Genomic DNA, 54,419 nt, shown 5'->3' on the forward strand with positions numbered 1-54,419 from the left:
TCCTGTCGGGCATCGCATTGATGTATTGCGGGATCTGGCAGGGTCGGGCCTGTGCTGCGGCGATCAACGCCACCAGGGAAAAGCCCGAGATCTTTGGCCTGGCGCTTGCCCCGGCAGCGATCATCGAAGGGTTTGGCGTGTTCGCCTTTGTCTTTGCCCTTGTCATCAGTGCGGGGATCAGTTGATGGCACAGGATGGCATGATTTCTCATGGCGTGGATGCCTTGATCGATAAGCTGCGCAATGATGGCGTGGCTGCTGGTCAGGCCGACGCCGAAAAACTGCGCACTGAAGCCAAGGCCGAAGCCGCCAAAATTCTGGCGGATGCCAAACGCGAGGCGGACGACTATCAAAAAAAGGCACGCACCGATTCCGACAAATATCGCGCTGCTGGAGAAGAGGCGCTTAACACCGCCATGCGTGATGCGGTTTTGACCATGAAGGGTGGATTGACCGACCGCTTTCGCGAAGATGTCGAACGTCTGGTGACCAAGGAAATGGCTGAGCCGGGCCTGCTGAAACAGATGATTTTGGAGGTCGTCGGCCGCGAATCCGAAGGCGTCAATCTGGATGGCAAGGTGCAGGTTATTCTGCCCGCCAAAGTCGCAACGCAAGAAGACATCAAGCAGAACGCCGATGACATTCAATCCGGTAAGCTGACCAAATACGTCCTCGGCCTGACAGCCGACATGTTGCGTGAACAGGTAGAGCTGCATGCATCGGATGACGCGCAGGGTGGTATCCGCGTGCGGGCCGAAGATCAGGGCGTTGTACTTGATCTAACAGACAAGGCGGTCGCCTCGTTGCTGATGGAGCATCTGCAGCCCCGGTTTCGCGCCGTGCTGGAAGGTGTGATCCGCTGAGATGTCTGACCAAGACGCCTATATCGCCCTGATCAGCAGCCTGCCGGGCTCTGAGCGGTTGTTCGTGGCCAAACAACCTCCGCTGTCGCGGCTGCGGCTGGACCGTCGCCTCAAGGCGCTGACGTTCGAAGACGCTAAGGTTCTGAAGGTTATGGAGCATGCTCTGAACTGGAGCGCATATGACATGGATGTCACTGACGCGCAGGCTGTATTGAGGTGCAAACAAGCGTTGGCCGAAATCCCGCAACCATCCTTGCGCCGCCTGTTCCTTGAACGGATGGACCTGCGTACTGTTGTTGCAGCACTGCGCCTGCGCGGGCAGGGTGGCAATCCGCTGTCCGGTGCGTATGGGTTTGGACGTTGGAGCCGTCACATCCCCGCCAATTGGGGTGACCCGGATTTCCGTCTGTCCACGGCGATGCCGTGGATCAAGGAAGCACGCCAGTTGCTTGAGGCCGAGGACCCCTTGGGTCTGGAACGACTGCTGCTGTCAGTCAGCCATAAGCAACTGAAACGACACGCCGCCCGTCACCTGTTCGATTTTGAGGCCGTGGCCATCTATGTCTTGATCTGGAACATTTTCGATCGCTGGGCGCAAAGCAACGCGCAGAATGCGGCCGCAAGATTTGAGAAGCTGGCCCAGCAAGCCATGAGCAATGTCGCAGATTTCGATTTTGAGAGAGTAAGCGCATGACTGCCCAAACATCTTCGGTTCAAACCGCAACCGCCCGCGTTGTCTCTGTCCAGGAAGGGCTTGTGAAAATTCAGGCCAACCAAGACGCCGCCGGCGTTCCGGGACAACTGGTCAAGAACGAGGTCGTGTTCATCCTTCCTACCCGTCCGGGCCCGGGCGGGCGTCAGGAACGCCTAAAGGCTGAGGTGCTGCGCGTGCGCGGCGATACTGCCGACGTTCAGGTCTACGAAAGCACGGACGGCGTAGCGGTTGGTGATCCGGTTGAACAGTCAGGACAGCTGCTTTCGGTCGAACTTGGGCCGGGGCTTTTGGGGCAGGTCTTTGACGGCCTGCAATCGCCTTTGACCAAGGTTGCGGCCGAGTTCGGGACTTTCCTGCCGCGCGGGGCGGATGTGGCGCCGCTGGATGATCAGGCAAAATGGTCTTTCACTCCCACAGTCAAAGTTGGCGATATGGTCAAGGGCGGCGACAGCATCGGTACTGTTCCCGAAGGCCGGTTTACCCACAAAATCATGCTGCCTTTCAACTGGGTCGGCGACTACAATGTTGTGTGGGTACAGAAAGGTGCAGCCTCGATCCACGAGATTGTCGCGCGTCTTGAAGACGAGCAGGGTGGGGAGCACACGCTGACCCTGTGCCAAAAGTGGCCGGTACGACGACCGTTACCTGAAACCATCCTGAAACGCGCCCTGTCGGAACGGTTGTACCCAACGGAACCCGTGCTGACCTCGCAACGCCTGATCGACACGTTCTTCCCCATAGCGCGCGGTGGCACGGCCTGTATTCCCGGCCCGTTCGGTGCGGGCAAAACCGTGCTGCAAAACCTGATCACGCGGAACTCCAAAGTGGATATCGTGATCGTGGTGGCCTGCGGTGAGCGTGCGGGCGAGGTGGTGGAAACGATCCACGAATTCCCCAAGATGACCGACCCGATGTCGGGCGGCAGTCTGATGGACCGGACAATCATCATATGTAACACCTCTTCCATGCCTGTAGCGGCACGTGAGGCTTCGATCTTCACCGGCATCACCCTGGGCGAGTATTACCGCCAGATGGGCTATGACGTGCTGTTGATCGCTGACAGCACCAGCCGCTGGGCTCAAGCCATGCGCGAGACCTCAGGCAAGCTGGAGGAAATCCCCGGTGAAGAGGGCTTCCCTGCCTATCTGGAAAGCTCGATCAAGGGCCTGTACGAGCGCGCAGGGGCGATGAGGACCAATGATGGCGATCTGGGTAGTCTGACGCTGATTGGAACGGTTTCACCAGCGGGTGGCAATTTTGACGAGCCTGTGACGCAGTCCACGCTGTCTACCGTGAAGTGCTTTCTGGGGCTGTCCTCGGAACGGGCTTATAAACGGTTCTATCCTGCGGTTGACCCAATGCTTAGCTGGTCGCGATACACCGATCAGCTCTCGGATTGGTACGACAAGAACGCTGAGCCCGGTTGGACAGGCAAGGTGCGCGATCTACTGGCCCTGATTGAAAAAGGCGAACAGGTCGACCAGATGATGCAGGTGACCGGCGAAGAAGGTGTCACCATCGAGGACTTCGTCACGCAGCAAAAAGCGCTGTTCGTGGACATGGTGTACCTACAGCAGGATGCCTTTGACAAAGTCGATGCAACCGTTCCGCTGGAGCGCCAGAAGATGACGTTCAAGCTGATCTATGATGTTACGCAATCAACTGCGGAATTCGAAGATAAGGGTGAAGTGCGTCAGGTGTTCACCCAGCTCACAGGTCTTATGAAGAACTTCCACTACGCCGCGGAAAACACACCGGAATTCAAATCGCTGTGGGTGCAGATACAGGACCTGAGCAGTGAAAAATTTGGAGTGTAGGTCAGGGAAATGGTAGCCCGTAGGGGAATCGAACCCCTCTTTCCAGGTTGAAAACCTGGCGTCCTAACCGATAGACGAACGGGCCATCTGGTAGTGGCATTAGCACAAGTGGTAGCCCGTAGGGGAATCGAACCCCTCTTTCCAGGTTGAAAACCTGGCGTCCTAACCGATAGACGAACGGGCCACGCTGGCTTGTGGAGGGCCTTTTACGGTTTACCTCTGACCCCCGCAAGCCGAAAAATGCAGGGATGCGAAACTTTTTTGGCAAGGCTGGATATGGGCTCAGTTTGCCTCTGCCACGTCCTCCAGTCTCAGCTGAACGCTTTGCCGTCCACCCCATGTGTTCACCTCAAGCCGTCCGGCGAAATGAAAGCGCGCGCCGCCATGGTTGGACAGCTTTTCCCCCATCGGTCCGTCAAAAGCTCCAAAGGCAATGGCATCAAGGCCACCACCAACCCCGTCGGACAGCGACAGTTTCAGATGGGAGTCGCCGACGCGCTTGGCAAAGCGCACCTGCAGGTCCGGCAACGCATAGCGTGGGGCAGGGGCGCTGGCCCCGAAAGGACCGGCTTTTTCTATCTGTTCGATCAGATCGACCGAAGCTGCGCCCGGCATAAGCGCTCCGTCTAGCTTCATGTCTGCAGGACCGCCTTTGCCCGCGCCTTGCTTGGCCAACAACTCGCTGAGGCGTTCCATGGCCGGTTCCAACTGATCCCGCATAACGGTCAGCCCTGCGGCCATCTTGTGCCCGCCGCCTTTGACCAAAAGTCCCTCAGCCGCCAATCGTTGGATTGATGCCCCCAGATCAACGCCAGAAACCGACCGCCCTGAACCCTTGCCTTCATCACCATCAAAGCCGATGACAATGGCGGGTCTGTTGGCGTTTTCCTTGAGGCGGGATGCCACGATGCCGACAACGCCGGGATGCCATCCTTCGCCCGCCGCCCAAACCAGAGGAGCTTCCAATCCGCGTTCCTCGGCTTGTTCCAGTGCTGCCGCTCGTACCGCGTTTTCGATATCACGACGCTCGGTGTTCAACTCATCCAACCTTTGAGACAGCGCTTCAGCTTCGGTCATCGAGTCCGTGCTCAGCAGTCGCGCGCCCAGATCGGCCTGACCGATCCGCCCGCCCGCATTGACGCGCGGACCCAGAAGAAAACCCAGGTGATAGCTGGTAGGGGCTGAATCCATACGCGCCACATCCGACAGCGCCACTAACCCTGGTCGTTGCCTCTGTGCCATGACCTTAAGGCCTTGCCGCACCAGCGCCCGGTTCGCGTCAATCAGCGGGGCCACGTCTGCAACGGTTGCCAATGCCACAAGATCCAGCAGCCCGATCAGGTCGGGACCCTTAACCTCAGCCTCACGCAGTAGCCGCCCGGCCTCAACCAGCATCAGGAACACCACGCCGGCAGCGCAGAAATACCCCAAGTCACCGCTCTCATCCTGCCGGTTTGGGTTCACGACCGCCACGCAATCGGGCAGCGTTTCACCACCAAGGTGGTGGTCCAGCACAATGACATCCGCGCCTTTTGCCGCCGCGATAGGTTCATGGCTAAGCGTTCCGCAATCCACGCAGATGATTAGGTCATGCGCAGCCGCCAGTTCCTGCATTGCAGGCACGTTCGGCCCATAACCCTCATCAATTCGATCTGGCACATACAGCGTGGCTTGCAGCCCCATCTGACGCATCCAGACAAGCAACAAAGCCGCCGAACTGCCCCCATCGACGTCGTAATCGGCAAAAACCGCGATCCGCTGCTTGTTTCGGACAGCTTCCAAAAACCGCGTTGCGGCGGTCTCCATATCTTTCATGGACCGGGGATCAGGCAGCAATTCCTTCAGCTTTGGTTCAAGAAAGCTTTCGGCTTCCACGGGGGGCACGCCGCGCCGCGCCAGAACCTGACAAACCGCACGTGGCAGCCCGGACTGTTGCACCAGCATTTCCGTGGCCCGTTCGACCTCGGCCTCCGGTCCGATCCAACGCCGCCCGGTCAGTGACTGCTCAACCCCTAAAAAGCTCATGCCTGCCTCTCATATGCTAAGGCCGGACCCTCTCGGATCCGGCCTCATTGTATCTATCGAAACCTCTGTCAAAGGCAAAGGTGCAAGCCATCACGCGTTGTCGTGCGGCCAGGTTGGCGTGCGGTAGGACATGCGGCGCACCGACCCGGTTTTGGAACGCATCAGCAGGGTGGTGGTTTCAACCCAGCCCGGCTGGCGTTTGATCCGCGGCAGCAAAGAGCCACCGGTCACGCCAGTTGCGGCAAAGATCACGTCTGCGGTTACCATCTCATCGCGAGAATAAACGCGGTCCAGATCGGTGATGCCCGCCTTGGCGGCGCGGCCACGCTCGTCGTCGTTGCGGAACAGCAGGCGGCCAAAGATCTGCCCACCCATGCATTTCAGCGCGGCAGCGGCCAGAACGCCCTCGGGTGCTCCGCCTTGCCCCATGTACATATCGATGCCGGTCTCTTCGCTTTCGGCACAGTGCATGACGCCGGCCACGTCACCATCGGTGATCAGGCGGATCGAGGCGCCGGTTTCGCGCACTTCAGCGATCATCGCTTCGTGGCGGGGACGCTCCAGAATGCAGACGGTGATGTCGGCAGGCTTGCAGCCTTTGGCATTGGCCAACGCTTCAACGCGCTCGCGCGGGCTCATGTCGAGGTTCACGACGCCTTCCGGAAAGCCCGGACCAATGGCCAGCTTGTCCATATAAACATCGGGTGCGTGCAGCATCGAGCCGCGCGGGCCCATCGCGATCACGGTCAGCGCGTTCGGCATGTCCTTGGCGGTCAGAGTCGTGCCCTCAAGCGGGTCCAATGCGATATCCACACCGGGGCCGTTTCCGGTGCCGACCTCCTCGCCAATATACAGCATCGGTGCTTCGTCACGCTCGCCTTCGCCGATGACAACCACGCCGGCAATGTCCAGCAGGTTCAGCTGTTCGCGCATCGCGTTTACAGCCGCCTGATCCGCAGCCTTTTCGTCACCACGTCCGACCAGCGAGGCCGAGGCCAGTGCGGCCTGCTCTGCGACCCGTGCAAGGCCCAGAGACAACAGGCGGTCGTTGAAATCGATTTTGGCAGCGCTCATTTTACGTATCCTCAGGTCAATAAAGGCGTTTCATCGGGCATAGCCTGCGTTTTATGCAGGCCGCAAGGGTCAAACCTCTTCAATCCGCAATGCGACGGGTTCCCCCGACACGACATCGGTCGCGCGAAGCCCTTCCAAAGCGACATCCAAAGTGGCCCGCGTGGTTTTGTGGGTCACAATCAGAACCGGCGCGGTGGCTTCGGTGTGCCCGTACTGGCGCATCCGGTCGATCGAGACACCTGCATCACCCAGAATAGCCGCCACTTTCGCCAGAGCACCCGGTTTGTCGAACAGTGCAAGGCGCAGATAGTAGGGGGCGGGCAGACCGGTTATGGCAGGTTTTGCCTCTTCCAGTGTCGTGGCGGGACGGCCAAAAGTTGGGATCTGCAATCCCCGCGCCAGATCGCAGACGTCGCCCATCACGGCGCTTGCCGTCGGACCTTCGCCTGCGCCAGGGCCGCGCAGGACAACCTGATCGACCGCGTCGCCTTCGATCACAACCATGTTGGTGCCGCCTTCCAGCTGACCCAGGGGCGAGCCGCTGGGTACAAGGCACGGCTGCATCCGTTGTTCCAGACCGCGTGCCGAGCGCTGAGCGACGCCCAGCAACTTGATACGATAGCCCATGTCGGCTGCCTGATGAATGTCATCCAGACTGATGTGCTGGATGCCTTCGATCTGGATGCCGTCGAAATTCGGTTTGGTGCCAAACGCGATTGAGGACAACAGCGCCAGCTTGTGCGCCGCGTCGATGCCGCCCACGTCCAGGTTCGGGTCAGCCTCGAGGTAGCCCAGCTCGGCACATTCCTCGAACAGCGCGTTATACCCCAGCTCCTGCGATTGCATCCGCGTCAGGATATAGTTGCAGGTGCCGTTCATCACGCCCATGACGCGGGTGATCTCGTTCCCGGCCAGCCCCTCGGTCAGGGATTTGATCACGGGGATACCGCCCGCAACGGCGGCCTCAAAACGGATCACACGGCCTGCGGCCTCCGCTTTTTCAGCCAGCTCCTGACCGTGAATGGCCAACAAAGCCTTGTTCGCGGTCACCACATCCTTGCCAGCGGCCAACGCGGCCTCGACAGATGCTTTGGCGGGGCCGTTTTCGCCGCCCATAAGTTCGACAAAAATATCGACATCGTCGCGCTGCGCCAATGAGACGGGATCAGTCTCCCATGCATACTCCGACAGGTTCACGCCGCGGTCTTTGTTTGCGTCGCGCGCAGAAACAGCGGTGATTTCGATCGCGCGACCTGTACGCGCCTGCAGCAGGTCGGCATGGCGGCGCACGATCCGCACGACACCCACGCCAACTGTTCCCAAGCCGGCAATTCCCAGCCGCAGCGCCTGTGTCATCCCGTGGGTTCCTTTCCGCTCGAATGTCCTTGGTTTCGGGCTGTTTGCCCGTTCAAAGGTGCCTTAACGGGTTCGGCGTCGAGGCGCAATCCGGGACAGCGGTAACAGTCGGTTGAAACGCGAAAGGTCAGTTGGTTTGCGCGTTCTGCAGCGCTTCGGCCCTTTTGGCCAGCGCTTCGCGGCGCGCGGTCAGGTCTTCTTCAACCTCGGCCGCTTCGTTCACGGGATCTATGGGCGGGCCAAGAATGTCCTGAAGTGGGACCAGCTTCGGATACGCGGCCGAGCGCACATTCGGCTGTTCGCGTCCTTCCAACTCCGGGAAGTCCGTGCAGGCTGCGCAAGTCAGAAGCAGAACCAAAAGTGGCAGGGGCTTCATACCGAACCCTTTCAATGGAGACTGCCCCCGTGATGCACCTTTTGCGGCGGTCGTTCAAGCGGGGTTCTATATGAACGCTTGTTCATATACGGTGGCGGTATGGCACGTACCCAAGGCTCACACTCCGATATCACCGGCCCGCGCATTCGAAAAGCAGCGCTGGGGCTGTTTGCCCGACATGGCTATGCCGCTGTATCCATGCGCCAGATCGCAAAAGATGTGGGTGTGCAGGCGGGGGCGCTGTACAACTACACGCCCGACAAGCAAAGCCTGCTGTTTCGCCTGATGCAGGATCACATGCAGGATCTGTTGGCCGCTTATGGTGAACTTGAAAAACCCACCGATGCCGAGACTGCGCTACGCCGCTTTGTCGGCTTTCACATTCGGTTTCATATGGAGCGACCGGATGAAGTCTTTATCGCCTATATGGAGCTGCGCAACCTAACGCCCGAAAACTTCTCGGAAATCGAAGGCCTGCGCCGCGCTTATGAGGATTCGCTTGAAGCCATCTTGCAGGATGGGCAGAAGTCTGGGCTCTTTTCGGTTGCCGATACCAAAATCGCGACCTTGGCCGTGATCGCGATGCTGAATGGTGTGATGACCTGGTACCGTGCAGGCGGACGCTTGTCGCTGGACGAAGTAGAGCAGGTTTATTGGGATATGGTCAGACGCGCCGTAACCGCCTGACCAACTTTGCTTAATCAGTGCGCGGCGCGGATGAATGTGCCATTGCGCAGTTCTTTGAACGCCAGTTCCAGCTCGGCACGCGTGTTCATGACAATTGGACCATGCCATGCGACAGGCTCATCAATGGGCGCGCCGGAGATCAACAGAAACCGGACACCTTCCGGACCAGCTTGAACCGTGACCTCATCACCGGTGCCGAACCGAACCAAAGTGCGGTCACCGGACAGATCACGGATGTTGACCTCTTGTCCCGCGACCTCTTTTTCCAAAAGCACGCCGGTAGGTTGTGATGCATCGGCAAAGGCCGCCTGTCCTTGGAACACATAGGCAAACGCCCGGCGGTAGGTGTCGATGCGAAAGGTTTTTCTTACACCGGCCGGAACCTGAATATCCAAGTACTGCGGGTCGGCGGCAATACCGTCTACCGGGCCGGTTTTGCCCCAGAACTCACCAACAATAACGCGCACAGTGGCGCCGTCATCATCAGTGACCTCGGGGATCTCTTTGCTTTGGACATCCTGATAGCGGGGGGCTGTCATCTTTTGATCTGATGGCAGATTGCCCCACAGCTGGAAACCGTGCATTTGGCCCGCACCGTTTCCCTTGGGCATTTCCTGATGCAGGATTCCGGACCCGGCGGTCATCCACTGAACGTCGCCTGCGCCCAAAGTGCCGGTGTTGCCCAGCGAATCCGCATGCTCGACCGAGCCGGACAGGACATAAGTGATGGTTTCGATGCCGCGATGCGGATGCCAGGGGAAGCCTGCCTGATAATCCTTGGGGTGATCATTGCGGAAGTCGTCGAACAACAGGAACGGGTCTAGCTCGGACGGGTCCTGAAAGCCAAACGCCCGGTGCAATTTGACGCCTGCGCCTTCCATGGTTGGCATGGCTTTGCGGGTTTCCAATGTTGGTCTAAGGGACATGATGGCCTCCTGAATTTGTGGGGATCATGTATGCTGTTGGCGATATGCGTCAATTTGCGTGCAAACACGGGTGCTGTGCGCAATTCCATAGTCGGCTTCCCTCTGTTTTTCGGCAGACAAAGCGGATAAACCCGGACCGAGCAGAGCAGGGGACGTCAATGCAACAAGAAATTCTGGCCACGGTCCGACCTTCATCATCCAGACGTTGGATAGGGGTGGGGATGCTGTCGACCGTGGGTGTGCTGGTCATCTATGTCGCTTTGACCACGCCACCGGAACCGGCCTGGCTGGTCTTTTTACTTGTCGTTGGTGTGGCGGCGTTCTGGCTGGCCTATCGCATGTGGCAAGCCACCAGTGACTGGATCGAGCTGACCGAGACTGAATTGCGGACCGGTTCAGGGCAGGTGATTGCGCGTGTCGAAGATATCGAGTCGATCGATCAGGGGGTGTTTGCGTTCAAGCCGTCAAATGGATTTTTGTTGAAGACTACGGAAAGCGCAGGAAACAGCTGGGCACCGGGACTGTGGTGGCGATTGGGGCGCCGTGTTGGCATCGGCGGCCTGACCACAGCCGCCGAAACCAAATTTATGCTCCAGGTGCTACACCCACTACATCCTGCTGACAGAACCGATCAGAAACGTTTGCCTTAATTGTCGGTACAAATCGTGGACGCGTGAAAACCACGTTGTCAAACTTATGCGGACTGGCCAACCAATCAGTGTTAATCGGCGGATCATAGTCTTTGGATGTTTCCACAACGATCAAAGTGTCCAAGTCCGCCATCGCTGGCAGGGTGTCAGCCAATGGTTTGACGTTTCCATTGTTCCAAGTACCCGTAAACCCGCAATGTGTCGACCACTCAACAATATGAAGATCGTCTTCGGCGTTGTACCTGACCAGTGACAAACGCATCTTCAGGGGCGTGTTATCGCGCACCATTCGATTGAATATCACATACATGGAGCTCGCGTAGGTGTCGGTAATTTCGTTCTCAGCTTCTCGCGAGATCAAGTCGCTGACCGTGAACGCAGCTTTCAGGTTGGCGGTGCTTTCGCGAAATCCGTCAAAATACCCATAAGTCATCACTACGGACCATACGAGCATCGGAGCTAACAGAGCCGATTCCACCGTCAGGCTACCGCTTTCGCGACGCACAAAAGTCCCGAGAGCGCGTCGGAGGCATGAATAAAGACGCGTCATATCAAGGCTCCTGAACAAAGGTTGTCGTTGACGTAAGTGTGATCAGGCCATCATCGTCTGACAAAGCCCGGCTCATGTCCGTTCCACCCCGTCCTAATGCAGTCGTCGGGAAAAGCGGATCGACCCTCGCGCAAGCGCGCAAGATCATCAGTGCATTCGCCCCGCCACTTGAAAACTCTCGGACCGGTTTGGCCTCTTCCGCCCTATCTGCACAGTCCGCTTCGACAGGGAGGTTCACCCCCCCATATGGGTCTTGAACAATCATCTCCAACTGCAGGTTTTTGGAGCAATCTTGCATGATGACCATTTCATCGCAGATCGCGTCTTTGATTGTATCGTGCTGCGTGTCCTCCAAGCCGATCCCAAGTCGAATGTTACGCACAACCAGGTCCATGGAACGATCCAGCATCGCCTGCTGAATTGTGACCAGCGAATATTCGATGACGCCCAGAATGAAGAACATGTAGACGGGGAACCAAATGACGAACTCAATGGTCAAGCCACCGTCCTCAGTGCGTTTGAACCGAAGAACTTTTCCCAGAGCTTTGCGGATCATTGCGTCAACCTCAGGCGTTTGATTGCCGTAGCAATTGAGTCAAAGACCTCTGTAATCGTACGTTGGTCATCGCCCAGGCCGCCACTCGCTTTGACTTCGTAAAAGAACCCTGCGCCGCTGGAACAATTTCTAATCGCAGTAACACCTACGTCGGGCGCTTCAAATGCAATGCCATAGACATCAACATTCTTACCCTTGACTTGGGTACAGATATCGCTGAGCCGGGTGTCTTTCTTGGTCCGGTAAATCTCGGTGAATGCGTTGTCATACCAAGTTTGATTGTGGTTGGACTGCCAAGCGTAGTTGTACTCGGCGTTCCAGTCCAAAGTGACGCGATTCCACAGTTGCGGGTAGGTCAGGCGCACTGATTGATCTGCCGCTTCACCGCCAAAGGGTTCGGTCTGGCCCTCCAACTCCTGTCTGGTCCAATAGTACGCAGGCGGCTCGTCAGGGGCAGATGTGCGGACGCTATATTCGCCGCCGTACCTGTCGGTTCTACAGCGGAGTTGACCCCAGCTATTATACCAACAACTTCTGACCTCATGCTCATAATTTGGGTTGTACCAAACATCCGAAGGCCCATCGCGGTATGCCTCGTTCAAAACCCAGTTTTCAGTGTTCTCGCCGTCGGTCATGACGATCAAGATTTTTTTGACGTCTGATTCATACTTCATCGGACGGTTGTCAAACACCGCCGGAACAATCTTCTTAGGATCAAGGCCCGTGGTGACATCCAGACCCGTATCCGGATCTACAGAATCAGGATCGGCATTTTGTCGGGAAAGCTTGTTAATTACAGGCTGAAATTGAGGGTCCAGCAGCGCGGCCCCCCATTTCACTCCGATATCAATCGAAGTGTTTCCGCCTGGAGTCATCGCCGCGATCTGATCGTGCAATTCGGAAACAACGTTCGTCACTGCTGTAATATCGCTGCCCGCACGGGTGGTGCAAACCGAGCGCGAGATTTGGTGTCTTTCGTCATTGTAATCGTCATAATAGTTTCTGCGGTCGAAATGCGCCGTACGATTGAGACTTTTGTCCGGGTCAATCCAGTGTTCTCTGAAATCGCTATCCACAAAGTCAACGCAGTGCGAATAGTCGTGCTCGGTCGTTACACCGGGCATGTTGCCCAGGATATTTGCACCGGCGTTTACTTGGTTGTTGTACGGTATGATCGAGATCGAAATCTTGTCCGGATTCTCTTTCTGATACATCGTCGTCACAAACTGTGTAGCGGCGTCCTTAAGAGCTTCCATTTTTGTTTTGTTTTCCGTCGCGGAATCCCAGCTCATCGATCCGGAGATATCGAGAACCATCGCGATTTCGATCGAGCCGATAGACTCTTCCGCGACACTTGTGACCGCGGCTGTAAGCGTTCCGTATCCAAAAAACGTCAGGAAGTGTGTTTTAACGTCTACTTCAGCGTTGGCCGTGACCTTCCTTGATCCACCGCGAGGATCATCGACCACCACAGGTTCTCCGGTTAGTTTGCCCCGGACCTCAGACTTCTCGATATAGGATTTAACCACTTCCACCGGTGGGAGTTCCTGTTTGACGTTCGCTGCAGCAAGAACCGCACGATCGAGCGTACCTTGGAGGCTGGCCCTGTCACGCTCAAAGTTCATTATGTCCACACCGATTCCGGCTGTCGCCATGATGAGGATAAATCCGACGGCAACAAAGATCGTAAAGACCCCGCCATCCTCGTCGCGGGAAAAACGATCAGCAGACGCAGCTGCTTTCTTAAAATTCTTGGTGTTGCACTTAAATATGCGCATTTTCATCTGGCCGACCTCGCTGAGCAGACATCCGGCGCTGCTAAGGAAAAGTTAACGTTTGAAAACTAACGGCGAATCGTGGCGTGAATTGGGCGGAAGTGCCGAAGATATGGCAACTTTGGGCGCGAACCGTAGATAATTGAACGGCTTTTTTGCCTCTGTTTTCGGTCAGGCGACAATTCTTCCAAAGTTAAGCGCCGTGCGCGACTCAGCCCGGTCCGAGAGCTTTCGTGGCGATTTCGGGTTTTATTGTTGCTTAATTATTGATCGTTTAGCCAATGGGTGCGACAAAACGTCAGAACGCTCGTCGTTCGTCGGCACGGAGGATTACATGACGGCCATTAATGAACCCAGCTTTCGCGAAAGTGTAGATTTGATGTTTAACAGGGCGGCGTCCCTTATGGACCTGCCGCCGGGGTTGGAGGAAAAGATTCGTGTCTGCAACGCCACCTACACTGTTCGGTTCGGCGTCCGCCTGCGCGGCGATATCCATACATTCACCGGTTACCGCTCGGTCCATTCCGAGCATATGGAGCCTGTTAAGGGCGGTATTCGTTACGCCCTTGCTGTGAACCAGGACGAGGTCGAGGCGCTTGCCGCCCTGATGACTTATAAATGTGCTCTGGTTGAAACGCCCTTTGGCGGATCAAAAGGGGGATTGTGCATCGATCCCCGAAAATACGAAGAGCACGAGTTGGAGCAGATCACCCGCCGCTTTGCCTATGAGCTGGCCAAGCGCGATCTGATCAACCCTTCGCAAAACGTGCCAGCCCCCGACATGGGAACGGGTGAGCGTGAGATGGCCTGGATGGCGGATCAATACGCCAGGATGAACACGACGGACATCAATGCACGCGCCTGTGTTACAGGAAAGCCGCTGAACGCGGGCGGTATCGCAGGCCGGGTTGAAGCAACAGGTCGCGGCATCCAATACGCCCTGCGTGAATTCTTCCGCCACCCGGAAGACATGCAAAAGGCGGGGCTGACCGGCAAGCTGGATGGAAAACGTGTCATCGTTCAGGGGCTGGGCAATGTGGGTTATCACGCCGCGAAGTTCCTGAGCGAAGAGGATGGATCCAGAATTGTCGGCATCATCGAATGGGATGGCGCGCTTTATAATCCCGACGGGATAGACGTGGAATCCGTGCGGCAATGGATCGTCAAGCATGGCGGTGTCAGTGACTATCCGGATGCGACGCACTCGGCCGAGGGTGGTGCAGTTCTTGAAGAAGAATGCGATATCCTCATCCCGGCTGCTCTGGAGGCGGTCATCAACCTGTCAAACGCAGACCGGATAAAGGCGCCTTTGATCATCGAGGCTGCGAATGGTCCTGTGACTGCAGGTGCGGATGAGATTCTGCGCAAGAAGGGCACGGTGATCATACCGGACATGTATGCAAACGCGGGCGGTGTGACCGTTTCCTATTTCGAATGGGTCAAGAACCTCAGCCATATTCGTTTCGGTCGCATGCAGCGCCGTCAGGAAGAGGCGCGGCACGAGCTGATCGTGAGTGAGCTGCAGCGGCTGGATCGTTATCTTGGCGATGCCTGGTCGATGTCTCCGGACTTTAAGGCCAAGTACCTTCGCGGCGCGGACGAGCTGGAACTGGTGCGCTCGGGCCTCGATGACACGATGCGCATTGCCTATCAATCCATGCGCGAAGTCTGGCACAGCCGCGACGATGTCGAGGATCTGCGGACGGCGGCCTATATCGTGGCCATTGATCGCGTCTCGAAAAGCTATCGCGCCAAAGGGCTGTGATGTTTTGAAATCAGGGGCAGCCTGGCTTTGTCAGGCTGCCCCAACGGTAAGGGCTGGCCGACTTAACCACGGTAGACACGCCAAAAACGGCAATGGCAGGCCGTGCCTGCGACAGGTAAGCTGCAGCGACAGAATCGATTACCGGAGTTCCCTATGTTGCGTATCGCCATTGCAGCCGCTTTGCTGGCCACCCCATTAGTTGCGGAAGAAACCAAAGAGCAAAGCTGCCAATACCAGGCTGAAGTTGTTGCGGCGATCCAGAAGGCACGGCTGGACCGTGTAAAAGAGCGCAACGTGCCCCAGGCAGTTGCCGAAACCAGCCCGACATGGCCCGAAAATTACAATGCTGCCATCCCGTTGATCGCGCCTTGGGTCTACGAACAAAAGATGCGCGATGTACGCAAAAAGGATCTGGGCGCCGCGTGGCTTGAGCTGTGTTTGCTGCAATAATCCACAGCCCCATCATTTCCCTGTGGACAAACGCGCGTCATACCCTTGGCGCGCGTTCTTGTTTCTGTCAGGTTTGACCCATGTCTCTGCCCCCCGGATTTCTGGATGAACTACGCACCCGCCTGAGCCTGTCTCAGGTTGTCGGGCGTAAAGTGATGTGGGATCCGCGCAAGTCCAACCAAGGCAAGGGGGACATGTGGGCGCCATGCCCGTTTCACCACGAAAAGACCGCGTCCTTCCACGTCGATGACCAAAAGGGGTTCTACTACTGCTTCGGGTGCCATGCCAAAGGCGATGCGATCAGCTTTGTGAAAGAGACTGAGAATGTCTCATTCATCGAAGCGGTTGAAATTTTGGCGCGCGAGGCAGGCATGCCCATGCCAGCACGCGATCCAAAGGCACAGGAAAAACAGGACCGCCGGTCGCAACTGGCCGACGTCATGGAGCAGGCCGCGCAATTCTTCCGCTTGCAACTCAAGACCGGGGCAGGGGGCGCCGCGCGCGATTACCTGATCCGTCGAGGATTGGATGCACAGGCGTTGGACCGGTGGGAGATCGGGTTTGCGCCGGATGGCTGGCAAGGGTTGTGGGATCACCTGCGCGGAAAGAACGTGGCCGAGGACCTGATCCTTGGGGCCGGGCTGGCCAAACCTTCGAACAAGGGCAAAAAGCCTTATGATACGTTCCGCAATCGGATCATGTACCCTATCCGCGATCCGCGCGGGCGGTGCATCGCGTTTGGCGGTCGGGCAATGGACCCCAATGACAATGCGAAATACCTGAACTCGCCCGAAACGGAATTGTTCGACAAGGGGCGCAGTCTTTATAACCACGGTCCTGCACGACAAGCCTCCGGCAAGGGGCAGCCCTTGATTGTAGCCGAAGGGTATATGGATGTAATTGCCCTAGCCGAAGCCGGGTTCGGAGCGTCGGTCGCGCCGCTGGGCACGGCTATTACCGAACACCAGTTGCAGCTCCTGTGGCGCGTCTCGGACGAACCGATCATTGCGCTGGACGGCGACACGGCGGGTTTGCGCGCCGCGATGCGCGCGGTTGATCTGGCCTTGCCGCTGCTGGAGGCGGGTAAATCCCTGCGGTTTGCCCTGATGCCCGAGGGCAAGGATCCCGATGATCTGCTGCGGGCTGAGGGTCCGGCAGCGGTGAAATCAGTGCTTGAAGGCGCGATCCCGATGGTCAAACTGCTGTGGCAGCGTGAGACAGAGGGCAAGGTGTTCGACAGTCCGGAACGCAAAGCTGCGTTGGATAAGTCACTGAGGGACAAGATCAAACTGATCCGCGACCCCTCAATCCGGGCGCATTACGGGCAAGAGATCAAAGACCTGCGCTGGCAACTGTTCCGCCCGCAACGTCAGCCGCAAAATCGCCAATGGCAGCCACGCGGCAAATGGCAACCTCCGAAACAACCAGCAACCCCAGGTGCGCGTTCATCTTTTCTGGCGTCTTCAGAAACCGCGGATATCCAGATGCGCGAGGCTGCAATTCTGGCAATCGCCATCCTGAATCCCACCGTTGTGGTTCAATTCGAACATCAGCTTGAAGAAATGGAGTGCCATGATCCCGATCATGCCGCCTTGCGCGCCGCCATCCTTCGGCATGCGATCGACGACCCAGAGCATCTGAAAGACCACATTTTTGAAACTTTGGGCGGCGAAATCCTTGAAAACCTGCTGGCCCTTCGCCATGTCGCAGTAATCCCTTGTGTGTTCAAACCAGGCGACGTCGAAAAGGCCGAGATGACTCTGGCCGAGGAACTCGCGAAAATCAAAGCGCTCCGGGGATTGGATGCCGAGATTGCCGAAGCTGCAGAGGAACTGTCTGATCTGGCTGATGAAGCGCTGACATACCGGCTGGCCCAGGCCGCCGAAGAGCGTAACCGCACAAGCCGCAGTCAGAACGAGGATAGGGCGGTTTTCGACATCGCCGATAACGGCGCACGAATCAACCGCGACGAGAAAGACGCGTTTCAGGCGATCATGTCTGGCATCAATTTTGAACGGAAACGTCGCTAAAGTGGTGTTTTCGTAAGGCACTGGAAAAGAAAAACGGGTAAACGGGTGGCCGAATCACTTCTACGCGCTAATGATTCGGTACAAACGAATCACCCATCCCTGCAGGAGCATTGAATGGCCGCCAAGGATACAAACGAAGACCGCAAATCCGACGAGCAGGAACAGGAAATCTCGCTGGACATGAGCCAGGCCAACGTCAAGAAAATGATCGCCGAGGCCCGCGAGAAAGGTTACATCACCTACGACCAGCTCAATCAGGTTCTGCCGCCTGATCAGGTAAGCTCGGAACAGATCGAAGACGTTATGTCGATGCTGTCCGAGATGGGCATCAACATCATCGAAGATGAAGAAGCCGAGGAAGAAGAGAACAAAGGCTCGACCGAACTGGTTGCTGCAGAAAGCAACCGAGAGGTTGCGCTGGCGGGTGCTGGTGCTGAAAAGCTGGATCGCACAGATGACCCGGTCCGCATGTATTTGCGTGAGATGGGCAGCGTCGAACTGCTAAGCCGCGAAGGCGAGATTGCCATCGCCAAACGGATCGAAGCCGGTCGCAACACCATGATTGCCGGTCTGTGCGAAAGCCCGCTGACCTTCCAGGCGATCACCATCTGGCACGACGAATTGTTGTCCGAAGACATTCTGTTGCGTGACGTCATCGATCTGGAGGCCACGTTTGGCAACCAGTTAGACGAAGACGGCGATGTCGAAGAACCGGTTGTCGACACGTCTGCGGTTCAGGCGGCAAAACCCGCCAAGGACACCGGCCCCGAGCTGGACGCCGACGGCAACCCGCTGAACAATGATGACGACGACGACGACGACGAGCAGGCCAACATGTCGTTGGCCGCGATGGAAGCCGCGCTGAAAGATCAGGTTCTGACCACGCTGGAACGGATCTCAACCGACTTCTCGATGCTGTCGGAAATGCAGGATAGCCGGATCTCGGCGACCCTGAACGAAGACGACACCTTCTCGGAAAAACAAGAGGCGACCTATCAACAGCTGCGATCTGAGATCGTCGAATTGGTGAACGGTCTGCATCTGCATAACAACCGTATCGAAGCGCTGATCGACCAGCTGTACGGCATTAACCGTCGCATCATGTCTCTGGACAGCTCGATGGTGAAACTGGCGGATCAGGCGCGCATCAATCGTCGTGAGTTTATCGACGCCTATCGTGGACGCGAACTGGACCCGAACTGGCTGACCGAGATGGCAGAAAAGCCGGGCCGGGGTTGGCAGATGTTCATCGAACGCTCGACCGCCAAGGTCGAGGAACTGCGCAACGATATGGCTCAGGTCGGTCAGTATGTCGGCCTGGACATCCCTGAATTCCGCCGCATCGTGCAGCAAGTTCAAAAGGGTGAAAAAGAGGCGCGTCAGGCCAAGAAGGAAATGGTCGAAGCCAACCTGCGTCTGGTGATCTCGATTGCCAAAAAGTACACGAACCGTGGCCTGCAATTCCTTGATCTTATTCAGGAAGGCAACATCGGCCTGATGAAGGCGGTGGACAAGTTCGAATACCGCCGCGGGTACAAGTTCTCGACCTATGCGACCTGGTGGATCCGTCAGGCGATCACGCGTTCCATCGCGGATCAGGCCCGTACGATCCGTATCCCGGTTCACATGATCGAAACGATCAACAAGCTGGTCCGGACCGGTCGCCAGATGCTGCACGAAATCGGACGTGAGCCGACGCCGGAAGAACTGGCCGAAAAGCTGCAGATGCCGCTTGAGAAGGTTCGCAAGGTGATGAAAATCGCCAAGGAACCGATCAGCCTCGAAACGCCGATCGGCGACGAGGAAGACAGCCAACTGGGTGATTTCATCGAGGATAAGAATGCCGTGCTGCCTTTGGACAGCGCCATTCAGGAAAACCTCAAGGAAACGACTACACGGGTTCTGGCCTCGCTCACGCCGCGTGAGGAACGTGTTCTGCGGATGCGTTTTGGCATCGGTATGAATACCGACCACACTCTGGAAGAGGTTGGTCAACAGTTCAGCGTGACCCGCGAACGTATTCGTCAGATCGAGGCGAAAGCGCTGCGCAAACTCAAACATCCCAGCCGATCGCGCAAATTGCGGTCGTTCCTGGATCAGTAATCGAAAAGGCGCCTCAACCGAGGCGCCTTTTTCTTATCCGTTCACGCGTTGATCACGGTGACCGGTTCAAACCTCAAATTGGCGAGAACTCACAAGTCATGCGGCGATGTGGCCCCTATTTCTGCCTTGTCCACTCATGGGACAGGCCGGGGCGAGGCTGTGCCGCTGACGACCCCCGGCCACCCTTTCCGTATTACGGTTCCAACCGAGTGCGGAACGTGCTGGGTGCCTGACCGGTCCAGCGTTTGAAAGCCGTAGAAAACGCAGGTTGATCCGCGTAGCCCAGCGAATAGGCGATTTCCGATAAGGGCATCCCGTTGGTGATAAAAGTCTGCGCCAGATCGCACCTCAAGTCTTCGACAATCTCACGATAGCTTGTGCCTTCATCATTCAACCGTCTGGCAAACGTGCGCGGGCTCATCCCAAGGTTCGAGGCTGCGTCGTCCGCCTGAATAATCGCGCCGGGCATAGACCGGGTGATCAGCCCCTCGACTTGCGCCCTGAGTTTTTGCGCGGGCTGGTCACTTTCGGCCTGAACCCTGTCGCCATATGACAGAAGATGCTCGCGCAGAGAGGGGTCATATGTTGGCACCGGCAGATCCAATGAGGACAGCGTCAGTATTATTTCCAACCGTTCTGCACCAAAGGACACAGGAAAGCCCGCTAGTTTCTGAAACTCTTTTCTGGCTTCGCCGACCTCGTGCTGAAAGCGGATTTCTATAGGAAAGAAACTTGTCTGCGTTAACGAGCGAATGCGGGCGAGGGCCGCGAAAATCAAAAATTCGGTACGACGGTGATATCGGGCAAAACTGGCATCCTTCCAGTCGGCTTCGATTGAAGCAAAATTTCCAGAAACGCGCAGGCTGAAGTACAAAGCCGGGTCTATCATCCCGTGAAACCGCGACGAGTTTTCGATCACCTGCTTCAGATCACGCGAGTATTTACTGATATACGCCGTCAGGCTGGAGGACGACCTGAAGCCAAGCCCAGCACTGGCCGAAAAGGTGATGTCATTCAGCGCGTCGCAGGCGTAGCGGACAAACAACGCCTCTTTGTGCGCGCTATAGGCTGTTGCAGGTGGCGCAATGTCGCTGCGGCTCAGACCGGATTTGGCCAGCACGCGATCACCAATCGAAGGATCTTCTGCCCTTAGATCTAGTGTTTTGGACAACACTTGAATGCGGGCAATATCGACGTCCATGTTCAAACCCGAGTTAGCAGCGTATTTCATTTCGCGGCCTTTGTTCCGGCCGCTGTCATCTATTCAAATAACAATGGCAGAATTTCGCAAGACTACATTGGGTGTCTTACGTATTTTCCGCGTGCTGTCGGGTTAAGCCTTGTGGGGATGAGGTCAGAGCCCAGGAAACTTGTCGCGCAGATGACCCGCGGCTCCCCGACACATATCAATTCGCAAAGATGGCCCAGTGTCGCATTGCCCGGAACGCGCAGTGATGCGAATGTGCGTCAAAACGGGTTAATGAGCGTAACTGGCATGACCAAACTGGCAACAGATGCGGCGGATGGTCAGGATTTCATTGTCTTTGACGGCGAATGCGTTCTCTGTTCGGGCTTCTTTCGTTTCATGGTCGCGCGAGACAAGGCGCAGCGGTTCAAATTTGCCACCGCGCAGTCGCCATTGGGGCAAAGGCTGTATTCTCACCTCGGACTACCGACGCGGGACTTTGAAACCAATCTCGTCGTTACCGATGGCGTGGTTCATCAGCGGTTGGATGCTTTCGCAGCTGCGATGCGCAAGTTGCCGGGGTTTTGGTGGGTTCTTTCGATCTGCAGGTTTCTTCCTCGCATCATCAAAGACCCGCTGTATTACGTAGTCGCCAGAAACCGGTATGCAATCTTCGGACGTTCGCCGACCTGCATGATCCCAGACAAAACGCTGCAAGCTCGCTTTCTGCCTGAGGGGTTCTGAGTGCACCCTGATCCCTTTATGCAAGCCTTGCCCGTGGGCACGAACCTGCCCAGGGCGCTGCAGGCCTTGCACAGCACGGGCGGAATTTATTCCGGGCGATGCTCGGTCACGCCGGGCAAGGGGTGGCTGGCCAAACTCGCGTTGCGTTTTGCCGGCATGCCGTCCGGGGGTGACGACATCCCGGTGCGTCTCAGGGTCGAGCAAGAGGGGAACGCTTGGATATGGACGCGCGATTTCGATGGTCACATCACCCGATCGCGGCTGACTTTGGACCAGGACCAGGGATGCGTCTGCGAGCAGTTTGGGCAGGTCTCCGTATGGTTAAAGCCGGTATTTGTACCCGAGAGGTTAGAGATCCAGATCATGCGCCTCAGCCTGTTGCGAGTTCCTTTCCCGAAGGTGCTTCTGCCGCAATCAAAGACCGAGGAATGGCAGGATGATGAAGGACGGTTCCGGTTTGACGTGTCGGCCCGGATGCCGCTTGTTGGGGCTTTAATCCGGTATCAGGGCTGGCTAACGTTCTATCACGCGAGGACCCGCGTTGACTGAATTGATTGTGAACCAGCTTTGCCCGGTAAGAATGTATACTATTTGAGAAATTACCTCGAAATGAATGAGAGTATGATTATGAAACAGGTTATGACATTGGCGGTTTCTGCCGCGATCTTGCTGTCTGTGCCCCTATCGTCGGCCTCGGCTGCGCGAAACGGATTTCAGACGGTTGCCGTCAACAGCAATATGTTCGAAGTGATCCCGCGGGCCCGTCAGGACGTGGACGGGTATTGGTGCGCGGCTGCAGACTTTGCGCGCCGGACTTTGGGTGCAGGTTGGCAGCAACGTATTTATGTGGTGCGCGGCTATGGTCCCAGCGAAGCAACGGGTCGCCGCACGGCCGTTCAATTCTCGCTGCAGCAACCTACAAACGTTGCCCAGCAAAGCAGTTCAATCTCAGTCGGTTTCAAGGCTGGCGAAAGCATGTCGGTTCAGGGGGCAAACGGACGTTGCAACATCCGCCCGTTCCGCGACTGATCTAGGACTGATCGCCATATGCAGACCGAGTTTATTATTTCGACGAACGGACCAGGGTTGTACGAATTCACCCGGGACGTGCGCAACTGGCTTAACTCGGTCTCAGGCGATGGTTTGCTGACATTGTTTGTGCGGCATACGTCGTGTTCGCTGACCATTCAGGAAAACGCTGATCCTGAGGTGCAAACAGATCTGCACGCCTTTTTTGAACGTTTGGTGCCGCCGTCTGATAACCCGGTTATGGCCTATCTGCGCCATACGTACGAAGGCCCCGACGACATGCCCGCCCATATCAAGGCGGCACTTTTACCTGTATCGCTTTCTGTTCCTGTGTCCGCGGGGCAACCGGTGCTGGGAACATGGTAGGGCATTTACCTGTTTGAACACCGCACCGCAGCGCATGTGCGAAAGGTCGCGGCGCATTTCGCCTGACCCCTTTATGTTGCGGTGGAAATTTCCGACTACCCAAATCCTAGCGGCTACCCTATAGTTGTGGATAAGTAAGTCATAGTGCTTACAAAAAGAGGCGGAACCAGGGACGAGGAGACGGTGGATGCGCTGCCCGTTTTGCGGAAATATCGATACTCAAGTCAAAGATTCACGCCCGGCAGAGGACCATGCGGCCATTCGTCGGCGTCGGTTCTGTCCCGCGTGTGGGGGGCGGTTTACGACCTACGAACGTGTCCAGTTGCGTGATCTGGTGGTAATCAAAACCAACGGCAAACGCGAAGATTTCGATCGGGACAAGTTGGAACGTTCGATCCGCATTTCGATGCAGAAACGCCCGATTGATCCGGAACGTATTGACCAGATGATTTCTGGTATCGTGCGTCGCCTGGAAAGCATGGGCGAGACCGATATCCCGTCCAGCAAAATTGGCGAGATCGTTATGGAAGCTCTGGCGCGGATCGACACCGTCGCCTATGTTCGCTTTGCGAGCGTATACAAGAATTTCCAGGCGGCCGATGACTTCGAGGAGTTTGTCCACGAACTGCGCCCGCCGCAGCCTTCGACGGACGAGTGAGCGAAACAGATAAGCGATACATGGCGCTTGCCCTGTCTTTGGGGCGGCGCGGTCAAGGGACGTGCTGGCCAAACCCAGCGGTCGGTTGCGTGATCGTGCGTGACGGGCGCATTGTGGGACGCGGCTGGACCCAGCCGGGTGGTCGTCCGCACGCCGAACCCCAAGCGCTGGCACAAGCCGGAGACGCGGCACGGGGTGCCACGGTCTATGTCACGCTTGAACCCTGCGCCCATCACGGTAAAACACCCCCTTGCGCCGAGGCCCTGATCGCTGCCGGTGTGGCCCGTGTTGTCGCGGCCATCGAAGACAGCGATCCGCGTGTTGCAGGGCAGGGCTTTGCCATGCTGCGCGAGGCGGGGATCGAAGTTGTCACCGGCGTTCTGGCCGAACAGGCAGCCCAGGACCTTGCGGGGTTCTTCCTGAAAACCGAACAGGGGCGTCCTTTCGTAACCCTGAAACTGGCCAGCAGTTTTGATGGGCGCATCGCCACCGCCACGGGGCACAGTCAATGGATCACCGGCCCAAAGGCGCGGCGTGCCGTGCATGCCATGCGAGCACGTCATGATGCGGTGATGGTCGGGGCAGGTACCGCGCGCGCCGATGACCCATCCTTGACCGTTCGGGATATAGGTGTCGACGCTCAGCCTGTGAGAATTGTGGTCTCGCGCCATTTGGACATTCCCTTGTTGGGGCAGCTGGCGCGCACGGCTGATGAAATACCCGTATGGCTATGTCACGGCCCATCCCCGGATGCCGAGCGAGCCCGCGCGTGGGACGGGCTTGGGGCGCAACTGCTGCCTTGTGCGCTGGACGATCACCAGATCGATGCAGCGGACTTGTTGCAGCAGTTGGGTAAAGCAGGTCTGACCCGCGTATTCTGCGAGGGCGGGGCGGCATTGGCGGCGTCGCTGCTTGCTGCGGATTTGGTCGATGAATTGGTCGGGTTCACCGCCGGGCTTGCGATCGGTGCCGAAGGGTTGTCAGCCATCGGCACGCTTGGGCTGGACAAGTTGGACAATGCCCCGCGTTTTGAGTTGATCGAGACCCAGGTCATCGGGCCGGACATCCTGCACCGTTGGGCGCGGGCGCTGCGTTAACGACGCCAGATATGTGCATGGGTCGCGAATGCGCCTTGTAGTTTTGACAAAACTCGAAGCAGTGGACCGCCTGCGGGCGCCGCACCTTGTGAAAGCCGTTCAACCGCAACTTCTACGGGGCAGGGCTCACCTGTCACAGGGTCCATATATCGGGAATAATCGATCAGCGACGCGTGAACCAAACCCAAAACCGTTGGTCGTGCGCCCCTGCGGACTGGGACGGTTCCCAAATCGTTCGTCAGCCCCCAACCCGCATAAAAAGGCGCGCCCAGGGTGGTCACTCTGACACCGCGCATCAAAGCCTCGAACCCTAGCAATGAGGTCATGGTCCAGACCTCCTGGACCTGCGACAGCAGAGCTGCCGGGTCGCAATGGGTGGCGATGACATCGGCGAGGGCTGCGGCCTCGACTGCCCCATCGCGCAAGCCCGCTTCGACATCGGGGTGCGGTTTGTAGATCAGAATGGCGTTTGGGTTTGCCTCGCGCACGGCGCGCAGCAGATCGGTATTTGTGCGAACAGTGTTGGTGCCCAACTGGATTGAAGCATCGTCTTCAACCTGACCGGGGACGAGTATGCGATGCCCCTCAGGCAAATCCGGTGCGCCGACCCCTGTGTTGTACTTGGTGATTTGGGCGGACACGATTTGAGCGATCAGCCTTTCGGCACGCAATTCCTGATCTGGCCGCAGAGTTTCCCGTGCGGCAATAAACCCTTCCAGTTGGCTGGGATGCGTCGGGTCGTAATAGATCCCCTGATTGTCCATTGCCAATGATAGGGGCGGTACAAGTTTTGCGCCCAGCCCGCGCGAGCGTAGAAAGCCATCCTCGACCCGGACGGCACTTTCCGTGCCCTTGGCTTTACTTGCCCAGACCATGTGAGGGCGATCTGACTGCGCTGGTTGATTGTCGGTGAAGCGGACCGTTTTCTCGCGCCCAAACATCCGTTGCAGGTGTTTGCGTTTCCACAGGCGCATACCCGAGGCGGTCCATCCCTTGTGATCCTGCCGCCAGGCGCGGGTTCTCGCCTCAAGGGTATCCAGAACGGTTTCCAACTCGCACAGCTGGTCCCGGTATGGATCGTACCAGGTCGGATAGAGGATCATCGCTGCAGCGAACAATTGCGCGCGCGTCAGGTTGCGTTGGCGGCGTGGCAGGTGTGCTTCATCCTGCGTCAGTCCCCAACCTGCATAGAAGGGCTGGCCAAAAACACGCGGCTTATGTCCGGCCAAAATCGCCTCGAACCCCATCTGTGAGGACAGGGTGTAAACGCCAACCGCACCTTCCAACAAAGCCCACGGACTAACCGGTGTGCTGATGACCGAGACGCGATCGGTTTGGTCAGCGGTGGTGAAATAGCCTGAACGATGCCCGGCGATGGTTTCGGGATGTGTCTTGATCAGAACTTTGGCGCCAGGATTCTCTTCCTGCGCCATGACCAGCATTTCGCGAAACCGGGCCTCATCCCCGGCGCTGGCCGTCACAGCCGCATCGTCGCGGACCTGATCCACCACCAGTACATAGCCGGGGTCAGGGGGCGGAGCGGTCAGATCAAAGGCCGAGTATTTGCTAAGATGCAGGTCGCGCATCCGTTCAATCCCGCCCCGTGCGCGGTTCAGCAGGGCGGTGTCGTCCAAGGGATCGGTGGCCAACAGCGTTTCCAGATCGGACGCCTGAGCCGCATCGAAATGTAAGCCGGATCGATCAAGCAACAGGCCAAGAGGCGGCTCTCCGCTGCGGCCATGATGCAAAGACCGAAGAAAGGCGTCTTCGACGCGCAGCACTGGGGCATTATGCCGAGCCGCAACAGCAAGGCCGCGGTGGGCCGTCGGGCTGTTGCCCCAAACTCCGACGGCATCACCGTCTTTGGGCAGGCCAATCCGGATGTCGTAACCGGACAGGGACAACATTCGGCGAATTCGGCGGGATGTCAGGAAGCCGCCATTGTAGACAAACAACCGGGTACGTTCAGACCCGGCTGTTGTTTCAGGCGACATCAGTTGCCTGTCAGCGTGGCGACATTGGCCAGGGGTGTAAGGCCACCGGAGATCAAGGAAATAGACTTGGTCCACTGCGCATATGGTGCTTCGGTCACGTAAATAGTGTCATCATCGCGAATGACGAAATCCCGTGCAATGAACAGACCGTTTGGTGCTGTCAGGTTCAGCAGGTAAATCATACGCTGATCGCCCTGCAGGTCCGGACGGCCCATCACCGAGCGTGCGATATCCTGACGTTCGTCACGCAAGATAAATATCCCCGTTGGATCGGAAGACAGCGACAGCAGGCCACCGACTTGCGCCAAAGCCTCAAGCGCCGAAAGGTCCTGCGTGTCAAACGCCACGCGCGACTGGCCGCCAGTTGCACCAAGGGCAATGTACGACCGGCTGTCCGCTTCGACCAGAATGCGGTCACCGCCGCGAAGGGCCACATCCAGCTTGGAATTGCTGAACAGGTCATCGTACCAGATGGTCCCTTTTTGGTTTCCGCGGATCAATGTCACGAGCGAAATGTCAGTACCACCTGATGCACCTACACCAGTTGATACACCTCCGGCCTCTGACAGCATGCCGGTCAACGTGCGGGTCGGGAGTTCGATTGGATAGATTCCCGGCGCCGCGACGCTTCCAGACACCGCGACAGTTGCGCCATCCCCGGCGGACCGGCGGACCTCGACCTGAGGGTCTGGCGTTTGATCCTGTAGTTTTGCAGTGATCACCTGACGCAACTGCTCGGGTGTGTTTCCAGACGCACGCACACGTCCGGCATATGGCACGAAGATGAATCCGTCGGCGTCCACCTGAACTTCACTCAGCGTGGTCGAGGATCCGACTTCACCTGACAGCAGGCCGTCATCGACGTTTTCCCAGATCGTCAATCCCAACACGTCTCCAGGGCGAACGGTATCCGCCGTCAGGCTTTGCGCGCTGGTGAAGGAAGACGAGAAACCGAATTGGGGGATTTTGGATGTCGCTCGTGCGACCCTGTCATCCACCTCGACGACAAAGGCATTGCCACCATTTTCAACTGAACCCGCCAAAATCTCGGACTTGTTGGGGCCAGATTTAGGGAGCTGGCACGCGGCCAGCACGCCACATACAGCCACAAGGGCGGCCCCTCGCACCCAGCGAATTGGAAAGCACTGCACTGCCGATTATCCTCAGTCGTCTTTTGTTTGCGTCAACTTAGCTTGTTCGGGGTTCAACATCCAGCACCAACCAACCCAGCTTATTCGACGAGTTTCAACTGTGGCGTCGACGCCTCGTTGTCGGACAAAACGGACTGGTAGGGATCATGCGACTGCAACAGCATGTCGGCGGCGCGGCGCAGCAGTTGCCGTCGCCCACGCAGTGAATAAAAGCCGCCGGGTAACTGACTGGTTTTCAATAGAAATTGCCGGTAAGCCCGATAAGCTCCGTGGTCCGGTACGTCCGGATCGGTAAAGAACTGGGCAATGGGTTGCTGTGAAACAAACTCAGGTTTGTCGTAGACGGATTTTCCAAAACTGCGCAACGGGATTCCGCGCCACAGAACTTGTTGACCAGCCGTAGAGTTGATCGTCACTGCTGTGTTCGCGTCATCCAGCAATCCAGCCAGTTTGCCGCCGGGAACGTAGTGTACGCGATCCGCCACTTGGTGCGCGCGGGCTATTTCGCGCGCCCTGCGGCGCAGTGGCTCGCGATGGTTTTCCAGCGGATGTTCCTTCAGAACCAGAAGGTGATGGGCCGGAGCGCCTTTGGCAAAACCCGATATTACATGCTCCAGAAAATCCGACATGCAGGTATAATCTGAATGGGCCTGCACCGAGCTGTCATGACCCAGTTGCAACAAGGCTAGGTGATAGGGTGCGCCGTTTTGACGAACGCGCATGGTTGCCCAGCGACGCCTAATTCTGTGGAAAGGCATCAGCGCAAGCCGTTTGAAGTACAGGCGAAACTCTGTTGATACCGGCAATTCCCGGTGCGTCTTGAAGTTGGAGTACCTCCGGTTCAGGAACAGGACAAACCAGTGGTAAAGCGCACCGTAGAATATGTGTTGCCGCATATCGCCCCAATGGGACGGTGGCGGTGGAACTGGTGCCTCGGACTGGTCAAGCGCATCTTGCATCTGGGCGACGTCCAAAGACATCAACCGTGAGTGTCCATTTGATCCGTTCCGTTCGTAAGTGACCCACCACGGGCGCAGATACCCCTCTTCGAAGACATGGACAGTCACGCCCACTTCGCGCGCAACATCCGCAGCTTTGGCATGAACCGGGCGGGTGTCGCCGTATAGAACGATATCTGTGACCGACCGTGACCGGATCAGTTCCCTAAGGGTTTCGGGCCATTGCTCGGAGTTGTCTAAAAACGGGATGTAGGTGCTGCGATCAAACCAGAACGCTTCATCGCCCGCGTTAAACCCCACGCGCAGAACATCAGCCTCGGCGGCGCGCAAAGCGCGTGCCAGTGCGCTAAAGAAAGGGCCATGCGGTCCCTGCAAAAACAGGAAGACACGGCGATGCGAGCGCGAGGCGAGTGGATGCATCCTGGTCTGCTCTTTATCGTTTGGTACCAAAATTATGCCTGTATACATCAATCCGGGCAAGGCAGGGCTTGCCCGCAGCGTTTCTTGGGCTTACCTCGGCGGTTACACATACGCACAGGTTATAAGCTAAGGGTGAAAGCAATGTTCACAGGGATCGTCACCGATATCGGAATTGTTACCGATTTGGACCAGCAAGGGGATCTGCGTGCTCGGATCAAAACCGGCTATGACACTGCGGGTATTGATATTGGCGCATCCATCGCCAGTGACGGCGTCTGTCTGACTGTGATTGCCCTTGAGGATGATTGGTACGATGTGCAGATCAGCGCCGAGACGGTGTCGAAAACCAATCTGAACACATGGCAAGTTGGCAAACGCGTGAACCTTGAACGCGCGCTCAAGGTTGGGGACGAACTGGGTGGGCACATTGTTTCCGGCCATATCGACGGCGTGGCCGAGGTTGTTGCCCTGCAGGACGAAGGCGACAGCACCCGTGTAACGTTGCGCGCGCCCAGGGAATTGGCCCGCTTTATAGCGCCCAAGGGATCAGTTGCGCTGAACGGAACCTCGCTGACGGTCAATGACGTGGACGGTTGCGATTTCGGGATCAATTTCATCCCCCACACCAAAGAGGTGACAACCTGGGGCGATGTCTCGGTCGGTGATCAGGTGAACCTCGAGATTGACACGTTGGCGCGCTACGTCGCCCGTTTGGCCGAGATGTCCTGACCCGCCGGTTTCGACGCCGCGTTTTGACGATCCGTGGCCGCAAGCGCTCTGGTATTTGAGCGCTTGGTGGTCTATCCAGCCGTCCAGACACGCTCTTGTGAAAGGCTGCCCCATGAGCTTTGAAACCCCCGGTCCCGTCGAGGCCCAGCTGCGCGACGCGATCAGCCCGATCGAAGATATCATCGAAGAGGCGCGCAAGGGCCGGATGTATATCCTGGTCGATCATGAAGATCGCGAGAACGAGGGTGATCTGGTCATCGCGGCCGAGTTTGCAGATGCCGAGGCGATCAACTTTATGGCCACCCATGGGCGCGGGTTGATCTGCCTGCCGATGACGGCAGAGCGCGTCGATGCCCTTGGCCTGCCGATGATGGCCGTGAACAACTCATCCCGTCACGAAACCGCGTTTACCGTTTCCATCGAGGCGCGCGAAGGCGTGTCAACCGGCATCTCGGCAGCAGATCGTGCGCTGACAGTTGAAACAGCAATCAACGAACAGAACACGATGGCGCAAATCGCTACACCGGGTCATATCTTTCCGCTGCGCGCCAAACGGGGCGGGGTGCTGGTGCGCGCCGGTCATACAGAGGCGGCGGTCGATATCTCTCGGCTTGCCGGGTTGAACCCCTCAGGGGTGATTTGCGAGATCATGAAGCCTGACGGCACCATGGCACGTCTGCCCGATCTGGTTGCATTTGCAAAAGAGCACGACATGAAGATCGGCACGATCAGTGACCTGATCACATATCGCTCGCGCAACGACAATCTGGTCGTCGAAACCTCGCGCAGGACTGTGACGTCAGAATACGGCGGCGAATGGGAAATGCGTCTGTTCACGGATCAGACACATGGCATCGAACATGTCGTCATGATCAAGGGTGACATCACCACGCCCGAGCCGGTTTTGACCCGAACCCATGCACTGCATGAAGCGCCTGATGTTCTGGGCCTGGGTCCAAAATCGCCGCAGGAACTGCCGCGTGCTATGGAAAAGATCGCCGCCGAAGGACGTGGCGTGGTTTGCCTGTTTCGTGAACCGCGCAACGCGCTATACGCAACCGATGATGAAGGCCCGCGCACCATCAAGCAAACCGGTCTAGGGGCGCAGATCCTGTCCAAGCTGGGTATCCAGGAACTGGTGTTGCTGACCGATACACCGGAAACGAAATATCTGGGTCTCGACGCGTTTGGAATCTCCATCGTCGGAACCCGTTCCATTCTCAAGGATGATTGATCGTGGCTGAACAAGACAAACACGGCGTGCTGCCAACGCCGACATTCGACAAGCCTGTGAAACTTTTGATTGTGGTGGCGCCCTTCTATCGGGCCATTGCCGACAATCTGGTTTCTGGTGCCAAGGCCGAGATCGAAGCCGCTGGCGGCACATGCGAAGTTGTTGAAGTTCCAGGCGCGCTGGAAATCCCGACCGCCATCGCCATGGCGGATCGCCAGTGCAACTATGATGGCTACGTGGCGCTGGGCTGTGTCATCCGGGGTGAGACCACGCATTATGAAACGGTGTGCAACGATTCCAGCCGGGCGATCCAGTTGATGGGTCTGCAGGGTCTTCTTATTGGAAATGGCATCCTGACCGTCGAAAATGACGATCAGGCAGAAGCCCGCGCAAATCCTAAAAAGATGAATAAAGGTGGTGGTGCAGCCGCTGCGGCCTTGCATCTGATTGCACTCAGCCGTAAGTGGGGCTCTTCCAAAAAGGGCGTCGGGTTCAAGCCGCCGTCAGAGTCCATCCTTGTGGCGGGCGACAACAACGGACCCACAACAGCATGACCCAGACAGACGCGCCGAAACCGGCCAACCAGAAACGCCTGATGAAATCCGCCGCCCGGCTTTATGCCGTGCAGGCGCTGTTCCAGATGGAGCAATCGGGCCAAACGACGGAAGCAGTCGTGAACGAGTTTTTGGATCATCGGTTTGGCGCTGTCTATGAGGGCGAGGAAATGCTGGACGGCGATATCCGCGTGTTCCGCAAACTGGTTGAAGACGCGGTGAATTATCAGGCACCGATTGACCAGATGACCGACCGCGCTTTGGTCGCCAAATGGCCTATTGCACGCATCGACCCGACTCTGCGCGCCACATTCCGTGCAGCCGGGGCCGAACTGACCCAAGGCGATACGCCACCAAAGGTCGTCATCACCGAATTCGTTGACGTGGCGCGCGCGTTCTTCCCGGAAGGTAAAGAACCGAAATTCGTCAACGCAGTTTTGGATCACATGGCCCGCGAATCACAGCCAGAGGCGTTTTGAGCAAAGCCTTAGTCCAAATGAATAAGGCGCAGCCACACAAAGCGCTGCGCCTGAAATCTAAAAATACACTTGTTCAAACAAGTCTTCGGCCTCCACCACTCACAGTTTTTTCCAAAGACACCAACATTTTACCGGAACGTAGCCGGCGTGCCACCTATCGATTCCGATAGCCCGGCGGATTGATCAGGCCAAGTTGCATCGCACGGACCAGTGCGGATTCTCGGGTCGGGGCTCTCAATTTTTCGCGCGCATTCTTCAAATGGGTTCGTACCGTAACTTCCGAGAGGTTCAAAAGTTCGGCGATTCTATCGTTTCGGTGCCCAAGAGCCAAAAGGTTCAGGACCTGCAGCTCTCGTGGCGTCAGGTCCGGAGCGGTTGGAGCAATGCTGGCGATGTCGTACACACGACCGTGATTGCTGGGGATATCCGATCCCAGATTGGTGGCCAGCACGGTTGCCAGGACACGCATTTCGCGCTGCCGTTCAGTCATCTGATCCTGGGCGTCCGGTCTGTCCGATGACAGAACCACAAGCTTGGCCTCGTTGTTAGGGCAGGGAACCACCAGAGAGTAAAGGTGAATATATCCGGCCTTTTCCAGATCGTGGTTCAGACCCAGCGCCTTGGAGGAAGGGCCGTCCGCGGGCCGGAGGCTTGCGGCCTGCACGTAGAGGCTTTCCTTGCCATTTTGAACCTGCGCCAGCATCGGATCTGCTTCGGCGTAACCTTGGCTGTCATAGCGGTTCAGCCAACCTTTGGACATTGAACTTCGAACCCAATGAATGGCGCCAGTCTCGGGTGTGAAGCAAAGCATGTTCAGGGCGTTAAACCCGATCTCATTCAGACGGTCTAACGTGAACTCCCAACGTTCCTGATCATCATGGCGCAATGACAGCTCTTCGAGAAGATCAAGCGTGAACAGGCTGAGGGCATTCATAGAGACTCCGAATATAGTGTCGCACCCGTTGTGGCCGCGGTTTACTCAGCACGACCATGCGCTATCATCACGGTATCAGACAAGGAGCTTTGTCGTGCCCAAACTGATCCGCCTTTACATCACGCAAGTTGCATGGGGATTTGTCATCTCAGCCCTGTTTGTCGGGGTGCTGCTGGCGCTGAACGTGGCCAACTTGCGCGGCCTGATTTTCGGATCCGAGATCGGGTTAATCGCTCTGGCAATGATCTGGTTCATGAATGGCATTGTTTTCGCCGGTGTTCAGTTCGCTTACGCGATCATGAGTATGGCGGAAAAGCCGCAGGGCCCTAGACGCGGTACACCTATTGCGGCCAAATTCGAACCCGCCCGCGTGGCGGTGGACAAGGGCTGAGCCAACCTATTTCGGAAAATGAAGACTCTCCCTGACCGGGCGAGGGATAAGTTCATGTGGCGGGACCGCCAGTCAACCGTGCGGTGTGATTCCCGAGGACCTGTATGTACAGGTGGGCGCCAGGTAATCAGGCCAGGACCTGAACAGAGCCAGCCCCCTCGGAATTGCTTAAGGCCACCAGAATGCTACCAATCACAAGAAGGGCAGAACCCGCCACGGGCCTAAGTAGGGGTTGCGGCGGGTTTGCACAAGGGGTCAGGCGTCAACAGTTTCGTGCAGCGCATTGCGCATCTTGCCCAAATGTTCGTCCCAACCGTCATCGAGTGCAAGGATCAGGCCAAATGCCTCTGCGCCTTGCGGCAGCCCTTCGTGAACCAAGCCCAGCCGGGTACCGCCCGGTACCGGGTCCAGCGTCCATTTTACGACACTAACAGCGTCTCCCATGGGTTTGATGGTAAATGTATATTCGAGATATTCGGGCGGACGGGCAGCGCGTACCTCACCCCAGATCAGAAGATCGCCACTGGATGTACCGAACATCTCAAGCTTCTGACCGGCGACCAACGGACGCTCCGGTTTGTGAAACCACTCTGCCAAGCGGGCGGGTTCGGTCAAATAGGCCCAAACGGTTTCCGGCGTGGCCCTCAGGAAAATCTGTTTTTGCAGAACTGCATTCGTCATTTTTTATTCCTTTCAATAGCTTCCTTCAGATTATTCAGGCGATCATCCCAGAACTGGTCAAAATAGCTGAACCAGTCGAGGATGGGGGCCAATCCGTTCGGCTCCAGCCGGTTAATGCGCTCGCGTCCACGCGCCTCGACGGTGATGAGGCCGCCGTCGGAAAGAACGTTCAGGTGCTTTTTGACCGCTGCACGGGTCATATCGAACTGATCGGTCAGCTGAGCGATCGTCATGTCGCCAGAGGCAAGGATTTGGACAATCTCCCGTCGGGTTGGGTCCGCAAGGGCGCGGAACGCGTTTTGAATTTGCGTCTGCATTGGTCACCTCAATAGTGATACCATTTGGTATTGCAATTTATGAGATACCATATGGTATCATGTCAAGGGTCTTTCAGGCGCTTGATTTTTGTTCACCAATTGTTCACATTTCAGGAATGACACTGGATTTACAGCCCGGACAAAAACTGGCCCGTGGGGTTTCGCGTCACTTGTTGGCGCATGGCTTTGTATCTGTTGAGGAATTTGTCCCCACCCGCGGTTTGCGCGTCGACGTCATGGGATTGGGCCCCAAGGGGGAACTGTGGGTGATCGAGTGCAAATCTAGCCGCGCAGATTATCTGACGGATTCCAAATGGCAGGGGTATCTGGATTGGTGTGATCGCTTTTTCTGGGCCGTCGATACCGATTTCCCAACCGATCTGTTGCCCGAGGAAACCGGGCTGATCATCGCAGATGCATATGACGCCGAAATTATCCGAATGGCACCGGAAGATAAGCTGGCACCTGCGCGGCGCAAGAAGATGATTCAGAAGTTTGCAACAGATACAGCCCGCAGATTGCAGGCATTGCGTGATCCAAGAATTTGAACTGTCAGTCTTTTACGATCCGGGCAGCTTGCACAGCGGCGAGGATTTCGTCCGCGATTTCTTCCGCTTCTTCAGGTTCGAAATCCATCGGAATTTCGACGCCGTCGGCCTCGATGAACAGGCGCACCATGCCGTGGTCGGTCGGGCCGATCTGAAGGTTTGCCTGAATGTCACGTTCGGTGTTGATGCCCATTTGCGCCTCCGGGACTGAGCGTTCCTGCTAGCGCGCAAAGGGTTGAGAATCAAGCCGCCTTTGAGGTCAGGTAAGGTATGAATGATATTCTGATCAGACCATTTCGGCCAGATGATGCGCCCTGGTTGGTCGAACAGCACGGTCGCCTCTATCAGCTAGACGAGGGGTTTGATGACACTTTCGCGCCCCTCGTTGAACGGATTCTGGCGGAATTCGTTGACGCGCACGATCCGACACGAGAGCGGGGCTGGATCGCGGAGCAGGGTGGCGCGCGCCTTGGCAGTATCTTTTGTGTCGCGCTGAACGACCACACCGCAAAATTGAGGTTGTTTCTGTTGATGCCAGAGGCCCGTGGACAGGGCTTGGGTAAACGCATGCTCAACACATGCACGGGGTTCGCCCGCGATTCTGGTTATCGTGATATGGCCTTATGGACCCATGAAAGCCATCGGGCAGCTTGTGCACTTTACAGGGCTTCCGGATGGCAATTAACCGGCAGCAAAAAGGTTCATTCCTTTGGCTGTGATCTTGTCGAACAAAGCTGGGAAATTCGTCTTTAATTCTCTTGCATTCCCTGCGCGTGTTCGGTACATCGCCCCTCACGAGTGCCGCCTTAGCTCAGTTGGTTAGAGCGCTGGATTGTGGATCCAGAGGTCGCCGGTTCGAATCCAGCAGGCGGTACCATTTTCCCTTATTCATAACGCTTTCTCAGTACTTTCCTGAGATTCTCGGCAAGAAAAAACCGGGCCAAAAACAAGCCCGGCTGCCGAATTGTGTGGTTGCCTGACTTAGCGCGCCAGGTTCAGACGGAACCTCATCTTGGCCTTTCTGGCCGCTGGCAAGTGGCGGTTCAGTCGTTTGTTGATCAGCCCGAACACCCCGACCACCACCAGCGTCAGCAGGATGAAGTAGAAGGCCAAGATCGGGTAGGGGATGAACGGATTGAACGTCTTGTCGGCGAAATAGCTGGCGTAGTACAGCGCGTCGCCACGTTGCTGCCAGGCGGGGAAGGCCGAGAAGAAGACCAGCGTGGTGGCGTGAAACAGGAAGATTGCTTCGTTCGTATAGGCAGGCCAGGCCAGACGCAGCATGGTGGGCCAAATGATCCGGCGGAATCGCGACCAACCGGACATGCCATAGGCATCAGCGGCCTCGATATCACCCTTGGGGATCGAGCGCAGCGCACCATAGAAGATCTCACCGGTATAGGCGGCGGTGTTCAGGAACAAAACGATCAACGCCCCCAGCCATGCCGACGTCAGGGCATCGAACATCGGGTAAGATTTCTTCAGCGACAGGAAGAAGAAGTAGGCAAAGAAGAACTGGATGAACAGCGGCGAACCGCGGAAGATAAAGATGAACCACTCGGACGGCTTGCGCAGCCACTTGTTGGTGGATGCTTTGCCCATTGCCACGGCGGTTGCCAGAAAGAACCCGGTGACCAGAGCCATGATGCCGAAATAGATATTCCAGATCATGCCTGAACCGATCAGGGTGAATTGCTCGCACAGGGTAAAATCGTTGCGCGGCAGTAGCCGCTCACCAAGGCCCAGGGAACGCAGGCCGTAATCCTGGATGGTCTGAATGCAGCTCATGCGGTGGTCTCCTTGCGCAGAAGCTCTCCGCCTGATGTGGCCTGTCCGTGGGACAGACGGCGCATCAGCTTTTCAAGCCCGATTTCCGAGACGCGGGTCATGCCGAGGTAGAAGACCAGCAGAGCCAGGAAGTACCACATGCGCCAGTCGCCATGGGGGTATTGGGTGAATTTCGTGGTCTTGGTCCCGCCCAATTCGCGGGCCCAATAGACGATGTCTTCGATACCAAGCAAGAACAGAAGTGGGGTGGCTTTGATCAGCACCATCCACAGGTTCGACAGGCCGGGCAGGGCGTAAACCCACATTTGCGGCACGAGGATGCGCCAGAATGTCTGGCTGGGGGACAGACCATATGCAGCTGCTGTTTCCAGCTGGGCATGGGGAACCGCACGCATGCCGCCGAACAACACGTTAGCCGCAAAAGCGCCGAAAACGATCGAGAATGTGATGACTGCGAGGAAGAAACCATAGGTCTCATGCACAAATTCCGGCGCGGTGCTGAGCGGAAGTTTTGCCGACTGGCAAACGATGAAGTCGTTGCCCTGGCGGATCGGGTCCGGCCAATCGGGGCAAAGGATCTTATGGCGCGTCCATTCAAAAGCCTGATCCAGAGCGATCACGAAGAACATGAAGAAGGCGATGTCCGGCACACCCCGTACAATCGCGATATAGCCTTTGCCCAGCCAGCTGATGGGAGGGATATGCGAACGGGCGGCCATGGCACCCACGAACCCGAAACTCAACGCCACGGGCGCCGTGACGGCCAGCAACAGCAGGACCTTCAGGAACGACAGGTAGAACGACCAGTGCACGCCGTTGGTGAGGTAGCAGGAAAACCAGCGGAACGTGCCCAGCGTATCGGGATCAGTGCAAAACGAGAAAATGGCGGGCCTCTTGAGGTGCTAAGGCTCAGGGGCGGCGCGCCCCGGTATTGGGGCGCGCAACCTGATTCAGATCAGAAGGTCGAGGACACTTCCCATTTGGTGATCAGCTCGTTCAGGCTGCCGTCGTCCTTCATGGACTGGATGGCAGTGTTGAGCTTCTCTTTCAGATCACCGTCCGACTCGCGCACACCGATGCCGACACCACCGCCCAGCGGGACATCTTCGGCGACAAAGCGCAGGTCCGCGTCTTCATCTGCAATCGGCGCAAGGAAAGACTTATCGGCCAGAACAGCGTCAGCTTCGCCATTGCGCACGGCTGCGATGGTTTCTTCGGGGCTGGCGAACTCGACGAGAGTTGCACCGGATTCGGCAATGTAGCCGGCCTGAATGGTGCCGGTCTGTGCCGCAACAACGCCGTTCGCGACATCAACGTCGTCGGAGGTTGCAACATAAGCCGACGGATCCGGAGGCGTGTAGTTCTGAGTGAAATCAATCACTTCGTCACGCTCGTCGGTGATCGACATGCCCGCGATGATGACATCATAGTTGCCAGACACCAGGTTCGGAATGATCGAATCCCAGTCGTTCTTGACCCATTCGCATTCCAGGTTTGCGCGCTTGCACAGCTCGTCACCCAGCTCACGCTCGAAACCGTCGATCTCGCCGGCGTCATTGATGAAGTTCCACGGAGGGTAGGCGCCTTCGGTGCCCATGCGGACCGTATCGGCCATGGCCATACCGGCGCTCAGCGCCAGTGCTGCTGTGGTCAGAATCAGGTTTTTCATTGTTACTCCCCTTTTTGGTTCTGTCCTGAATTTATGCCGCCATGGTGGCGGAGAGAAAACCCTGAAGTCGCGTGGATTCAGGGGTAGTAAAGATGTCTTCCGGCAGGCCTTCTTCTTCGATGAGGCCTTGATGCAGGAACACCACATGGCTCGAGATATCGGCAGCCATTTTCATGTCATGCGTTACAATGATCATGGTGCGGCCTTCGGCGGCCAGATCCTTGATCACCTTGATCACTTCCTGTTCCAGTTCGGGGTCCAACGCCGATGTGGGCTCGTCGAACAGCAGGGCCTGAGGCTCCATGCACAGGCCGCGCGCAATCGCGGCGCGCTGCTGCTGACCACCTGACAGTTGCGCGGGATATGCGTCGCATTTGTCGCCGATGCCGACCTTTTCCAGATACCTACGGGCGCTGTCTTCAGCCTCGGCCTTGTCGCGGCCCATGACGGTCACGGGGGCCTCCATCACGTTTTGCAGGATGGTCATATGGGCCCACAGATTGAACTGCTGAAACACCATCGACAGGTTTGTGCGAATGCGCAGGACCTGTTTGGGATCGGCCGGACGGCGGTTATGTGCGTTGCCAGTCCAGCGGACAGGTTCGCCCTTGAACAGAATTTCGCCCTCTTGGCTGTCTTCCAACAGGTTGCAGCAGCGCAGAAGCGTCGATTTGCCAGAACCGGACGAACCGATAAGTGAGACGACATCACCGCGTCTGGCGGTGATATCCACCCCTTTCAATACCTCAAGATTGCCAAAGCTCTTGTGTAGGTTTTTGATCTCGATGACCGGAGTGGAATCTGTCACGGGTGGTCCAGCTGCTATTGGTGTTGGTGCGGTACTAGGGCTGAAATTTCAGAGCAATGCAATGCGCAAATGACACGGAACGGGCCACAAACTGTCAAAATGACCAGACGTTCTGACCAAAGTGGTCACGGATCGATCAATTTGGCAGCCTCAGGGGACGGGTCGGGAACGGCAAGGTAATGCTCGGCTGGAATGTCGATCAGACCACGCAAGTGCAGCATCTTTTGGTCGGCGGGGGAAAGATCGTTGATGGCTGCACGAACCGCCTTTGCAATCTGGGGCGCATCCTGACAATTGGCCGTGATATAGGGCAGGGCGGGCGAAGGTTCGGTTGCTGCGACCTCGCGAAGCTCAGGGCCCAAATTCGAGTGTTCCTTGAGTAATTCCCACGTAAGCGCATCCAGCGCGGCATAATCCGCGCGGCCTTCCGCAACAGCGGCTGCCGAAAGGGCATGACCGCCAGTTTCCAACACACCACTTGGAAGGCGGCTGTGTCGTGACAGATGAACCATGGGCGCAGCCCAACCGGACTGAGAAAGCGCTTCATTGTAAGCAAAGGTGCCGTTGGCAAGCTGGTCCAGATCGCGGGTATCGTCTTTTCGGGCCACGATAACGGACTGGTAGTACCCTGGCGGACAGCCTGCCAAACCGTAGTCCGGCGTACCAACAAGCCGAACTATACCGTGCAACCGGGTGCGGTAAGGCATGCCGCAGGTTTGGGAGAAAACAAGGTCGGGGCTATGCCAGACGTCCCAAACGTCGGCGCCGCGTGTCAAATGTGAGGGACCAAAACCAAGATGCGCCCGAATCAACGACCAGAACCGATCATTGGCTGGTTGCAGCGCGGGCATGTCATACATGCCCAGCATTGCAATCACGATTTGGCTGCCTTTTGCCGTGCCAGGGCGGAATCGACGTCGCTGACACCCAGCAGGCTGACCACCAGACGCAGCAGCGAATCTTCTTCGCCGGTCCGGTGCCCATCGGCCAGTGCGACCGACCACATCGCCTGAACCACGGCCAATCGGTCATCGTAAGCGACAGCCTCTTTGATTGCGCGGGTAAAGCGGACGGTATCGGGGGCTTCGGCTTCTAGATCTTCGGCGCTGGCGCGAAGGGCTGCGGCCTCAAAAGGGGATAGGCCATAGCGTTCCGCCGATATCCGGTCGATTCGTGCCATTTCCGTGTCGGCATAGTCGTTGTCGGATCTGGCGATGCGCACCAGAAGGGCCGTCAGGGCCAAACGGGCGTCGTTATCGGCAAGAGGGTCGGGCTGCGGCTGGGTGAGCCGGGACAGAAAATCGCTGAACATGAATTGGTTATAGAAGCGGACTACTTCTGTTCCAAGCGCGTTTGTACCCGTTCATGCGCTTCTTGGCTGTCTTTAAAGCTCAGGCCCATGGCAATGCGGGCTTCTTCGACGATCTTCATTTCGCCTTCGTCCGAATTGCCATCGGCCAGAACGACCTCCCACAAGGCGTCCAGCGCGGCGAGACGTTCCTGCAGGTCGGTTGTTTCGCGGATCAACTTGCCGAATGTATCGGTGTCTGGCGCGGCGGCGTGCAATTTTTCGCAGGTGGCGCGGACTTTGGCGGCCTCGATCGCGTTGTGCTGATAGAGCCGCGCAAGAATACGGTCGATCAGGCTGATTTCTTCCAGCTTGTAATCCCGATCCGCCTGCGCCACGCGCACCATCAAAGCACCCAAGGCCAGTTCGGCGTCAGGATCGGGCAAATGGTCGTGCTGTGGCGGGCGAAACGCCTGAAGGAATTTTTTCAACATGCCGCGAGGTTATTCCATATTTTGTGGCCCGCCAAGCGCTGACTACCCGTCATAGCCGTGAATGGTCACAACTTTGCCGGTATCCGCTTGTATCGGTATCTACCCGCTGGCTAGGCGCCTGACTGCAGCGCCTGTTTCGCTTGTTCCTGTAGCCAGCCCAGCATCTTCCGGTACGGCACAGGCCCATAACTGATCCGGGCGACGCCCAGTGACGCAAGCGTCGCGGTATCCGGCGTCCCGGGCAGGGCAATGATATTCACAGGTAGATCAGTCGATTCGCAAAGCCGGGCGATCATGTCCTCATCCTTGAGGCCGGGTGCAAAGAATCCGCTGGCACCCGCGTCGGCATAGGCTTTGGCGCGTGCCATCGCATCGTCCAGCATCGCCTCGTCATGCGTTTCCGGCGCAGCCTTCAGGAAGATGTCCGTTCTGGCGTTGATAAAGGCGGGGACGCCAGCGACGTCACACCCTTCGCGCATCGCACCAACGCGAGCCGCCTGGGTTTCGATGTCGTATAGGTCCTTGGTGCCGACAATCTGGTCTTCGAAGTTGAAGCCGACGACACCTGTTTCAAGTGCACTTTGGACATTGGCGATGATTCCCACCGCGTCCTCGGCATAGGCCCCCTCGAAATCCAAAGAAACAGGAAGGTCTACGGCGCTGACGATTCGGCCGACGTTGTCCAAAGCGACATCCAGCGGGATGTTCTGGCCGTCGCCAAATCCCTGCGCCATTGCAACGGGTGCGCTGCCGGTCGCCAATGCCATGGCGCCTGCATCCCGCACGGCACCGGCGCTGCCAGCGTCCCAGATGTTAAAAAGGATGACCGGATCGCCCTTTTTGTGCAGGGCCGCAAAGGTTTCCGCGTTTTGGATTTGATCGGTCATTTGGGCCTCTCCTGTCATCATTTACCCAACAGTAACCACGTGGAACTGTGCCCGAGTAGTGTTTTTTGGCCGCACACCGTCACTTTGCGGTGACGAAAGAAAATGGGCCAACATTTGTTGGCCCGAATTCTGCGACATGGTGAGATCAGTTGAAGATGATTTAGTCTTGGCCGGCAGTGCCAGATACGTATCTGGCGCTGAACGCCGACTCGCCTAGCCGCTTGAGAAGTGACAACTCGGTCTCCAGCCATGCTTTGTGGCCTTCTTCCTCCAGCAAAATTCGTTCAAACAATGTTCGGGTTCCAACGTCGCCAGCCTCGGCCGCTTGTGCTGCGGCTTGGGTGTAGAAATCGATGGCTTCCATTTCATCCTTCAGGTCTGCGGTAAACATCTCTTCCAGGTCGTCCGCCGCCTTTGGGTTTTTCTGAAGCTCAAGCTCTGGCTTTGCGCCCAGGAAAAGAATGCGTTCGATATAGGCATCAGAATGCCCCAGTTCTTCCTGCATCTCGCCGCGCATCTTCTCGGCCAGGATGTCCAAGCCCCAGTCATTCAGCACATGCGCATGCAACTGGTACTGATGCGCTGCTGTCATTTCCATGTGAAGCGCTTGTTGGAGGTTTGTGATCGTTGTCGAATTGCTCATCGGAATACTCCTGAATCTTTGAACTGCATCAAATTACGCGGCACGCGGGCCTGCTTGTTCAAATAGTTAGGAGGTTACACCCCACAAAACAATGCGGGGTGACAGTCCGACACAGATAGCTCTTAAACGAGACGAGAGGTGTCTTTCGCTGCGCGCACAAAATCGCGGAACAGTGGATGCGGTTCAAATGGTTTGGATTTCAGTTCCGGATGGTACTGGACGCCGATGAACCAAGGGTGGTCAGACCATTCGACGATTTCGGGCAGGCGACCATCGGGCGACATGCCCGAGAAGTTCAGACCAGCCTTTTCCAGCTTGTCGCGATACTTGATATCCACCTCATAGCGGTGGCGGTGGCGCTCTTCGATATTGGTGCCGCCGTATACCTCTGCCACTTTCGAGCCATCGGCCAGTACCGCGTCATAGGCGCCCAAACGCATGGTACCGCCTTTATCGTCACCGACCTTGCGTTCGACCTTGTGGTTGCCCTGCACCCATTCTTTCAGGTGGTAAACAACAGGCTCAAAACGTTTTTTGCCCGCTTCGTGGTCAAACTCTTCCGAGCCCGCTTCGGTAATGCCAGCGGCGTTGCGGGCTGCTTCGATGACAGCCATCTGCATACCAAGGCAGATTCCCAGGTAGGGCACTTTGTGTTCGCGCGCGTATTGCGCGGCTTTGATCTTGCCTTCAGTGCCGCGTTCGCCAAATCCACCGGGAACGAGGATCGCGTGGAATCCTTCCAGATGCGGGGCTGCGTCTTCGGTATCAAACACCTCGGCATCGACCCATTCGACTTTGACGCGAACCCGGTTGGCCATACCGCCATGGGTCAGTGCCTCGGCAATCGATTTATAGGCGTCTTCAAGCTGCGTGTATTTGCCGACGATGGCGACTTTAACTTCGCCTTCGGCATTGTGGATGCGGTCGCTGACATCTTCCCATTTTGTAAGATCAGGCTTGGGGGCAGGGCTGATCTGGAACGCATCCAGAACCGCCTGATCCAGACCTTCGCGGTGATAGGCCAGCGGGGCGTCATAAATGGTCGACAGATCCTGTGCCGCGATCACGCTGTCCGGGCGCACGTTGCAGAACAACGCCAGCTTTTCGCGCTCTTTGACCGGGATGGGACCCTCGGAGCGACAGACCAGAATGTCAGGAGCCAGACCGATCGAGCGCAGCTCTTTCACCGAGTGCTGGGTCGGCTTGGTTTTCAATTCGCCCGAGGCTTTGATGTAGGGCAGCAGGGTCAGGTGCATGAACAGGCATTGGCCGCGCGGCTTGTCCTGGCTGAACTGACGGATAGCTTCAAAGAAGGGCAGGCCTTCGATATCGCCGACGGTGCCGCCAATCTCGCACAGCATAAAATCGACCTCATCCTCACCGATCGAGATAAAGTCTTTAATCTCGTTGGTGACGTGCGGAATCACCTGAATGGTCTTGCCCAGGTAGTCACCGCGGCGCTCTTTCTCGAGCACGTTGGAATAAATCCGACCTGAACTAACCGAGTCGGTCTTGCGGGCCGCCACACCGGTGAATCGTTCGTAGTGACCAAGATCTAGGTCGGTTTCGGCCCCGTCATCGGTCACGAACACTTCGCCATGCTCGAACGGCGACATCGTGCCGGGGTCAACGTTGAGATAGGGGTCCAGCTTGCGCAGACGTACCGAATACCCTCGGGCCTGCAACAGCGCGCCCAAAGCCGCCGAAGCCAGTCCTTTACCCAAAGACGAAACCACACCACCAGTGATGAAAATAAAACGCGCCATGTTTTCGGCTGCTCCCGTGAGACGTCAAAATCAGCTGCCCGACGGTTCCGAAAAACCGCTGCACCACGGGACTTCACATATAAAGGATTCGCGCCAATAGCGCAAGAGAACCGCAAGATGCTGTTGCAGTTCTCTTTCAAGTTTCTAGGTTTTGTGGATCAGTTGGCTTGTGGGATCAGCGGCGCGTTGTCGCCATCTGCCGGAGGCAGCAGATCGTCAGCCGACGGAACCGCAGGTGTGCTTTCCTCGGTTGGTGCCGGGGCCGGAACGCCCAAACGGTCGATCACCGAACTGCCCGAGGATTTCTGAGCGGCCAGAATGGTCAGCGTGATTGATGTCACGATGAAACAAGCGGCCAGGATCCACGTCACCTTGCCCAAAGCAGTCGCTGCGGCGCGTCCGGTCATGGCGCCGCCACCCCCGCCGCCCATGCCAAGGCCACCGCCTTCGGACCGCTGCATCAGAACGACGGCGATCAGGCCCAGAGCCAAGAGGAGGTGGATAATGAGAACGACGTTTTCCATGGTGTTCCTGTACAGCGTGGCGTGTATCGCGTGGTACTTATGCAAGTTTTCCAGCGGGGGCAAGGGAGGAGTTGGCATCAAGAACGGTGATGTTTCAGATCACGGCAAAGGGACTGGACAGCATGGCCGCACCTCGCGCAGGCTGCGGCCATGCCACATGATGATCACGACCACCCGCACACCCTTTTGCCACCTGATCCTGCGTTGCGCGTAAAGGCGCTGGAAACGATTCTGACTCGCAAGGGACTGATCGATCCGGCGGCGCTGGATGAAATTATTGATACCTATCAGAACAAGATCGGCCCGCAGAACGGCGCGCGGGTCGTTGCCAAAGCCTGGACTGACCCGGACTTCAAAGCCGCGTTGCTGAAAGATGCCACATCGGTTGTCGCCGATCTGGGTTATTACGGGCGTCAGGGCGAACACATGGTTGTCGTCGCAAACACACCTGAACAGCACAACATGGTCGTGTGCACCTTGTGCAGCTGTTACCCGTGGCCGCTGCTTGGTATTCCGCCGGGTTGGTACAAATCCGATGCCTATCGGGCGCGGGCTGTGCGTGAGCCGCGCAAGGTTCTGGCTGAGTTCGGGGTGACCCTGCCCGAGACGTCCTCGGTTCGCGTTTGGGATTCGACGGCCGAGGTGCGGTACCTTGTGCTTCCGATGCGGCCAGAAGACACGGATGGCTTAACCGAAGACGAGTTGGCGGCACTTGTCACACGCGACAGCATGATCGGAACCGGCCTGCCAAAGGTGCCTTCATGACCAGAGTTCACGATATGGGGGGGCGGTTCGGCGATGGACCTGTGCACCCCGAACCCGATGATGCCCCGGTTTTTGCTGAAGACTGGCATGCGCGGGCATTGGCAGTCACGCTGGCCGCTGGATCGCTGGGGCAATGGAACATTGATATCTCTCGTCACGCACGCGAAAGGCTCTCACCCAAGGACTACACGCGATTTTCTTATTATGAGAAATGGATTTCAGCCCTGACGGACCTGCTGGTCGAAAGCGGCGTGCTGACCGAAGAAGACCTACGTGGCGAGGCAGACAAAGAAGAACACCCGCTGGCGAGCCGTAAGATGAAGGCCGAAGCGGTTGCTGGTGTGCTGGCCAGCGGCGGTCCTGCGGATAGACCTTCGAACGTCCCGGCGGAATATGCGATCGGGCAGGAGGTCGTGACAACACGTCCAACTGCCAACCGCTTGGTCGACGGCGGTCATACTCGGTTGCCCCACTATGCCGCCGGAGCGAAGGGGCGCATTCTAATGATGCACGGGACGCACGTGCTGCCGGATTCCAGCGCTCACAGATTGGGAGACGCGCCTGAGCCACTATATGCTGTTGTATTCCCGGCATCCGAACTTTGGACCAACCCGGAACATCCCAATGACGAGGTGGTTTTGGATCTTTGGCAAAGCTATCTGGGCCCGGCATGAGCAATTGCGTTGCCCATTCCGCCCCTGAGCCTGTTTTTGCTGAACCCTGGCATGCGCAGGTGTTTGCCGTGACGGTCGCACTGAATGAGACGGGCCGGTTTGATTGGCCCGATTGGGCTGCGCGGTTCTCGGACACCCTGAAGCGCCATGGGCTGGATCGGGAACTGAACGGCGGGAACGACTACTTTTTCGCGTGGCTGGAAACGCTTGAGGCATTGTTGGCCGAGCAAGGCACAGCCATGCCCGACGACGTAAACCGGCTGCGCAACGCCTGGGAAGACGCATATCTGACAACCCCACACGGCAATCCGGTGCAGCTAACGGACAAGTAGTTCTCGGAACTGCTCAACTGCGTCGAATTACCGGTTTCCCTGTCGCGTTACCCCCGTTATACGAGCCGAGTTTGATATCTCAGCGCAAAAGGACCGGATATGGCCAATGTGGTTGTTGTCGGCGCCCAGTGGGGTGACGAAGGAAAAGGCAAGATCGTCGACTGGCTCAGCGAGCGTGCAGACGTAATTGCACGCTTTCAGGGCGGACATAACGCCGGTCACACGCTGGTCATCGATGGTGAAGTCTACAAGCTGCATGCGCTGCCGTCCGGTGTTGTTCGCGGCGGAAAACTGAGTGTCATCGGAAACGGTGTTGTGCTGGATCCTTGGCACCTGATCAAAGAGATCGGAACCATTCAGGCTCAGGGCGTCGAAATCACCCCTGAAAATCTAATGATTGCTGAAAATACACCGCTGATCCTGCCGTTCCATGGTGAACTGGATCGGGCGCGTGAAAGTCAAAACTCGGTTGCGAAAATCGGGACAACCGGCCGCGGCATTGGTCCTTGCTACGAAGACAAGGTTGGCCGACGTGTGATCCGAGTGGCTGATCTTGCAGACGATGCAACGCTGGCATTGCGAGTTGATCGCGCCTTGGTTCACCACAACGCGCTGAGAAACGGCCTTGGGCTGGAGCCGATTGATCGTAATGCTCTGATCGCTCAGCTTAAAGAGATCGCGCCGCAAATTCTGCCGTTTGCTGCACCCGTCTGGAAAGTGTTGAACGAAAAGCGCAAGGCCGGCAAGCGTATCCTGTTCGAAGGCGCGCAAGGTGCGCTTCTGGATATCGATTTCGGAACTTACCCGTTTGTGACGTCGTCCAATGTTATTGCCGGTCAAGCTTCCACAGGCGTAGGAATCGGTCCGGGTTCTATCGATTTCGTTCTGGGCATCGTCAAAGCCTACACAACCCGTGTAGGCGAGGGGCCGTTCCCAACCGAGCTGGACGACGACGATGGTCAGCGGCTTGGTGAGCGTGGGCACGAGTTCGGGACGACCACAGGCCGCAAACGTCGTTGTGGTTGGTTCGATGCCTGCCTGGTGCGCCAGACCTGCGCGACCAGCGGTGTGAACGGTATCTCACTGACCAAGCTGGACGTTCTGGACGGATTCGAAACCCTGAAGATCTGCGTTGGCTATGAGCTGGACGGAGAACGTCTGGATTATCTTCCGACCGCCGCCGACCAACAGGCGCGCTGCAAGCCGATTTATGAAGAGATGCCGGGTTGGAGCGAATCCACCGAAGGGGCGCGCAGCTGGGCGGATCTGCCGGCCAATGCCATCAAATATGTGCGCCGGGTCGAAGAGCTGATCGATTGTCCCGTCGCCCTTTTGTCCACCAGCCCGGAGCGGGATGACACCATTCTGGTGACAGACCCGTTTGCAGACTGATGGCAGAGGAACAGAAACTAGGCCTCAGCTATAAGGCGCGCCGCCGCTGGTCTCTGGCGCTTTTGCTGATTGGATTGCCGCTTTACATCGTGGCTGTGGTGACGGTTGTGAACTGGCTTGATCGCCCGCCGATCTGGCTTGAACTGCTGGTCTATGTCGGTCTGGGCATCGTGTGGGCCTTGCCCTTCAAGTTCGTGTTCAAAGGCGTTGGGCAAGCAGACCCGGATCAGTCGGAAGATTGAGAGAGCACTTCTTTTACCTTACAAAAAAGGGGCCGATGATTGCATCGGCCCCTTTTTCTTTTGATTATTTAAGTTCAGCCTGCGGCGCGCTCATCGTCAGGACGGAACCCGATCTGCGTTGATGCAGCGAAGCGACCTCCACCGGCTTTTTCGATCTTGCCGTCCCGAAGCAATTGACCGAACGAGCGCAGGCTTTCTTCACGGTTGAAGTCATCCTGCTTGAGCGAACGAATCTTGTTCATCAACTGCGGGCGCGAGAATTGTTCCTGACCTTCGATGAACGACAAGTAGGCGGCTGCAGCTTCCAACAGGTCGGGCAGCGATTGTGCGCCTTGTTCCTGTGCAAACAGGGCAAAACCACCTTCTTCGTTGGAGTCGCCTGCTTCGTCTTCTGACTTGGACGTAACGCGGCGCGGGGTCACCGGACCGGAGTCCTGTTCCCTTGCGTCGACACGCTGTTCCGCAACCAGTTTCAGCGGCGACGAGGTGTCCGACTGAGGGCGCATGCTGGTGACTTGAATCTCGGGGCGGCGCGGGCTGACGACCGAGGTCAGATCGCCGCGATATCCGCTTTCCTCGGACTCTTCTTGCTGGGGCCGGTCCTCGCGCTCAGCTTCGGTTGCGGCGACGGCCGTGCGCAGATGCGAATAGGTTTCGCGCTGCGTGCTGGTCGCCGGGTCATCCATCTGGCTGTCGGCCTTGTCCATCAGGCGGGACAAATCCTGATCAAGGGCAGTTTCGTTCGATGATTGACCGTCCATTGCGGCCTCGACCTTCGAAATCTCGCTTAGAACATTGGCCTCATCCTCGGCGGTCAGATAACCCTCTTGGGTCTCTGCGACCTCTTCGATCTGATCCTCTTCGGTCTCTTCACTCAGGATATTGCCGGGCTCATCGGTTTCGGCCGTTTCTTCAAGATCGGTGAACAGTGCCGATGGCGTGGGCGCCTCTTCCTCGTCTTCATAGTCGGCGTCCTGCTGCATAGAGAACGGCTGTACGGGTTCTACCGGTTCTTCCGTTGTTTCGGCTTCTGCCACTGGCTCGGCCACGGCAGGGGTGTCCTCGATTTCTTCTGCCTCAAAAGCTGGTGCCATAGGTTCAGCGGCTGCTTCGGGCTTGTCCGATTCCGAAAGGTCCGACGCCTCGAGCGAACCCGCCTCAAACGCGGCGGCGACCGCATCCTTCGGGGCAGCTGGCTGATTACCCAGGCTTGTGTCTTCGTCTTCCGTATAAATCACCGAGTTTTCTTCGGAATGCGAAACGACGGCGCGGATGCGCTGCAGTTTTGCGGCAATGCTGTCGGCAGCTGGGGCAGGCGAGCTTTCAACCGGCTCGGCATCAGCAAAGAACGACTCGGCCCCTTGTGCAGGGGGGGTGGCACTGGGGCTCATTACTTGGGGGTCTGCTTGCGCCGCGGTTGGAACCACAGCTGGGGCTGGCTTTGCAGCCTGCTGGGTCGCGCGCAGCAACAGGCCGGAATCGCTCTGGCTGGCTTCTACATGTTTTGCGGCGTCACGCTGTGCGATCCGGGTCAGCATTTCTGCGTCAGGCTGTGGGGGTTCAGAACCAAAATACCGATCGTCGGCAGAAAGATCACGGAAGTATTCTGCGATTGCCTTCATCGTTTCGAATGAATCGTCGAATCCTTCCAAAGTGCAGGAGAAGGTTCCATAAGAAACGGTCAATACCTTGTTGTTCTGTACCATCAGACGCACGTCCTCTACAAACTACGAGAGCCAACCACCTTATGCAGGCACACCTATTGGCTCGGAACTCTCTGCATGAACCTATCATTTTGTGGTCTCAATGTGTCCAAATCCGGGAAAAATGATCAATCTAAGTAAAAAACGCCCAATTGTACGGTCATTTGAGCCAATTGCACTGGTCGGAGGTGGGGAAATCGGCCCTGACGACCTGGAGGTGATGCTGATTCGCGCCAATACGGTCGTGGCGGCCGATGGTGGAGCCGCCCCATTGGTAGAATCGGGTCGCCTCCCTGATGCCGTGATTGGTGATTTCGATTCGCTGGACAGCCGACACAAAGACCAAATTCCAGTGGACCGGTTGTATCCCATACGGGAACAAAACAGCACGGATTTTGACAAGGCTCTGCGCAGCATCGACGCGCCTGTTGTGTTGGGGGCAGGGTTCTTGGGCGGGAGGTTGGACCATCAGCTTGCTGTTCTTAACACGTTGGTTCAGAGACAGGATCGCCCCTGTATCCTGTTGGGCGAGACCGAGGTCGTCTTCCACGCGCCTCCACAGATTTCCCTGTGTATCACCCCTGGCGATGTCGTTTCATTTTTTCCGTTTCAACGGGTAACCGGAACCAGCAGAGGGCTGGAGTGGCCCATCGACGATTTGGTGATGGAACCAGGCGGGCAGGTAGGCACATCCAACCGCGCGCTGGCGGATGTTGAACTGACGGTGGATGCGCCGGGATTGCTGGTGATGGTGCCGCGATACGCTCTGGATCAGGTTATGCAGGCGTTTCTGTCGGCGCAGACCGGGCGCTGGCCCGCTCGCGCAGAATGACATACAGGCCTGCGGCGACGGTGATGCCAATGCCGACAGCGGCCATGCCATCCGGAAGGTCATGGAAGATCAACCAGCCAAAGAACGTCGCCACCGGGATCTCAAGATACTGCATGGGGGCCAGCGTGGCGGACGGCGCATAGCGCAACGACCACGTCATGAATAGATGCGCGACAGTGCCCAGGACACCGATTCCGATCAGCAGCAGGTGACTTTCACGCTCGGGAACAATGAAAGACAGCTCCCAAACATTGCCGAGTGTTCCCAGCGCCAGAACCGGCAGCAGCAGAACCGTCGCCATCACTCCGGATACGGCCTGCAAGGATATTGGGTCGGTGTCCTTGGCAATCTGTCGTGTCACCAACATGAAAAGGGAAAAGACAATCGCAACGACCAAGGGTAACAGAGCGGCGGCACCGACCTGAACAAAGCTGGGCTGGATGACCAGCAGAGTGCCCACGAACCCGACAACACAGGCGATCAGGCGGCGCATACCGACCTCTTCACCCAGCACGTACTTGCCCAGCAACAACATTATGAAGGGCATGACAAAGGCGATGGCGACTGCATCCGCCAGCGGCAAGTATTGCAGTGCGCTGAACATTGCCGCGATAGCGACGATATGCAGAACCGTTCGGATGAACGCCAGCCACACAAGACGTCCACGCATGCGCCAGTGCCGCCTGGTCAGGGCCACCAAAGGTATCAGGATCAACGCCTGAACGGCAAAGCGAATAAACACCAGAACGCCGACCGGTGTCGTCTCACCCAGCAGCTTGGCGATGGAATCGCCCATCGGTGCAAGCACGCAAAAACACAGCATCAAGAAGATGCCAAAGACGGGACGATCCTGGGTCATGCGGCGACGCTACGGGTTTTGGCACCCGGTTGAAAGCGTCTATGAAATCGGCTGCACCTTCGTGTAGTCGGGTCCGATGCAGACGGGCAGGTCGTCGTCCAGTTTCAGCCAATCCAGCCGTTCTTCATGGGCCACGTGCAGTGTGGGCTGCAATTGGTTGGGATCCTCTAATGTGGCGACATACAAATGCAGCACGTCCGACATTGCTTGGGATCGAAACGAGATCGGCGTGCCGCAATTGGGACAAAAGCTGCGCTCGACACCGGGCGAGGAATTAAAGGTTTTCGGAGACTCGCCAGTCCAGCGCCATTGCCCGTCGCGCACGCCAAAATGGGTCGTCATCGGCGCCGCACATTGCCTGCGGCAACTATCGCAATGGCAGCTCACGCAGGACAGGACCGGAGGATCAACCTCGTAGCGGATGGTGCCGCACAGGCAATGTCCTTGCATCGTTGACCTCCATTGCTGTCACTGTCAGCAGTTTGGCACGTTTACGGCCAACCCGCCCAGAGACGTTTCCTTGTACTTCTCATGCATATCATGCCCGGTCTGGCGCATGGTTTCGATCACTGAATCCAGCGGCACGAAGTGTTTCCCATCGCCACGCAGCGCAAGTGAAGCAGCCGAGACGGCTTTGATGGCCGCCAAACCGTTGCGTTCGATGCAAGGAACTTGCACCAGACCAGCGACCGGGTCGCAGGTCATGCCCAGATGATGCTCCAATGCAATTTCGGCGGCGTTTTCGACCTGCTCGGGCGTACCACCCATCACGGCGCAGAGGCCCGCTGCAGCCATTGCCGAGGCGCTTCCAACTTCAGCCTGACACCCAGCCTCAGCGCCTGAGATCGAGGCGTTGTATTTGACCAGCCCGCCAATGGCAGCTGCCGTAAGGAGGAAGTCCTCGATATGGCTTTCCGAGGCACCCGGAACGTGATCGAGGTAGTAGCGCAGTACGGCAGGCATCGTACCAGCTGCCCCGTTTGTGGGCGCAGTGACGACTTGCCCGCCAGCCGCGTTTTCCTCGTTTATCGCCATCGCATAGACGCTCATCCAGTCGTTGATGGTGTGCGGCGCGTTCAAGTTCATACCCCGTTCGGCCAACAACGCGTCGTGGATGCCCTTGGCGCGGCGGCGCACTTTCAGGCCGCCGGGCAGAATGCCATCCGTCTTCAGTCCACGTTCGATACAGTTGTTCATGACTTCCCAAAGGCGCGCGGTGCCTTTGGCGAAACTGTCCGCACAGCCCCGCGCGATTTCATTCTCGCGCTTCATCTGGGCGATGCTTTTGCCACTGGCGTTTGCCATCTCAAGCATTTCGGCCGCCGAGTGGAACGGGAAAGGCACGGCAGGGCCGTCATTGGTGGCTTTGCCTTCGGCCAGTTCTTCCTCGGTCAGAACAAAACCGCCGCCTACGGAATAATAGACCTGCCGCAGGATCACGTCGCCTTGTGCGTCGGTAGCCATCAGGATCATACCGTTGGCGTGACCCGGCAGGTTGTGGTCGTAGTCAAAGATCAGATCGGCCTTTGGATCGAATTGCAGGGTCGGCAACCCCTCGGGCGTGACTGAGTGCGTTTCAGCAATAGCAGCCAACGCGGCCTCGGCCTTGTCGTTGTCATAGGTGTCAGGAACAAACCCGGCCAGCCCAAGGATCGTAGCCCGGTCTGTTGCGTGACCTACGCCAGTAAAAGCCAGCGATCCGTGCAGCGATCCGCGAAGACCGGCGAATTCAAACGGCGAGGCGCGCATCAGGTCCAGAAACCGTGCGGCGGCAACCATCGGCCCCATTGTGTGTGACGAGGACGGGCCGATGCCCACTTTGAACATATCAAAAACAGACAAGAACATATCAGTTAGCAGAGCCTTCTGGAGGGTGAGCATAAGATGGACTGGTGAAGGGGGTAACCCCCAACCCCTCGGCCGCGATGGCAGCCCGGGTTGCGGGACGGCTTTCCAGGCGCATCAGAATGGATTGCAGGTAAGGCGTATCCGCCAATTGATACCAACTGCGATCAGCGCGCTCCGGGTAAAGGGACATCCACCGCATCTGGCAGGCAAGGTAGTATGTAAGGACCGAGGGCTGATCGGCGTGCAACCAGCTGGGCGCAGTTTTAGCAACGTCATCCAGAACCCGAAGATGTTGGCGCAGGCGCGGGCGAATACCGTTGCGCAAGGTTTCGGCCTGTGCCGTGTCGATGTATTTTTCGGCATAGAACAGGATGCGCAGATCGGCATGTAAAGTGTTCGATGCGAAAAAGAGCCATTTCAGGAACGCAGCCCGATCCGGGTTGTCAGAGGCGGGAGCCAGTTGCGCATGTGTATCTGCCAGCCACAAAAGGATGGCGGCTGTTTCAAAGATCGGACCTTGTGGCGTTTCAAGAACCGGGATCAGGCCGTTCGGATTCAACCCTCTGTAAGCCGCGCCATCCTGTGCGTTTTGCCGTCGATCCACCAAAGCCGTCTGATAAGGCAGGCCCATCTCTTCCAGCACCAGTCTGATCACCAGAGAGGCATTGTCGGGGGCAAAGTGCAATCTATAGGGCGCGTTCATGGGCTGTATTTATA

Annotated in this window: 60 protein-coding genes, 3 tRNA genes and 1 pseudogene (1 of these 64 only partly in view); 30 read left to right on the plus strand and 34 right to left on the minus strand. The window is 57.3% G+C overall.

Annotated features, from left to right (window positions below; genetic code table 11):
- The 4 genes in view from AC2FIO_RS00255 to AC2FIO_RS00270 are tightly spaced (at most 1 nt apart) and all read left to right on the plus strand, a layout consistent with a single transcriptional unit that may run on beyond the window.
- Positions 1-185, plus strand: the final stretch of a protein-coding gene (locus AC2FIO_RS00255) for an ATP synthase subunit C (RefSeq protein WP_496694940.1). Its footprint begins 259 nt before the window's first position; only the last 185 of its 444 coding nucleotides appear in the window; its start codon lies beyond the left edge, outside the window; it ends in the stop codon at positions 183-185.
- Complete coding sequence (locus AC2FIO_RS00260) at positions 185-862, plus strand: hypothetical protein (RefSeq protein WP_282168614.1); 678 nt, start codon at positions 185-187, stop codon at positions 860-862. Before AC2FIO_RS00255 ends, AC2FIO_RS00260 begins: the two co-directional genes overlap by 1 nt.
- A gap of 1 nt (position 863) precedes the next feature.
- Positions 864-1,556, plus strand: a complete 693-nt coding sequence (locus tag AC2FIO_RS00265; protein WP_496694942.1) for a hypothetical protein — start codon at positions 864-866, stop codon at positions 1,554-1,556.
- Positions 1,553-3,394: a V-type ATP synthase subunit A gene (locus tag AC2FIO_RS00270; RefSeq protein ID WP_496694944.1), complete on the plus strand. Its 1,842-nt coding sequence runs from the start codon at positions 1,553-1,555 to the stop codon at positions 3,392-3,394. Before AC2FIO_RS00265 ends, AC2FIO_RS00270 begins: the two co-directional genes overlap by 4 nt.
- 10 nt (positions 3,395-3,404) lie before the next feature.
- Here the strand turns inward: AC2FIO_RS00270 and AC2FIO_RS00275 are convergent.
- The 6 genes from AC2FIO_RS00275 to AC2FIO_RS00300 form a co-directional block, all read right to left on the minus strand.
- Positions 3,405-3,479 (minus strand) — tRNA-Glu (locus AC2FIO_RS00275).
- Between the two features lie 24 nt (positions 3,480-3,503).
- Positions 3,504-3,578 (minus strand) — tRNA-Glu (locus AC2FIO_RS00280).
- A 98-nt stretch (positions 3,579-3,676) separates the two neighbouring features.
- Positions 3,677-5,419, minus strand: a complete 1,743-nt coding sequence (gene recJ, locus AC2FIO_RS00285) for a single-stranded-DNA-specific exonuclease RecJ (protein ID WP_496694945.1) — start codon at positions 5,417-5,419, stop codon at positions 3,677-3,679.
- Positions 5,420-5,509: 90 nt separating this feature from the next.
- Positions 5,510-6,493, minus strand: a complete 984-nt coding sequence (gene glpX / locus AC2FIO_RS00290; RefSeq protein WP_058274789.1) for a class II fructose-bisphosphatase — start codon at positions 6,491-6,493, stop codon at positions 5,510-5,512.
- A gap of 69 nt (positions 6,494-6,562) precedes the next feature.
- Positions 6,563-7,849 carry a homoserine dehydrogenase gene (locus AC2FIO_RS00295; RefSeq protein ID WP_282168610.1) on the minus strand — a complete coding sequence of 429 codons (1,287 nt, stop codon included), beginning with the start codon at positions 7,847-7,849 and terminating at the stop codon, positions 6,563-6,565.
- A 127-nt stretch (positions 7,850-7,976) separates the two neighbouring features.
- On the minus strand, positions 7,977-8,225 hold the full coding sequence (locus AC2FIO_RS00300; protein ID WP_058274791.1) for a hypothetical protein: 249 nt from the start codon (positions 8,223-8,225) through the stop codon (positions 7,977-7,979).
- A 99-nt stretch (positions 8,226-8,324) separates the two neighbouring features.
- Here AC2FIO_RS00300 and AC2FIO_RS00305 point away from each other — a divergent pair, with 99 nt between their 5' ends.
- Positions 8,325-8,912, plus strand: coding sequence for a TetR/AcrR family transcriptional regulator (locus AC2FIO_RS00305; RefSeq protein WP_496694948.1), 588 nt, complete (start codon positions 8,325-8,327; stop codon positions 8,910-8,912).
- A 14-nt stretch (positions 8,913-8,926) separates the two neighbouring features.
- Here AC2FIO_RS00305 and AC2FIO_RS00310 read toward each other — a convergent pair whose 3' ends face one another.
- Positions 8,927-9,838 (minus strand): pirin family protein, encoded by a 912-nt coding sequence (locus tag AC2FIO_RS00310; RefSeq protein WP_496694950.1) that lies wholly within the window; start codon positions 9,836-9,838, stop codon positions 8,927-8,929.
- 158 nt (positions 9,839-9,996) lie between these two features.
- On the opposite strand from AC2FIO_RS00310, the gene AC2FIO_RS00315 reads away from it, so the two are divergent.
- Positions 9,997-10,488, plus strand: coding sequence for a hypothetical protein (locus AC2FIO_RS00315; protein WP_282168607.1), 492 nt, complete (start codon positions 9,997-9,999; stop codon positions 10,486-10,488).
- On the opposite strand, the gene AC2FIO_RS00320 is transcribed toward AC2FIO_RS00315, so the two are convergent.
- The 3 genes from AC2FIO_RS00320 to AC2FIO_RS00330 are packed head-to-tail and all read right to left on the minus strand — an operon-like array spanning position 10,424 to position 13,378.
- Positions 10,424-11,038: a TadE/TadG family type IV pilus assembly protein gene (locus AC2FIO_RS00320; protein WP_282118797.1), complete on the minus strand. Its 615-nt coding sequence runs from the start codon at positions 11,036-11,038 to the stop codon at positions 10,424-10,426. The two genes, AC2FIO_RS00315 and AC2FIO_RS00320, sit on opposite strands and share 65 nt — an antisense overlap.
- Position 11,039: 1 nt before the next feature.
- Positions 11,040-11,594 (minus strand): TadE/TadG family type IV pilus assembly protein, encoded by a 555-nt coding sequence (locus AC2FIO_RS00325; protein WP_496694953.1) that lies wholly within the window; start codon positions 11,592-11,594, stop codon positions 11,040-11,042.
- On the minus strand, positions 11,591-13,378 hold the full coding sequence (locus tag AC2FIO_RS00330; protein WP_496694955.1) for a pilus assembly protein TadG-related protein: 1,788 nt from the start codon (positions 13,376-13,378) through the stop codon (positions 11,591-11,593). The genes AC2FIO_RS00325 and AC2FIO_RS00330 overlap by 4 nt, the downstream gene beginning before the upstream one ends.
- Before the next feature lie 325 nt (positions 13,379-13,703).
- Here AC2FIO_RS00330 and AC2FIO_RS00335 point away from each other — a divergent pair, with 325 nt between their 5' ends.
- The 4 genes from AC2FIO_RS00335 (at position 13,704) to rpoD (ending at position 19,717) form a co-directional block, all read left to right on the plus strand.
- Positions 13,704-15,134, plus strand: coding sequence for a Glu/Leu/Phe/Val family dehydrogenase (locus tag AC2FIO_RS00335; protein ID WP_282118794.1), 1,431 nt, complete (start codon positions 13,704-13,706; stop codon positions 15,132-15,134).
- Between the two features lie 153 nt (positions 15,135-15,287).
- Positions 15,288-15,584 carry a hypothetical protein gene (locus AC2FIO_RS00340; RefSeq protein ID WP_282168605.1) on the plus strand — a complete coding sequence of 99 codons (297 nt, stop codon included), beginning with the start codon at positions 15,288-15,290 and terminating at the stop codon, positions 15,582-15,584.
- A gap of 80 nt (positions 15,585-15,664) precedes the next feature.
- Positions 15,665-17,614 carry a DNA primase gene (dnaG, locus tag AC2FIO_RS00345; RefSeq protein WP_282168604.1) on the plus strand — a complete coding sequence of 650 codons (1,950 nt, stop codon included), beginning with the start codon at positions 15,665-15,667 and terminating at the stop codon, positions 17,612-17,614.
- Between the two features lie 114 nt (positions 17,615-17,728).
- Entirely contained in the window at positions 17,729-19,717 is a 1,989-nt protein-coding gene (rpoD, locus tag AC2FIO_RS00350) for an RNA polymerase sigma factor RpoD (protein ID WP_058277324.1), read from the plus strand.
- A gap of 193 nt (positions 19,718-19,910) precedes the next feature.
- Here the strand turns inward: rpoD and AC2FIO_RS00355 are convergent, their stop codons facing one another.
- Entirely contained in the window at positions 19,911-20,948 is a 1,038-nt protein-coding gene (locus AC2FIO_RS00355; RefSeq protein WP_496694959.1) for a helix-turn-helix domain-containing protein, read from the minus strand.
- Between the two features lie 150 nt (positions 20,949-21,098).
- Between AC2FIO_RS00355 and AC2FIO_RS00360 the strand changes: the two genes are divergently transcribed.
- The 6 genes and pseudogenes from AC2FIO_RS00360 (at position 21,099) to ribD (ending at position 24,797) form a co-directional block, all read left to right on the plus strand.
- The gene (locus AC2FIO_RS00360) at positions 21,099-21,647 is read left to right on the plus strand and encodes a thiol-disulfide oxidoreductase DCC family protein (protein WP_496694961.1); all 549 of its coding nucleotides are present in this window, start codon (positions 21,099-21,101) and stop codon (positions 21,645-21,647) included.
- Entirely contained in the window at positions 21,648-22,196 is a 549-nt protein-coding gene (locus tag AC2FIO_RS00365; RefSeq protein WP_496694963.1) for a DUF4166 domain-containing protein, read from the plus strand. It begins immediately after the preceding gene.
- Positions 22,197-22,274: 78 nt separating this feature from the next.
- Positions 22,275-22,676, plus strand: a complete 402-nt coding sequence (locus tag AC2FIO_RS00370) for a hypothetical protein (protein ID WP_282118790.1) — start codon at positions 22,275-22,277, stop codon at positions 22,674-22,676.
- Positions 22,677-22,694: 18 nt separating this feature from the next.
- A pseudogene (locus AC2FIO_RS00375) lies at positions 22,695-23,108 on the plus strand (secondary thiamine-phosphate synthase enzyme YjbQ).
- 121 nt (positions 23,109-23,229) lie between these two features.
- Entirely contained in the window at positions 23,230-23,700 is a 471-nt protein-coding gene (gene nrdR, locus AC2FIO_RS00380; protein ID WP_058274803.1) for a transcriptional regulator NrdR, read from the plus strand.
- The gene (gene ribD, locus AC2FIO_RS00385) at positions 23,697-24,797 is read left to right on the plus strand and encodes a bifunctional diaminohydroxyphosphoribosylaminopyrimidine deaminase/5-amino-6-(5-phosphoribosylamino)uracil reductase RibD (protein WP_496694966.1); all 1,101 of its coding nucleotides are present in this window, start codon (positions 23,697-23,699) and stop codon (positions 24,795-24,797) included. The genes nrdR and ribD overlap by 4 nt, the downstream gene beginning before the upstream one ends.
- Here the strand turns inward: ribD and AC2FIO_RS00390 are convergent.
- The 3 genes from AC2FIO_RS00390 to AC2FIO_RS00400 all read right to left on the minus strand — a co-directional run bounded on the left by AC2FIO_RS00390 (position 24,794) and on the right by AC2FIO_RS00400 (position 29,321).
- Positions 24,794-26,791: a capsule polysaccharide biogenesis protein gene (locus AC2FIO_RS00390; protein WP_496694968.1), complete on the minus strand. Its 1,998-nt coding sequence runs from the start codon at positions 26,789-26,791 to the stop codon at positions 24,794-24,796. The genes ribD and AC2FIO_RS00390 overlap by 4 nt on opposite strands.
- The gene (locus AC2FIO_RS00395; RefSeq protein ID WP_282118786.1) at positions 26,791-27,942 is read right to left on the minus strand and encodes a polysaccharide biosynthesis/export family protein; all 1,152 of its coding nucleotides are present in this window, start codon (positions 27,940-27,942) and stop codon (positions 26,791-26,793) included. The genes AC2FIO_RS00390 and AC2FIO_RS00395 overlap by 1 nt, the downstream gene beginning before the upstream one ends.
- Positions 27,943-28,022: 80 nt before the next feature.
- The gene (locus AC2FIO_RS00400) at positions 28,023-29,321 is read right to left on the minus strand and encodes a capsule polysaccharide biogenesis protein (RefSeq protein WP_496694970.1); all 1,299 of its coding nucleotides are present in this window, start codon (positions 29,319-29,321) and stop codon (positions 28,023-28,025) included.
- Positions 29,322-29,462: 141 nt separating this feature from the next.
- Between AC2FIO_RS00400 and AC2FIO_RS00405 the strand changes: the two genes are divergently transcribed.
- From AC2FIO_RS00405 to nusB, 4 genes are all read left to right on the plus strand, one after another.
- Positions 29,463-30,050 carry a riboflavin synthase gene (locus AC2FIO_RS00405; RefSeq protein WP_496694972.1) on the plus strand — a complete coding sequence of 196 codons (588 nt, stop codon included), beginning with the start codon at positions 29,463-29,465 and terminating at the stop codon, positions 30,048-30,050.
- 112 nt (positions 30,051-30,162) lie between these two features.
- A complete protein-coding gene (gene ribB / locus AC2FIO_RS00410; protein WP_496694974.1) occupies positions 30,163-31,284 on the plus strand; it encodes a 3,4-dihydroxy-2-butanone-4-phosphate synthase in 1,122 nt (373 codons plus the stop codon).
- A gap of 2 nt (positions 31,285-31,286) precedes the next feature.
- Positions 31,287-31,838 (plus strand): 6,7-dimethyl-8-ribityllumazine synthase, encoded by a 552-nt coding sequence (locus tag AC2FIO_RS00415; RefSeq protein WP_496694976.1) that lies wholly within the window; start codon positions 31,287-31,289, stop codon positions 31,836-31,838.
- Positions 31,835-32,317, plus strand: coding sequence for a transcription antitermination factor NusB (gene nusB / locus AC2FIO_RS00420; protein WP_496694978.1), 483 nt, complete (start codon positions 31,835-31,837; stop codon positions 32,315-32,317). The genes AC2FIO_RS00415 and nusB overlap by 4 nt, the downstream gene beginning before the upstream one ends.
- A 154-nt stretch (positions 32,318-32,471) precedes the next feature.
- Here nusB and AC2FIO_RS00425 read toward each other — a convergent pair whose 3' ends face one another.
- Entirely contained in the window at positions 32,472-33,251 is a 780-nt protein-coding gene (locus tag AC2FIO_RS00425) for a helix-turn-helix transcriptional regulator (protein ID WP_496694980.1), read from the minus strand.
- A 94-nt stretch (positions 33,252-33,345) separates the two neighbouring features.
- Between AC2FIO_RS00425 and AC2FIO_RS00430 the strand changes: the two genes are divergently transcribed.
- A complete protein-coding gene (locus AC2FIO_RS00430) occupies positions 33,346-33,642 on the plus strand; it encodes a hypothetical protein (protein ID WP_282168594.1) in 297 nt (98 codons plus the stop codon).
- A gap of 255 nt (positions 33,643-33,897) precedes the next feature.
- On the opposite strand, the gene AC2FIO_RS00435 is transcribed toward AC2FIO_RS00430, so the two are convergent.
- On the minus strand, positions 33,898-34,323 hold the full coding sequence (locus AC2FIO_RS00435) for an SRPBCC family protein (protein WP_496694981.1): 426 nt from the start codon (positions 34,321-34,323) through the stop codon (positions 33,898-33,900).
- The gene (locus tag AC2FIO_RS00440) at positions 34,320-34,640 is read right to left on the minus strand and encodes an ArsR/SmtB family transcription factor (RefSeq protein ID WP_282168592.1); all 321 of its coding nucleotides are present in this window, start codon (positions 34,638-34,640) and stop codon (positions 34,320-34,322) included. The genes AC2FIO_RS00435 and AC2FIO_RS00440 overlap by 4 nt, the downstream gene beginning before the upstream one ends.
- Before the next feature lie 116 nt (positions 34,641-34,756).
- Here AC2FIO_RS00440 and AC2FIO_RS00445 point away from each other — a divergent pair, with 116 nt between their 5' ends.
- Positions 34,757-35,188: an MmcB family DNA repair protein gene (locus tag AC2FIO_RS00445; protein ID WP_058274815.1), complete on the plus strand. Its 432-nt coding sequence runs from the start codon at positions 34,757-34,759 to the stop codon at positions 35,186-35,188.
- Positions 35,189-35,192: 4 nt separating this feature from the next.
- Here AC2FIO_RS00445 and AC2FIO_RS00450 read toward each other — a convergent pair whose 3' ends face one another.
- The gene (locus AC2FIO_RS00450; protein WP_058274816.1) at positions 35,193-35,381 is read right to left on the minus strand and encodes a DUF6324 family protein; all 189 of its coding nucleotides are present in this window, start codon (positions 35,379-35,381) and stop codon (positions 35,193-35,195) included.
- A 77-nt stretch (positions 35,382-35,458) separates the two neighbouring features.
- Here AC2FIO_RS00450 and AC2FIO_RS00455 point away from each other — a divergent pair, with 77 nt between their 5' ends.
- Entirely contained in the window at positions 35,459-35,941 is a 483-nt protein-coding gene (locus tag AC2FIO_RS00455) for a GNAT family N-acetyltransferase (RefSeq protein ID WP_496694983.1), read from the plus strand.
- Between the two features lie 47 nt (positions 35,942-35,988).
- Positions 35,989-36,065 (plus strand) — tRNA-His (locus AC2FIO_RS00460).
- Positions 36,066-36,169: 104 nt separating this feature from the next.
- Here AC2FIO_RS00460 and AC2FIO_RS00465 read toward each other — a convergent pair.
- From AC2FIO_RS00465 to secG, 11 genes are all read right to left on the minus strand, one after another.
- Positions 36,170-36,976 (minus strand): ABC transporter permease, encoded by an 807-nt coding sequence (locus AC2FIO_RS00465; protein ID WP_282118774.1) that lies wholly within the window; start codon positions 36,974-36,976, stop codon positions 36,170-36,172.
- Complete coding sequence (locus tag AC2FIO_RS00470; RefSeq protein WP_496695639.1) at positions 36,973-37,860, minus strand: ABC transporter permease; 888 nt, start codon at positions 37,858-37,860, stop codon at positions 36,973-36,975. Before AC2FIO_RS00470 ends, AC2FIO_RS00465 begins: the two co-directional genes overlap by 4 nt.
- Positions 37,861-37,931: 71 nt before the next feature.
- Positions 37,932-38,645: a transporter substrate-binding domain-containing protein gene (locus tag AC2FIO_RS00475; RefSeq protein WP_058276110.1), complete on the minus strand. Its 714-nt coding sequence runs from the start codon at positions 38,643-38,645 to the stop codon at positions 37,932-37,934.
- Between the two features lie 31 nt (positions 38,646-38,676).
- Positions 38,677-39,453, minus strand: a complete 777-nt coding sequence (locus AC2FIO_RS00480; RefSeq protein WP_058274821.1) for an ABC transporter ATP-binding protein — start codon at positions 39,451-39,453, stop codon at positions 38,677-38,679.
- A 125-nt stretch (positions 39,454-39,578) separates the two neighbouring features.
- A complete protein-coding gene (locus tag AC2FIO_RS00485) occupies positions 39,579-40,322 on the minus strand; it encodes a phosphate/phosphite/phosphonate ABC transporter substrate-binding protein (RefSeq protein WP_496695641.1) in 744 nt (247 codons plus the stop codon).
- 5 nt (positions 40,323-40,327) lie between these two features.
- Complete coding sequence (locus AC2FIO_RS00490; protein WP_496694985.1) at positions 40,328-40,765, minus strand: tellurite resistance TerB family protein; 438 nt, start codon at positions 40,763-40,765, stop codon at positions 40,328-40,330.
- A 20-nt stretch (positions 40,766-40,785) separates the two neighbouring features.
- Positions 40,786-41,235 carry a tellurite resistance TerB family protein gene (locus AC2FIO_RS00495; RefSeq protein WP_058276107.1) on the minus strand — a complete coding sequence of 150 codons (450 nt, stop codon included), beginning with the start codon at positions 41,233-41,235 and terminating at the stop codon, positions 40,786-40,788.
- Positions 41,236-41,345: 110 nt separating this feature from the next.
- Entirely contained in the window at positions 41,346-42,122 is a 777-nt protein-coding gene (locus AC2FIO_RS00500; protein WP_496694987.1) for an isocitrate lyase/PEP mutase family protein, read from the minus strand.
- A 160-nt stretch (positions 42,123-42,282) separates the two neighbouring features.
- Positions 42,283-42,765, minus strand: coding sequence for a bacterioferritin (locus AC2FIO_RS00505; RefSeq protein WP_058276106.1), 483 nt, complete (start codon positions 42,763-42,765; stop codon positions 42,283-42,285).
- Between the two features lie 122 nt (positions 42,766-42,887).
- Positions 42,888-44,531, minus strand: a complete 1,644-nt coding sequence (gene pyrG, locus AC2FIO_RS00510; RefSeq protein WP_058276105.1) for a CTP synthase — start codon at positions 44,529-44,531, stop codon at positions 42,888-42,890.
- Between the two features lie 158 nt (positions 44,532-44,689).
- On the minus strand, positions 44,690-45,055 hold the full coding sequence (gene secG / locus AC2FIO_RS00515) for a preprotein translocase subunit SecG (RefSeq protein WP_058276104.1): 366 nt from the start codon (positions 45,053-45,055) through the stop codon (positions 44,690-44,692).
- A 150-nt stretch (positions 45,056-45,205) separates the two neighbouring features.
- Between secG and nthA the strand changes: the two genes are divergently transcribed.
- The 5 genes from nthA (at position 45,206) to AC2FIO_RS00540 (ending at position 48,460) form a co-directional block, all read left to right on the plus strand.
- A complete protein-coding gene (gene nthA / locus AC2FIO_RS00520) occupies positions 45,206-45,820 on the plus strand; it encodes a nitrile hydratase subunit alpha (RefSeq protein WP_058276103.1) in 615 nt (204 codons plus the stop codon).
- Complete coding sequence (gene nthB, locus AC2FIO_RS00525; RefSeq protein WP_496694989.1) at positions 45,817-46,494, plus strand: nitrile hydratase subunit beta; 678 nt, start codon at positions 45,817-45,819, stop codon at positions 46,492-46,494. The genes nthA and nthB overlap by 4 nt, the downstream gene beginning before the upstream one ends.
- Entirely contained in the window at positions 46,491-46,826 is a 336-nt protein-coding gene (locus tag AC2FIO_RS00530) for a nitrile hydratase accessory protein (RefSeq protein ID WP_496694991.1), read from the plus strand. Before nthB ends, AC2FIO_RS00530 begins: the two co-directional genes overlap by 4 nt.
- Positions 46,827-46,925: 99 nt before the next feature.
- Positions 46,926-48,218 (plus strand): adenylosuccinate synthase, encoded by a 1,293-nt coding sequence (locus AC2FIO_RS00535; RefSeq protein ID WP_058276100.1) that lies wholly within the window; start codon positions 46,926-46,928, stop codon positions 48,216-48,218.
- Positions 48,218-48,460: a DUF2842 domain-containing protein gene (locus AC2FIO_RS00540; RefSeq protein ID WP_282118769.1), complete on the plus strand. Its 243-nt coding sequence runs from the start codon at positions 48,218-48,220 to the stop codon at positions 48,458-48,460. The genes AC2FIO_RS00535 and AC2FIO_RS00540 overlap by 1 nt, the downstream gene beginning before the upstream one ends.
- A gap of 74 nt (positions 48,461-48,534) precedes the next feature.
- Here the strand turns inward: AC2FIO_RS00540 and AC2FIO_RS00545 are convergent, their stop codons facing one another.
- On the minus strand, positions 48,535-50,166 hold the full coding sequence (locus tag AC2FIO_RS00545) for a hypothetical protein (protein WP_282118768.1): 1,632 nt from the start codon (positions 50,164-50,166) through the stop codon (positions 48,535-48,537).
- Positions 50,167-50,287: 121 nt separating this feature from the next.
- On the opposite strand from AC2FIO_RS00545, the gene AC2FIO_RS00550 reads away from it, so the two are divergent.
- A complete protein-coding gene (locus AC2FIO_RS00550; protein WP_282118767.1) occupies positions 50,288-50,995 on the plus strand; it encodes a thiamine diphosphokinase in 708 nt (235 codons plus the stop codon).
- On the opposite strand, the gene AC2FIO_RS00555 is transcribed toward AC2FIO_RS00550, so the two are convergent.
- From AC2FIO_RS00555 to AC2FIO_RS00570, 4 genes are read right to left on the minus strand one after another with little or no spacing between them, the layout of a single operon-like run.
- Entirely contained in the window at positions 50,940-51,854 is a 915-nt protein-coding gene (locus AC2FIO_RS00555) for a DMT family transporter (protein ID WP_496694994.1), read from the minus strand. The genes AC2FIO_RS00550 and AC2FIO_RS00555 overlap by 56 nt on opposite strands.
- Positions 51,855-51,893: 39 nt before the next feature.
- Entirely contained in the window at positions 51,894-52,304 is a 411-nt protein-coding gene (locus tag AC2FIO_RS00560) for a GFA family protein (RefSeq protein ID WP_496694996.1), read from the minus strand.
- Positions 52,305-52,328: 24 nt separating this feature from the next.
- Positions 52,329-53,702: an L-serine ammonia-lyase gene (locus AC2FIO_RS00565; protein ID WP_058274837.1), complete on the minus strand. Its 1,374-nt coding sequence runs from the start codon at positions 53,700-53,702 to the stop codon at positions 52,329-52,331.
- A gap of 1 nt (position 53,703) precedes the next feature.
- A complete protein-coding gene (locus AC2FIO_RS00570; RefSeq protein WP_496694998.1) occupies positions 53,704-54,405 on the minus strand; it encodes a glutathione S-transferase family protein in 702 nt (233 codons plus the stop codon).
- Between the last annotated feature and the right edge of the window lie 14 nt (positions 54,406-54,419).

It is taken from the genome of Ruegeria sp. CDSB086, from assembly GCF_059611065.1.

Excerpts from the sequence above, each read along its gene's own strand:
- AC2FIO_RS00260 (WP_282168614.1), top strand. The coding sequence starts at position 185 with ATGGCACAGGATGGCATGATTTCTCATGGCGTGGATGCCTTGATCGAT.
- AC2FIO_RS00265 (WP_496694942.1), top strand. The coding sequence starts at position 864 with ATGTCTGACCAAGACGCCTATATCGCCCTGATCAGCAGCCTGCCGGGC.
- AC2FIO_RS00270 (WP_496694944.1), top strand. The coding sequence starts at position 1,553 with ATGACTGCCCAAACATCTTCGGTTCAAACCGCAACCGCCCGCGTTGTC.
- recJ (WP_496694945.1), bottom strand. The coding sequence starts at position 5,419 with ATGAGCTTTTTAGGGGTTGAGCAGTCACTGACCGGGCGGCGTTGGATC.
- glpX (WP_058274789.1), bottom strand. The coding sequence starts at position 6,493 with ATGAGCGCTGCCAAAATCGATTTCAACGACCGCCTGTTGTCTCTGGGC.
- AC2FIO_RS00295 (WP_282168610.1), bottom strand. The coding sequence starts at position 7,849 with ATGACACAGGCGCTGCGGCTGGGAATTGCCGGCTTGGGAACAGTTGGC.
- AC2FIO_RS00300 (WP_058274791.1), bottom strand. The coding sequence starts at position 8,225 with ATGAAGCCCCTGCCACTTTTGGTTCTGCTTCTGACTTGCGCAGCCTGC.
- AC2FIO_RS00305 (WP_496694948.1), top strand. The coding sequence starts at position 8,325 with ATGGCACGTACCCAAGGCTCACACTCCGATATCACCGGCCCGCGCATT.
- AC2FIO_RS00310 (WP_496694950.1), bottom strand. The coding sequence starts at position 9,838 with ATGTCCCTTAGACCAACATTGGAAACCCGCAAAGCCATGCCAACCATG.
- AC2FIO_RS00315 (WP_282168607.1), top strand. The coding sequence starts at position 9,997 with ATGCAACAAGAAATTCTGGCCACGGTCCGACCTTCATCATCCAGACGT.
- AC2FIO_RS00320 (WP_282118797.1), bottom strand. The coding sequence starts at position 11,038 with ATGACGCGTCTTTATTCATGCCTCCGACGCGCTCTCGGGACTTTTGTG.
- AC2FIO_RS00325 (WP_496694953.1), bottom strand. The coding sequence starts at position 11,594 with ATGATCCGCAAAGCTCTGGGAAAAGTTCTTCGGTTCAAACGCACTGAG.
- AC2FIO_RS00330 (WP_496694955.1), bottom strand. The coding sequence starts at position 13,378 with ATGAAAATGCGCATATTTAAGTGCAACACCAAGAATTTTAAGAAAGCA.
- AC2FIO_RS00335 (WP_282118794.1), top strand. The coding sequence starts at position 13,704 with ATGACGGCCATTAATGAACCCAGCTTTCGCGAAAGTGTAGATTTGATG.
- AC2FIO_RS00340 (WP_282168605.1), top strand. The coding sequence starts at position 15,288 with ATGTTGCGTATCGCCATTGCAGCCGCTTTGCTGGCCACCCCATTAGTT.
- dnaG (WP_282168604.1), top strand. The coding sequence starts at position 15,665 with ATGTCTCTGCCCCCCGGATTTCTGGATGAACTACGCACCCGCCTGAGC.
- rpoD (WP_058277324.1), top strand. The coding sequence starts at position 17,729 with ATGGCCGCCAAGGATACAAACGAAGACCGCAAATCCGACGAGCAGGAA.
- AC2FIO_RS00355 (WP_496694959.1), bottom strand. The coding sequence starts at position 20,948 with ATGAAATACGCTGCTAACTCGGGTTTGAACATGGACGTCGATATTGCC.
- AC2FIO_RS00360 (WP_496694961.1), top strand. The coding sequence starts at position 21,099 with ATGACCCGCGGCTCCCCGACACATATCAATTCGCAAAGATGGCCCAGT.
- AC2FIO_RS00370 (WP_282118790.1), top strand. The coding sequence starts at position 22,275 with ATGAAACAGGTTATGACATTGGCGGTTTCTGCCGCGATCTTGCTGTCT.
- nrdR (WP_058274803.1), top strand. The coding sequence starts at position 23,230 with ATGCGCTGCCCGTTTTGCGGAAATATCGATACTCAAGTCAAAGATTCA.
- AC2FIO_RS00390 (WP_496694968.1), bottom strand. The coding sequence starts at position 26,791 with ATGTCGCCTGAAACAACAGCCGGGTCTGAACGTACCCGGTTGTTTGTC.
- AC2FIO_RS00400 (WP_496694970.1), bottom strand. The coding sequence starts at position 29,321 with ATGCATCCACTCGCCTCGCGCTCGCATCGCCGTGTCTTCCTGTTTTTG.
- AC2FIO_RS00405 (WP_496694972.1), top strand. The coding sequence starts at position 29,463 with ATGTTCACAGGGATCGTCACCGATATCGGAATTGTTACCGATTTGGAC.
- ribB (WP_496694974.1), top strand. The coding sequence starts at position 30,163 with ATGAGCTTTGAAACCCCCGGTCCCGTCGAGGCCCAGCTGCGCGACGCG.
- nusB (WP_496694978.1), top strand. The coding sequence starts at position 31,835 with ATGACCCAGACAGACGCGCCGAAACCGGCCAACCAGAAACGCCTGATG.
- AC2FIO_RS00425 (WP_496694980.1), bottom strand. The coding sequence starts at position 33,251 with ATGAATGCCCTCAGCCTGTTCACGCTTGATCTTCTCGAAGAGCTGTCA.
- AC2FIO_RS00435 (WP_496694981.1), bottom strand. The coding sequence starts at position 34,323 with ATGACGAATGCAGTTCTGCAAAAACAGATTTTCCTGAGGGCCACGCCG.
- AC2FIO_RS00440 (WP_282168592.1), bottom strand. The coding sequence starts at position 34,640 with ATGCAGACGCAAATTCAAAACGCGTTCCGCGCCCTTGCGGACCCAACC.
- AC2FIO_RS00445 (WP_058274815.1), top strand. The coding sequence starts at position 34,757 with ATGACACTGGATTTACAGCCCGGACAAAAACTGGCCCGTGGGGTTTCG.
- AC2FIO_RS00450 (WP_058274816.1), bottom strand. The coding sequence starts at position 35,381 with ATGGGCATCAACACCGAACGTGACATTCAGGCAAACCTTCAGATCGGC.
- AC2FIO_RS00455 (WP_496694983.1), top strand. The coding sequence starts at position 35,459 with ATGAATGATATTCTGATCAGACCATTTCGGCCAGATGATGCGCCCTGG.
- AC2FIO_RS00465 (WP_282118774.1), bottom strand. The coding sequence starts at position 36,976 with ATGAGCTGCATTCAGACCATCCAGGATTACGGCCTGCGTTCCCTGGGC.
- AC2FIO_RS00475 (WP_058276110.1), bottom strand. The coding sequence starts at position 38,645 with ATGAAAAACCTGATTCTGACCACAGCAGCACTGGCGCTGAGCGCCGGT.
- AC2FIO_RS00485 (WP_496695641.1), bottom strand. The coding sequence starts at position 40,322 with ATGCTGGGCATGTATGACATGCCCGCGCTGCAACCAGCCAATGATCGG.
- AC2FIO_RS00490 (WP_496694985.1), bottom strand. The coding sequence starts at position 40,765 with ATGTTCAGCGATTTTCTGTCCCGGCTCACCCAGCCGCAGCCCGACCCT.
- AC2FIO_RS00495 (WP_058276107.1), bottom strand. The coding sequence starts at position 41,235 with ATGTTGAAAAAATTCCTTCAGGCGTTTCGCCCGCCACAGCACGACCAT.
- AC2FIO_RS00500 (WP_496694987.1), bottom strand. The coding sequence starts at position 42,122 with ATGACCGATCAAATCCAAAACGCGGAAACCTTTGCGGCCCTGCACAAA.
- AC2FIO_RS00505 (WP_058276106.1), bottom strand. The coding sequence starts at position 42,765 with ATGAGCAATTCGACAACGATCACAAACCTCCAACAAGCGCTTCACATG.
- pyrG (WP_058276105.1), bottom strand. The coding sequence starts at position 44,531 with ATGGCGCGTTTTATTTTCATCACTGGTGGTGTGGTTTCGTCTTTGGGT.
- secG (WP_058276104.1), bottom strand. The coding sequence starts at position 45,055 with ATGGAAAACGTCGTTCTCATTATCCACCTCCTCTTGGCTCTGGGCCTG.
- nthA (WP_058276103.1), top strand. The coding sequence starts at position 45,206 with ATGCCACATGATGATCACGACCACCCGCACACCCTTTTGCCACCTGAT.
- nthB (WP_496694989.1), top strand. The coding sequence starts at position 45,817 with ATGACCAGAGTTCACGATATGGGGGGGCGGTTCGGCGATGGACCTGTG.
- AC2FIO_RS00530 (WP_496694991.1), top strand. The coding sequence starts at position 46,491 with ATGAGCAATTGCGTTGCCCATTCCGCCCCTGAGCCTGTTTTTGCTGAA.
- AC2FIO_RS00535 (WP_058276100.1), top strand. The coding sequence starts at position 46,926 with ATGGCCAATGTGGTTGTTGTCGGCGCCCAGTGGGGTGACGAAGGAAAA.
- AC2FIO_RS00540 (WP_282118769.1), top strand. The coding sequence starts at position 48,218 with ATGGCAGAGGAACAGAAACTAGGCCTCAGCTATAAGGCGCGCCGCCGC.
- AC2FIO_RS00545 (WP_282118768.1), bottom strand. The coding sequence starts at position 50,166 with ATGGTACAGAACAACAAGGTATTGACCGTTTCTTATGGAACCTTCTCC.
- AC2FIO_RS00550 (WP_282118767.1), top strand. The coding sequence starts at position 50,288 with ATGATCAATCTAAGTAAAAAACGCCCAATTGTACGGTCATTTGAGCCA.
- AC2FIO_RS00555 (WP_496694994.1), bottom strand. The coding sequence starts at position 51,854 with ATGACCCAGGATCGTCCCGTCTTTGGCATCTTCTTGATGCTGTGTTTT.
- AC2FIO_RS00560 (WP_496694996.1), bottom strand. The coding sequence starts at position 52,304 with ATGCAAGGACATTGCCTGTGCGGCACCATCCGCTACGAGGTTGATCCT.
- AC2FIO_RS00565 (WP_058274837.1), bottom strand. The coding sequence starts at position 53,702 with ATGTTCTTGTCTGTTTTTGATATGTTCAAAGTGGGCATCGGCCCGTCC.
- AC2FIO_RS00570 (WP_496694998.1), bottom strand. The coding sequence starts at position 54,405 with ATGAACGCGCCCTATAGATTGCACTTTGCCCCCGACAATGCCTCTCTG.